General features: G+C 62.4%; 44 protein-coding genes and 1 tRNA gene. 23 read left to right on the top strand and 22 right to left on the bottom strand.

What is annotated here, in order from left to right:
* Nucleotides 1-147: 147 nt before the first annotated feature.
* The 4 genes from ACF8K2_RS24655 to ACF8K2_RS24640 form a co-directional block, all read right to left on the bottom strand.
* Nucleotides 148-612 carry a DUF805 domain-containing protein gene (locus ACF8K2_RS24655; protein ID WP_392468316.1) on the bottom strand — a complete coding sequence of 155 codons (465 nt, stop codon included), beginning with the start codon at nucleotides 610-612 and terminating at the stop codon, nucleotides 148-150.
* Nucleotides 613-634: 22 nt separating this feature from the next.
* Nucleotides 635-991, bottom strand: coding sequence for a DUF4190 domain-containing protein (locus tag ACF8K2_RS24650; RefSeq protein ID WP_312154369.1), 357 nt, complete (start codon nucleotides 989-991; stop codon nucleotides 635-637).
* A 265-nt stretch (nucleotides 992-1,256) separates the two neighbouring features.
* The gene (locus ACF8K2_RS24645) at nucleotides 1,257-2,987 is read right to left on the bottom strand and encodes a dipeptidase (RefSeq protein WP_392468311.1); all 1,731 of its coding nucleotides are present in this window, start codon (nucleotides 2,985-2,987) and stop codon (nucleotides 1,257-1,259) included.
* A 164-nt stretch (nucleotides 2,988-3,151) separates the two neighbouring features.
* Nucleotides 3,152-3,228 (bottom strand) — tRNA-Arg (locus ACF8K2_RS24640).
* 214 nt (nucleotides 3,229-3,442) lie between these two features.
* Between ACF8K2_RS24640 and ACF8K2_RS24635 the strand changes: the two genes are divergently transcribed.
* From ACF8K2_RS24635 to ACF8K2_RS24600, 8 genes are all read left to right on the top strand, one after another.
* Nucleotides 3,443-4,192, top strand: a complete 750-nt coding sequence (locus ACF8K2_RS24635) for a GntR family transcriptional regulator (protein WP_392468309.1) — start codon at nucleotides 3,443-3,445, stop codon at nucleotides 4,190-4,192.
* Nucleotides 4,189-5,913, top strand: coding sequence for a fumarate reductase/succinate dehydrogenase flavoprotein subunit (locus ACF8K2_RS24630; RefSeq protein WP_392468307.1), 1,725 nt, complete (start codon nucleotides 4,189-4,191; stop codon nucleotides 5,911-5,913). The genes ACF8K2_RS24635 and ACF8K2_RS24630 overlap by 4 nt, the downstream gene beginning before the upstream one ends.
* Nucleotides 5,914-6,024: 111 nt before the next feature.
* Nucleotides 6,025-6,270 carry a ferredoxin family protein gene (locus tag ACF8K2_RS24625; RefSeq protein ID WP_008096634.1) on the top strand — a complete coding sequence of 82 codons (246 nt, stop codon included), beginning with the start codon at nucleotides 6,025-6,027 and terminating at the stop codon, nucleotides 6,268-6,270.
* Between the two features lie 118 nt (nucleotides 6,271-6,388).
* Nucleotides 6,389-7,795, top strand: a complete 1,407-nt coding sequence (locus tag ACF8K2_RS24620; protein WP_186552916.1) for an ABC transporter substrate-binding protein — start codon at nucleotides 6,389-6,391, stop codon at nucleotides 7,793-7,795.
* A 50-nt stretch (nucleotides 7,796-7,845) separates the two neighbouring features.
* Entirely contained in the window at nucleotides 7,846-8,628 is a 783-nt protein-coding gene (locus ACF8K2_RS24615) for an ABC transporter permease (protein WP_264233840.1), read from the top strand.
* Nucleotides 8,628-9,485, top strand: a complete 858-nt coding sequence (locus ACF8K2_RS24610; RefSeq protein WP_392468314.1) for an ABC transporter ATP-binding protein — start codon at nucleotides 8,628-8,630, stop codon at nucleotides 9,483-9,485. The genes ACF8K2_RS24615 and ACF8K2_RS24610 overlap by 1 nt, the downstream gene beginning before the upstream one ends.
* On the top strand, nucleotides 9,482-10,447 hold the full coding sequence (locus tag ACF8K2_RS24605; RefSeq protein WP_392468300.1) for a HEAT repeat domain-containing protein: 966 nt from the start codon (nucleotides 9,482-9,484) through the stop codon (nucleotides 10,445-10,447). Before ACF8K2_RS24610 ends, ACF8K2_RS24605 begins: the two co-directional genes overlap by 4 nt.
* On the top strand, nucleotides 10,447-10,722 hold the full coding sequence (locus ACF8K2_RS24600) for a DUF971 domain-containing protein (protein ID WP_392468312.1): 276 nt from the start codon (nucleotides 10,447-10,449) through the stop codon (nucleotides 10,720-10,722). Before ACF8K2_RS24605 ends, ACF8K2_RS24600 begins: the two co-directional genes overlap by 1 nt.
* A 96-nt stretch (nucleotides 10,723-10,818) precedes the next feature.
* On the opposite strand, the gene ACF8K2_RS24595 is transcribed toward ACF8K2_RS24600, so the two are convergent.
* Nucleotides 10,819-11,682: an ABC transporter ATP-binding protein gene (locus ACF8K2_RS24595; RefSeq protein WP_264233832.1), complete on the bottom strand. Its 864-nt coding sequence runs from the start codon at nucleotides 11,680-11,682 to the stop codon at nucleotides 10,819-10,821.
* A complete protein-coding gene (locus tag ACF8K2_RS24590; protein WP_392468297.1) occupies nucleotides 11,679-13,253 on the bottom strand; it encodes an ABC transporter permease in 1,575 nt (524 codons plus the stop codon). The genes ACF8K2_RS24595 and ACF8K2_RS24590 overlap by 4 nt, the downstream gene beginning before the upstream one ends.
* Before the next feature lie 297 nt (nucleotides 13,254-13,550).
* Between ACF8K2_RS24590 and ACF8K2_RS24585 the strand changes: the two genes are divergently transcribed.
* Both ACF8K2_RS24585 and ACF8K2_RS24580 read left to right on the top strand, forming a co-directional pair.
* Nucleotides 13,551-14,603, top strand: a complete 1,053-nt coding sequence (locus ACF8K2_RS24585) for an ABC transporter substrate-binding protein (RefSeq protein ID WP_392468294.1) — start codon at nucleotides 13,551-13,553, stop codon at nucleotides 14,601-14,603.
* A gap of 41 nt (nucleotides 14,604-14,644) precedes the next feature.
* Nucleotides 14,645-15,550, top strand: coding sequence for a TauD/TfdA dioxygenase family protein (locus tag ACF8K2_RS24580; RefSeq protein WP_392468291.1), 906 nt, complete (start codon nucleotides 14,645-14,647; stop codon nucleotides 15,548-15,550).
* 127 nt (nucleotides 15,551-15,677) lie between these two features.
* Here the strand turns inward: ACF8K2_RS24580 and ACF8K2_RS24575 are convergent, their stop codons facing one another.
* The 3 genes from ACF8K2_RS24575 to ACF8K2_RS24565 form a co-directional block, all read right to left on the bottom strand.
* Nucleotides 15,678-15,992, bottom strand: coding sequence for a DUF2388 domain-containing protein (locus ACF8K2_RS24575; protein ID WP_392468288.1), 315 nt, complete (start codon nucleotides 15,990-15,992; stop codon nucleotides 15,678-15,680).
* A gap of 92 nt (nucleotides 15,993-16,084) precedes the next feature.
* Nucleotides 16,085-17,764, bottom strand: a complete 1,680-nt coding sequence (locus ACF8K2_RS24570) for a GspE/PulE family protein (RefSeq protein WP_392468286.1) — start codon at nucleotides 17,762-17,764, stop codon at nucleotides 16,085-16,087.
* Between the two features lie 191 nt (nucleotides 17,765-17,955).
* A complete protein-coding gene (locus ACF8K2_RS24565; RefSeq protein ID WP_264236815.1) occupies nucleotides 17,956-18,282 on the bottom strand; it encodes a hypothetical protein in 327 nt (108 codons plus the stop codon).
* A 126-nt stretch (nucleotides 18,283-18,408) separates the two neighbouring features.
* Between ACF8K2_RS24565 and ACF8K2_RS24560 the strand changes: the two genes are divergently transcribed.
* Complete coding sequence (locus tag ACF8K2_RS24560) at nucleotides 18,409-18,879, top strand: Lrp/AsnC family transcriptional regulator (protein WP_186555852.1); 471 nt, start codon at nucleotides 18,409-18,411, stop codon at nucleotides 18,877-18,879.
* On the opposite strand, the gene ACF8K2_RS24555 is transcribed toward ACF8K2_RS24560, so the two are convergent.
* On the bottom strand, nucleotides 18,868-20,265 hold the full coding sequence (locus ACF8K2_RS24555; RefSeq protein WP_392468282.1) for an inorganic triphosphatase: 1,398 nt from the start codon (nucleotides 20,263-20,265) through the stop codon (nucleotides 18,868-18,870). The genes ACF8K2_RS24560 and ACF8K2_RS24555 overlap by 12 nt on opposite strands.
* Nucleotides 20,266-20,547: 282 nt before the next feature.
* On the opposite strand from ACF8K2_RS24555, the gene argE reads away from it, so the two are divergent.
* Nucleotides 20,548-21,690 carry an acetylornithine deacetylase gene (gene argE, locus ACF8K2_RS24550; RefSeq protein ID WP_186555854.1) on the top strand — a complete coding sequence of 381 codons (1,143 nt, stop codon included), beginning with the start codon at nucleotides 20,548-20,550 and terminating at the stop codon, nucleotides 21,688-21,690.
* A gap of 126 nt (nucleotides 21,691-21,816) precedes the next feature.
* Nucleotides 21,817-23,115: an amino-acid N-acetyltransferase gene (gene argA / locus ACF8K2_RS24545; protein WP_186555855.1), complete on the top strand. Its 1,299-nt coding sequence runs from the start codon at nucleotides 21,817-21,819 to the stop codon at nucleotides 23,113-23,115.
* A 119-nt stretch (nucleotides 23,116-23,234) separates the two neighbouring features.
* Here argA and ACF8K2_RS24540 read toward each other — a convergent pair whose 3' ends face one another.
* The gene (locus ACF8K2_RS24540) at nucleotides 23,235-24,611 is read right to left on the bottom strand and encodes a glutamine synthetase family protein (RefSeq protein WP_186555856.1); all 1,377 of its coding nucleotides are present in this window, start codon (nucleotides 24,609-24,611) and stop codon (nucleotides 23,235-23,237) included.
* 667 nt (nucleotides 24,612-25,278) lie between these two features.
* Between ACF8K2_RS24540 and ACF8K2_RS24535 the strand changes: the two genes are divergently transcribed.
* The 7 genes from ACF8K2_RS24535 (at nucleotide 25,279) to ACF8K2_RS24505 (ending at nucleotide 33,589) form a co-directional block, all read left to right on the top strand.
* On the top strand, nucleotides 25,279-26,637 hold the full coding sequence (locus ACF8K2_RS24535; protein ID WP_186555857.1) for a glutamine synthetase family protein: 1,359 nt from the start codon (nucleotides 25,279-25,281) through the stop codon (nucleotides 26,635-26,637).
* A 48-nt stretch (nucleotides 26,638-26,685) separates the two neighbouring features.
* Nucleotides 26,686-28,047 carry an aspartate aminotransferase family protein gene (locus ACF8K2_RS24530; RefSeq protein WP_186555858.1) on the top strand — a complete coding sequence of 454 codons (1,362 nt, stop codon included), beginning with the start codon at nucleotides 26,686-26,688 and terminating at the stop codon, nucleotides 28,045-28,047.
* Between the two features lie 169 nt (nucleotides 28,048-28,216).
* Nucleotides 28,217-29,314: a polyamine ABC transporter substrate-binding protein gene (locus tag ACF8K2_RS24525; RefSeq protein WP_392468277.1), complete on the top strand. Its 1,098-nt coding sequence runs from the start codon at nucleotides 28,217-28,219 to the stop codon at nucleotides 29,312-29,314.
* A gap of 173 nt (nucleotides 29,315-29,487) precedes the next feature.
* On the top strand, nucleotides 29,488-30,582 hold the full coding sequence (locus ACF8K2_RS24520; protein ID WP_186555860.1) for a polyamine ABC transporter substrate-binding protein: 1,095 nt from the start codon (nucleotides 29,488-29,490) through the stop codon (nucleotides 30,580-30,582).
* A 57-nt stretch (nucleotides 30,583-30,639) separates the two neighbouring features.
* The gene (gene potA, locus ACF8K2_RS24515; RefSeq protein WP_186555861.1) at nucleotides 30,640-31,782 is read left to right on the top strand and encodes a polyamine ABC transporter ATP-binding protein; all 1,143 of its coding nucleotides are present in this window, start codon (nucleotides 30,640-30,642) and stop codon (nucleotides 31,780-31,782) included.
* A complete protein-coding gene (locus ACF8K2_RS24510) occupies nucleotides 31,779-32,699 on the top strand; it encodes an ABC transporter permease subunit (protein ID WP_186555862.1) in 921 nt (306 codons plus the stop codon). The genes potA and ACF8K2_RS24510 overlap by 4 nt, the downstream gene beginning before the upstream one ends.
* On the top strand, nucleotides 32,696-33,589 hold the full coding sequence (locus tag ACF8K2_RS24505; protein ID WP_392468272.1) for an ABC transporter permease subunit: 894 nt from the start codon (nucleotides 32,696-32,698) through the stop codon (nucleotides 33,587-33,589). Before ACF8K2_RS24510 ends, ACF8K2_RS24505 begins: the two co-directional genes overlap by 4 nt.
* 84 nt (nucleotides 33,590-33,673) lie before the next feature.
* On the opposite strand, the gene ACF8K2_RS24500 is transcribed toward ACF8K2_RS24505, so the two are convergent.
* Both ACF8K2_RS24500 and desA read right to left on the bottom strand, forming a co-directional pair.
* Nucleotides 33,674-34,660: a GGDEF domain-containing protein gene (locus tag ACF8K2_RS24500; RefSeq protein WP_392468270.1), complete on the bottom strand. Its 987-nt coding sequence runs from the start codon at nucleotides 34,658-34,660 to the stop codon at nucleotides 33,674-33,676.
* A 139-nt stretch (nucleotides 34,661-34,799) separates the two neighbouring features.
* Nucleotides 34,800-35,981 (bottom strand): delta-9 fatty acid desaturase DesA, encoded by a 1,182-nt coding sequence (gene desA, locus ACF8K2_RS24495; protein WP_186552901.1) that lies wholly within the window; start codon nucleotides 35,979-35,981, stop codon nucleotides 34,800-34,802.
* 254 nt (nucleotides 35,982-36,235) lie between these two features.
* Between desA and dibA the strand changes: the two genes are divergently transcribed.
* Nucleotides 36,236-38,131 (top strand): phosphodiesterase DibA, encoded by a 1,896-nt coding sequence (gene dibA / locus ACF8K2_RS24490; RefSeq protein ID WP_186552900.1) that lies wholly within the window; start codon nucleotides 36,236-36,238, stop codon nucleotides 38,129-38,131.
* An 87-nt stretch (nucleotides 38,132-38,218) separates the two neighbouring features.
* On the opposite strand, the gene ACF8K2_RS24485 is transcribed toward dibA, so the two are convergent.
* The 9 genes from ACF8K2_RS24485 to tcyJ form a co-directional block, all read right to left on the bottom strand.
* Nucleotides 38,219-38,863: a methionine ABC transporter permease gene (locus ACF8K2_RS24485; RefSeq protein WP_312151658.1), complete on the bottom strand. Its 645-nt coding sequence runs from the start codon at nucleotides 38,861-38,863 to the stop codon at nucleotides 38,219-38,221.
* Nucleotides 38,853-39,962 (bottom strand): methionine ABC transporter ATP-binding protein, encoded by a 1,110-nt coding sequence (locus tag ACF8K2_RS24480; RefSeq protein WP_392468263.1) that lies wholly within the window; start codon nucleotides 39,960-39,962, stop codon nucleotides 38,853-38,855. The genes ACF8K2_RS24485 and ACF8K2_RS24480 overlap by 11 nt, the downstream gene beginning before the upstream one ends.
* A 1-nt stretch (nucleotide 39,963) precedes the next feature.
* On the bottom strand, nucleotides 39,964-40,764 hold the full coding sequence (locus ACF8K2_RS24475) for a MetQ/NlpA family ABC transporter substrate-binding protein (RefSeq protein WP_392468256.1): 801 nt from the start codon (nucleotides 40,762-40,764) through the stop codon (nucleotides 39,964-39,966).
* On the bottom strand, nucleotides 40,757-42,145 hold the full coding sequence (locus ACF8K2_RS24470; RefSeq protein WP_186552896.1) for an LLM class flavin-dependent oxidoreductase: 1,389 nt from the start codon (nucleotides 42,143-42,145) through the stop codon (nucleotides 40,757-40,759). The genes ACF8K2_RS24475 and ACF8K2_RS24470 overlap by 8 nt, the downstream gene beginning before the upstream one ends.
* A complete protein-coding gene (locus tag ACF8K2_RS24465) occupies nucleotides 42,145-43,404 on the bottom strand; it encodes an SfnB family sulfur acquisition oxidoreductase (RefSeq protein WP_392468251.1) in 1,260 nt (419 codons plus the stop codon). Before ACF8K2_RS24465 ends, ACF8K2_RS24470 begins: the two co-directional genes overlap by 1 nt.
* Nucleotides 43,405-43,551: 147 nt before the next feature.
* Nucleotides 43,552-44,793 (bottom strand): SfnB family sulfur acquisition oxidoreductase, encoded by a 1,242-nt coding sequence (locus tag ACF8K2_RS24460; RefSeq protein WP_392468250.1) that lies wholly within the window; start codon nucleotides 44,791-44,793, stop codon nucleotides 43,552-43,554.
* Between the two features lie 332 nt (nucleotides 44,794-45,125).
* Nucleotides 45,126-45,887: an L-cystine ABC transporter ATP-binding protein TcyN gene (tcyN, locus tag ACF8K2_RS24455; RefSeq protein ID WP_392468247.1), complete on the bottom strand. Its 762-nt coding sequence runs from the start codon at nucleotides 45,885-45,887 to the stop codon at nucleotides 45,126-45,128.
* A gap of 2 nt (nucleotides 45,888-45,889) precedes the next feature.
* Entirely contained in the window at nucleotides 45,890-46,558 is a 669-nt protein-coding gene (gene tcyL / locus ACF8K2_RS24450; protein ID WP_392468245.1) for a cystine ABC transporter permease, read from the bottom strand.
* Nucleotides 46,555-47,349: a cystine ABC transporter substrate-binding protein gene (gene tcyJ, locus ACF8K2_RS24445; RefSeq protein WP_392468243.1), complete on the bottom strand. Its 795-nt coding sequence runs from the start codon at nucleotides 47,347-47,349 to the stop codon at nucleotides 46,555-46,557. Before tcyJ ends, tcyL begins: the two co-directional genes overlap by 4 nt.
* 369 nt (nucleotides 47,350-47,718) lie before the next feature.
* Between tcyJ and epsC the strand changes: the two genes are divergently transcribed.
* A complete protein-coding gene (gene epsC / locus ACF8K2_RS24440; RefSeq protein WP_264237259.1) occupies nucleotides 47,719-48,651 on the top strand; it encodes a serine O-acetyltransferase EpsC in 933 nt (310 codons plus the stop codon).
* 251 nt (nucleotides 48,652-48,902) lie between these two features.
* Nucleotides 48,903-50,900, top strand: a complete 1,998-nt coding sequence (gene betT, locus ACF8K2_RS24435) for a choline transporter BetT (protein WP_186552889.1) — start codon at nucleotides 48,903-48,905, stop codon at nucleotides 50,898-50,900.
* Nucleotides 50,901-50,950 lie beyond the last annotated feature (50 nt).

Below are 50,950 nucleotides of genomic sequence, written 5' to 3'. Positions count from 1 at the left end.
ACAGCGCCGCTATAATGGTCGGCGCCGGACCTGTGGGAGCGGGCTTGCCCGCGAAGGGCTGCAGAGCAGCCCCAAAGCTGACTAGGCCTTATGTGAACAGCATTAGCCCGCAGGCCGCCCTCCCATGATCCATGTGCACCGGCCGCCTCAGACGATGCCTTTCGGGCTCGGACCAAAGCGGTTGCTGCCCTGGGTGCCGTCCTGGATCAGGAACACCAGGTTGACGATCGGCACCAGCAGCCACCAGCCGCTGCGGTCACTGTCGTGCAGGCGACGCACGGCAACGGCGATGCTCGGCAGCAGCACGGCCAGGTTATAGAGACCGCCCAGCGCAGGTGCGGTACCGATCAGGCCGTCGACAAAACCGACCACGAAGGCCACCAGCATGTTGAGCAGGATGAACATCCAGTATTCCTTGCGGCGCGCACGGCCCTTGAATACGGCGTACTTCTTCATCACTTCGATGTAGGCATTACCACTGGCCACACTCGCGGTCGCGGTCGCGCCATTGCCGATCGTGCCCGTGTAGGTTGTGGTCTGGGTGGCGCCGCAACCTGGGCAGCTCAGTGCCGACTGGTGAATTTGTTTGGCGCAACCACGGCAGAACACCATGCTCATTTGTTTTCCCTCACGATTAATTAACTGATAGTCCGATAAAGCAGAGCAATGAGAACGTCGTCATGACGACGCCGGCGACGGCCATGCCGTTGCCGGGTTTTTTCTGGCAGATACTGACAATGCCGCTGACCAGGCCGATCGAGGCGAACAGGCCCAGACCGAGCAGGGTATCGGCGTCCCATTCGGCGTCATCGAACAGGGAGAGCAAGCAGAGGATGCCGAGGATCAGCGCGGTGACGGCCATCCACGACGACTCGCCGCCGATGCTCTGGGCAGGCGGTGTGACAGCGAATTGGGGGGCGCCACATTGTGGGCAGGCGGGTGCCGTTTCGTGCAGCTGCTTGGCGCAGCCGCGGCAAAATACCATTGCCATTGCAAATCCTTTTGTGGCGTCTTTCGAACGCGTCCTGTGTTGAAACCCGATGCCAAGGACTTCAATGTCCGCTGGGCACCGGTTGAAAAATTTTCTAACTGTCAGGCGGCCAGGCCTTGCGAAGAGCCGGGCTGAGCGCGCAAACGGCGCAGAGATTACCAAATATTTCGATTATGGCGAAATGCTGGCGCCAATATTTCTCTGGCTATAGCGCAGGCCTTGGAAAAAGGCGCCATAGCGCCTTTTTCAACCATTGAGCTAAACCTCAAAGTTTTGGCATCTGCCCAATCCGCGCGACCATCTCACTGACGATCTGCAAGTCCAGCATGAATTGCTCCACAGTCTTGAACTCGTTGTCGTTGTGCCCGGTGTATTTCACGTTGGGCATGGCCAAACCAAACTGCACGCCATTAGGCAGGTCATGCACCGAAGTGGCGCCGGCAGAATTGCCGAACTCATGGGGCATGCCGAGGTTCTCGCTGGCTACTGCGAGCAGAGCCTTGACCCATTCGCCTTCAGGATTGCGGTACATCGGCTGGTCGAGGTTGGTGTCGAAGGAAACTTCAACAGCGCTGGCCTTGACCCAAGCACCGAGCTTGGCGGTCAGTTCGGCCTTGAGCGTGTCGACCGGCTTGCCTTTAGGGACGCGCAGGTTGACCGCCAATTTCAGGGCTTTGTCATCCAGGCCAACGAAGGTCGGCGAGGCTGTCAACGGGCCCATGAATGAATCTTCAAAGCCAATGCCCAGCTTCTTGCCGGTGTAGTCCAGCCCCCAATTGTCGGCGGCGTAGCGGGCGGCGTCGGTGATGTGGTTGTGCTTGAGCGGCACTTGCTTACCCAGCCCGTTGATAAACACCAGCATGCGCGCGACCGGATTGACCCCGGACTCAGGCTCGGAAGAGTGCGCCGAGACGCCTTTGCTGGTCAGCAGCACTTGCTTGCCTTCGACTTTCGCCTCGATGCTGAAGTTAGCGCCGTTATCCTTCACGAACTGCGCACCGGCTTTGTTCAGGCGAGCGGCGAGATCGGCAGGGTTGTCGCCAATCAGGGTCACCACCGAAGTGGTCGGGATCTGGTTGTTGGCCAGGCCACCCGTCAGGCTGGTGAGCTCGGCACCTTGGCCGCTGGCTGCGCGGCGGGGGAAGGTGGCCATTACCGCGCCGGAGCCTTTCTCGGCGATGACTACCGGGTAGCCGCCGTCCAGTGCCAGGTTGTAGTCCGGCACCGGGTTGCGCTCGAAGTAATAGGGGATGGCCTCACCGGTGGTTTCCTCGGTGGTGTCGACCAACAACTTCAATTGGCGAGCCAGCGGCAGCTTCTCGTCCTTGGCGACTTTCATGGCGTACAGCGCAACGATGATGCCGTTCTTGTCATCCTCAGTGCCGCGGCCGTACATGCGATCACCCACCAGGGTGACTTTGAACGGGTCAAGGTGAGTGCCGTCGTCGAGCTTCCAGTTGTCTGGATTGACCGGCACCACGTCGGCGTGGGCATGAATGCCGACCACTTCCTTGCCTTCTCCGAGCGTAATCTCGTAGACCCGATTGTCGATGTTGCGGAACGTCAGGCCAAAGCTCTCGGCCAAGGCTTTGATCTTGTCGGCGATCTTGTGAAATTGCGGATTGTCATGCTGGGCTACGCCTTCAACCTGAAAAGTCGGGATCGCGACCAGCTCGCGCAGGTTGTCAGTGGCGGCCTTGCCGTACTTGATACGGGTATACAGGCCGAGCAGGCGGTTGATCTCGTTGTGCTGTTCGGCGGCCAGCGGCTTGCCGGCCAGGTAGGCCTTGAGGGTGTCACCCAGGTTGTCGGCCTTGGCCAGGTCGCTGCTGGCCAGCTTGCCGATAAATTGCTTGAAGTCGGCCGGGTCGCTGCCGTCGTAGGCTTTGAGGATGGCGGCCGATTGCTGCTGGGAAAGATTGGCTTGGGCCTGCGAGGTGAACAGGCCGATGCTGGCCAGCAACAGGGTCAGGGCAGAGAGTTTTTTCAGGTGCATGGGTAAGCGCATTCCTTTGCTGATGCATGAAAGGAGGTACCCGCTCGGATGAACGGGAAGCTGCTCACGCTAACACCAAAGGACAGCGGCACGGGAGTAGCAGAAACGCGACGCGGCGCACAAACGAAAAAGCCCCGGGACAAGTCCCAGGGCTTTTCAAGATATGGCGCACTCGGCGGGATTCGAACCCACGACCCCTGCCTTCGGAGGGCAGTACTCTATCCAGCTGAGCTACGAGTGCAACGCGGCGCAATGATACCCATCTTGGGGAATGGCGTCCATCGCCTTGATCTGTGGTGTTTTTCCCTGTGCATCTTTAGGCCGCTCGCACCGGGGGCGCTCCTTGCCTGTCAGCAATATCCATATTCGATATCAGTATTTCCCTAGCCATTCTTATGCTCGCTATTCTCTGGTCACAACTTGTTATAACAAGTCACCGATCAGCGAAGAGAACCATGGCCCAATTGCTCCCCCTGTCCCCGGTACCGCTCTACACCCAGCTCAAGGAACTGCTGCGCGAGCGCATTCTCGATGGCAGCTACCCCCCGCACAGCCGCATGCCCTCGGAAAACGAGCTGGGCAAGGCCTTCGATGTCAGCCGCATCACTGTGCGCCAGGCGCTGGGCGATCTGCAAAAGGAAGGGCTGATCTTCAAGATCCACGGCAAGGGCACCTTCGTCGCCAAGCCCAAGGCGTTCCAGAACGTCAGCACCTTGCAGGGTTTGGCCGAGTCGATGACGCAGATGGGCTACGAAGTGATCAACCGCCTGCGCAGCTTGCGTCACGTGCCAGCCAGTGCGCTGGTGGCAGCGCGGTTGCAGGTTGAGGAGGGAGAGCTGGTCACCGAGATCCGCCGCGTGCGCCTGATCAACCGCGAGCCGGTGTCGTTGGAGTTGACCTGGCTGCCCAAGGCGGTCGGTGAAAAGCTGGAAAAAGCCGACCTGGTCACCCGCGACATCTTCCTGGTGCTGGAGAACGACTGCGGCATACCGCTTGGCCACGCCGATCTGGCCATCGACGCGGTGCTGGCAGATAGCGACCTGACCCAGGCACTGGAGGTCGAGGAGGGCGCGCCGATCATGCGCATCGAGCGCCTGACCCACGCCGCCGACGGCACGCCGCTGGACTTCGAACACCTCTACTACCGCGGCGATGCCTTCCAGTATCGCCTGCGCATCGACCGCCAGAAGGGGGGCAAGGCATGAGTATCGAGACCCAGGACTACGACATTATCGTCATCGGCGGCGGCACCGCCGGCCCGATGGCGGCGATCAAGGCCAAGGAGCACGACAAAAGTCTGCGCGTCCTGCTGCTGGACAAGGCCAACGTCAAGCGCAGCGGCGCCATCAGCATGGGCATGGATGGCCTGAACAACGCCATTATTCCCGGCCACGCCACGCCCGAGCAGTACACCAAGGAGATCACCGTCGCCAACGATGGCATCGTCAACCAGACCGCAGTGCACGCCTATGCCACTCACAGTTTCGCCACCCTCGAGCAGCTCGACCGCTGGGGCGTGAAGTTCGAGAAGGACGAGACTGGCGACTATGCGGTGAAGAAGGTGCACCACATGGGCGCCTACGTGCTGCCGATGCCCGAGGGCCACGACATCAAGAAGGTGCTGTACCGCCAGCTCAAGCGTGCGCGGATCGAGATCAGCAATCGCATGGTCTGCACGCGGGTACTGCTCGACGGCCAGGGCGCCGCTGCCGGAGTCCTTGGATTCGACTGCCGTAGCGGTGACTTCAAGGTCGTTCGCGCCAAGGCCGTCATCCTTGCCTGCGGCGCCGCCGGCCGCCTGGGCCTGCCTTCTTCGGGTTACTTGATGGGCACCTACGAGAACCCGACCAATGCCGGTGACGGCTACGCCATGGCCTATCACGCAGGGGCTGAACTGGCCAACCTTGAGTGCTTCCAGATCAACCCGCTGATCAAGGACTACAACGGCCCGGCCTGCGCCTACGTCACTGGCCCCTTGGGTGGCTACACCGCCAACAGCAAGGGCGAACGCTTCATCGAGTGCGACTACTGGAGCGGGCAGATGATGTGGGAGTTTCATCAGGAGCTGGAGGGCGGTAATGGCCCGGTGTTCCTCAAGCTCGATCACCTGGCCGAGGAAACAATCCAGAACATCGAAGAGATCCTGCACAGCAACGAGCGCCCCAGTCGCGGCCAGTTCCACGCCAATCGTGGTACCGACTACCGCCAGCACATGGTCGAGATGCACATTTCCGAGATCGGCTTCTGCTCCGGGCATTCGGCCTCGGGCGTGTGGGTCGACGAGAAGGCCCAGACCAGCGTCAAGGGCCTGTACGCGGCGGGCGACATGGCTGCGGTGCCGCACAACTATATGCTCGGCGCCTTCACCTATGGCTGGTTCGCCGGGATCAATGCCGCGCAGTACGTGGCCGGACGGGAATTTGCCGAGGTCGATGTCGAGCAGGTCGAGCGCGAGCGGGCGCGGGTGTTCGCGCCGTTGCAGCGTGAGCACGGTCTGCCGCCAGCGCAGGTCGAGTACAAACTGCGGCGCATGGTCAACGACTACCTGCAGCCGCCCAAAGTAACGAAAAAGATGGAGATCGGCCTGGCGCGCTTCGCCGAGATCGAACGCGACCTTGCGCAGATGAAGGCCAGCAACCCCCATGAGCTGATGCGGGCGATGGAGGTCACGGTGATTCGCGACTGCGCCGAAATGGCCGCACGCGCCTCGCTGTTCCGCGAGGAAAGCCGCTGGGGGCTGTACCACCACCGGGTCGACTTCCCCGAGCGCAACGATGGCGAGTGGTTCTGCCATTGCCACCTGAAGAAGGGCGAGGACGGTGAGATGACCAGTTTCAAGAAAGCGGTCGAGCCGTACCTGATTGCCCTGGATGCCGACGAACAGACCGCGTACGACCGGCTGCGTGTAAAGGCCGATGCTGCCTGATCGCGGGGCAATCCCGCTCCCACGCCTGGGATCTAGCGTGGGAGCGGGCTTGCCCCGCGATTGCGATGCCACTGACAGAACGAGGGCCAAAGGCCCCAAGGACCCCGTGAAATGGCCTATCAACCCCAGGAAATCTTCTTTCGCAGCAGCGCCCCGGTGACCATCGACGAAGACAAGTGCATCGCCGAAAAAGGCTGCACCGTCTGCGTCGAGGTGTGCCCCATGGACCTGCTGGCCATCAACCCGGCCACGCAGAAGGCCTACATGGCCTTCGACGAATGCTGGTACTGCATGCCCTGCGAAAAGGACTGCCCGACCGGCGCCGTTAAGGTCGATATCCCGTACCTGCTGCGCTGAAACACCTGCCATCCGGCGAACCACCGGACGCCCACCTGCTGTGCCCCTCGTTTCCCACCACCCAGTCAGGGCGGCGGAGACGACTCAAATACCTAAAACGATTCGAGGGGAAACACCCATGCGCCTTGTAGCAACCGTGGCCGGCCTCGCGCTGGCAATCGCTGGCCTGAATGCCCACGCCGAAACCATCCGCGTCGCCATCGGCACCCAGGACACCACCATCAACTGCGCCACCGGCGGCCTGCTGATCCGCGAGCTGGGCCTGTTGGACAAATACCTGCCACACGATGGCAAGTACAAGGACGCCCAGTACCAGATCGAGTGGAAGAACTTCACCAGCGGCGCGCCACTGACCAACGAGATGGTCGCCGGCAAACTGGACTTCGGCGCCATGGCCGACTTCCCCGGCTCGTTCAACGGCGTCGCCCACCTCGATGCTGGCAAGCGCAGCCTGTTTATCAGCGTGCTGTCCGGTAGCGTACACGGCAGTGGCAACGGCATCGTGGTGCCGGCAGCCTCAGGCGTGCAGTCGCTGGCTGAGCTCAAGGGCAAGACCATCTCGGTGCCATTCGCCTCGACCGCCCACGGCATGCTGTTGCGCGCCGTCGCCGCCCAAGGCTGGGACCCACAGAAAGATGTGCGGATCATCGCCCAGGCGCCAGAGATTGCCGGTTCGGCCTTGCGCAGCAACCGCATCGAAGCGCATGCCGACTTCGTGCCGTTCGCCGAGCTGTTCCCCAATCGCGGCTTCGCCCGCAAGATCTTCGATGGCTCGCAGGCCAATGCGCCGACCTTCCATGGCGCGCTGGTCGATGCCGACTACGCGAAGAAATACCCCGAGGTGGTCACCGCCTACCTGCGCGCCAGCCTTGAGGCCGATCGCCTGATCGCCGCCGAGCCAGAGAAGTACAGCGAGCTGATCGAGAAGGTCACCGGCATCGAAGCCGAGGTCAATTACCTGTTCCACGGCCCGCTCGGCCTGCAGACCCGCGACCTGACCTGGAAGCCTGAATACCGCCAGGCGGTGGCTACGTCGATCGACACGCTCAAGCTGCTGAAGAAAACCGACCGTGGCCTGGACACCGCGCAGTTCATCGATGACCAGTACATTCGCGCCGCCTTCAAGCAGGCCGGGCTGGACTACGAGCAGGCGCTCAAGCACTACCAGCCACTGCCGCTCAAGGCCAATGACGCCCTGACCGGTAAGCCGATCACCGACTTCAGCCGCCTGGCGCAGATCTGGGTGCGCGGCGAAGACAAGGTGCGCCACTACGCCTCGCCTGAGGCAGCGCTCAGCGCCTTGGCGCAGCTGGAGCAGGAGGGCAAGGACATCCGCGCGATCTACGCTCAGGCCGCTGACAGCGGTATCAAGCTGTTGGCCAACCAGGCCTGGTTCGTGCGTAACGGCAAGGGCGAACTGGCAGCCTTCCTGCTCAAGGATCAGGCCGAGCAGTTCGCCAAGGCCCACGGTGGCGAGGCGCTGGACTTTGTCAGCGCCAACCAGAAGCTGGTCGCCCAGCGCTGATCGGCCGGCCCCGACCCGGCAGCGGGCGGGGCCAACCTGGGAGAATTTTCATGACAAGCACCTTCACGCGCTGGCCTGTGCGACTGGCCTCGCTGCTGGCCTGCCTGCTGTTCTGGCACCTGGCCGCGAGCAGCAAGCTGAACCTGGGCCTGTTCACCTTCACCTATGTGCCGACCCCCAAGGCGGTGCTCGATGCGGCTTGGCAACTGCTGACCTCCAGTTCGTTGCTCGCGCACCTGACCAGCAGCCTGTCGCGGGTGTTTTCCGGCTACCTGGTCGCGGCTGTGCTGGGCGTGTCCCTGGGGCTGGTGATCGGCCGCTCGAAGTGGGCCGAAGACACCCTGCTGCCCCCCCTGGAGGTGCTGCGGCCGATCCCGGCGGTGGCGTGGATTCCACTGGCGATCCTGATGTTTCCATCGTCTGAGCTGTCGATGGTGTTCATCACCTTTACCGGCGCGCTGTTCCCGATCCTGCTCAACACCGTGCATGGCGTCGAGGCGGTCGACCCACGCCTGGTCGCCTCGGCGCGCAGCCTGGGTGCCGGGCGCTACGCGATTCTGCGCGAGGTGATCTTGCCGGGTGCGCTGCCGAGTATCGTCACTGGCCTGGCCATTGGCATGGGCACCTCGTGGTTCTGCCTGGTCACTGCCGAGATGATCGCCGGGCAGTTTGGCATCGGCTACTACACCTGGGAGTCCTACACCTTGCAGAACTACCCGGACATCATCGTCGGCATGCTGTTGATCGGCGTTCTGGGCATGGGCAGCAGTGCCCTGGTCAAACGCCTCGGCGCGCTGGCCACGCCCTGGTATCGGCTGCGGAGGGGCGCATGATGAGCAGTTATCAACAGGCCCCCGAGCCTGGCCGTATCGAAGCGCATGGCGTGTCGATACGCCTGGGGCAGGGCAATCAGGCGTTCGAGGCGGTACAGGCGCTGGACTTCACCATTGCGCCGGGCGAGTTCGTCTGCATCCTGGGGCCATCGGGTTGTGGCAAGTCCACCCTGTTGGGGGCTTTGGCCGGTCATCTGTTGCCCAGCTCGGGCGTGCTCGAGGTCGATGGCGCGCCGGTCGCGGGGCCATCGCCGGAGCGCGGCATGGTCTTCCAGCATCACACCCTGCTGCCGTGGCGCAGCGTGCTCGACAATGTGGCCTTCGGCCTGAAGATGCAGGGCCAGGGCAAGCCTGAGCGGCATCGACGCGCCAGCGAAATGCTCCAGCTGGTGGGCCTGGCCGACTTCGCTGAACGCTGGCCAAGCCAGCTCTCTGGCGGTATGCAGCAGCGCGCCGAAATTGCCCGGGTGCTGATCAATCGCCCGCGCCTGCTGCTGATGGACGAACCCTTCGGCGCCCTCGACGCGCAAACCCGCTCACGCATGCAAGAGTTGCTGCTGGATATCTGGACGCGCATCCGCACCACCGTGGTGTTCGTCACCCATGACATCGACGAGGCGCTGTTCCTGGCTGACCGGGTGTTGGTAATGAGCCCACGCCCAGGTCGTTTCATCGAAGACCTGCGCCTGAGTTTTGCTCGCCCACGCCGCGCCAGCTTGCTGACCAGCGCGCAGTTCACCCATCTCAAGCGTCACTGCCTGGCCTTGCTGCGCCACGAGGAAGGCCGCGAACTGCCGCGCCTGACGCCACTTGGCCTGCCCGACACTGACCCTCCACCGCTACGGATCGCGCTATGACTGAACGAACTACAGACCACCCCGATATTGTCGAATTGCTCCCGCGTTTGAACGCCGACGACGCGGCCGTGCGGCGCATCGCCCTGATCGACTTGGCCGATCTGGAAGAGCCCGAGGGCTTGCCGTGGCTGACTGATGCGCTGCTGGTCGACTCCTCGACCGAGGTACGCACCGAGGCGGCGCGTTTGCTCGAAGCCTGGGAACAGCCAGATGTGGTGCAAGCACTGTGTGCTGCGCTGGCCGACAGCGCCGAGCCGGTGCGCCTGGCCGCCGCGCAAAGCCTCAGTGAGTTGAAGAGCCTGGAAGCGGGCTTGCTGATCTTGCCTTGGGTGAACCATGCCGATGCCTTTGTGCGCGCCAGTGCGTTGCGTGCCCTGCGCGAACTGCGCCTGGAAAACGCCGCAGGCCCGGCGCTGCTGGCGCTGCAAGATGCGGACGCTGCGGTGCGTCGCGAAGCCGTGGGAATTCTTGGCTGGCTCAAGCATGAGCCGGCCTTGCCAGCGTTGGCCGCGCTCGCTGCGCAGGAGCCGGACACCGAGGTGCGCCGCGCAGCCATTGGGGCGTTGGGCCTGGCCCGGGATAGCAGCGTGTTGCCCGCGCTGACTGCGGCATTGCGCGACGAGGCCTGGCAGGTGCGTGAAGAAGCCGCCACCACCTTGGGCAAGGTCGGCCATGCCCAGGCCGGCCCGGCATTGGTCGAGGCCTTGGCCGATGATTATTGGCAGGTACGCCTGCGCGCGGCACGCTCGCTGGGGCGCCTGCGTTTCCGCCAGGCCCTGCAAGGGCTGGCCGAGCTGCTCGGCCACGGCATCGCCAACTTGCGCAAGGAGGCCGCGTTGGCCTTGGGTGAATTGGGCGATAGCGCCGCGCTGCCGGCGTTGCGCAATGCCGAGGCTGACAGTGATCCGGAAGTGCGCAAAGCGGTGCGCATTGCCCTGGCGCAATTGCAGGGGGCGGCATGATGAACGCGCCGAGCGGGTTACGTAATGTGCGCGGGCAGGGCGAGTTGGCGGTGCAATGGGCAGATGCGCTGCAGGTGATCAGCCATGTGCGGCTCAGGGGAGCGTGCCCCTGCTCGCAATGCCGGGCAAGCACACTGCGCGGGGGCATTTCGGCGGTGCGCGATGATGTTCGGGTTGAGCGGATCGAGGTGCAGGGGTATGGCGTGCAGTTGGTGTTCAGCGATGGGCATGAGCGCGGGATCTACCCCTGGCAGTATCTTCGGGAGCTGGGTTGAAGCCGCTGGCCTCATCGCGGGGCAAGCCCGCTCACACGCATGCCCGAGCAAATGGTCGCGTGGGAGCGGGCTTGCCCCGCGATAAGGCCAGTGAACTCAAAGTGCGATCAGTTCTGGGCGTAGACCTTCCACCCGCTGCACTGGCGGCTTCAGATAGCCGCCATCTCCGGTAATCTGGTGCAGGACCTTCTCGCGTAACCCATGCAACGCGACTCCGGTGCGCTGGCGCGGGTGGTCGAGGTCGATTTCCACTACCGCCTTGATCCGACCGGGTCGTGGCTCCAGCACCACCACCCGATCCGCCAGATAAGTCGCCTCTTCGGCATCGTGCGTCACCAGCAGGGTGGTAATCCCTGAGCGCTCGCGGATCGCCAGCAGCTCATCCTGCAACTGCTGGCGGGTCAATGCATCCAGCGCGCCGAACGGCTCGTCCAGCAGCAGGATGCGTGGGCTGGCGACCAAGCCGCGGGCGATCGCCACCCGCTGTGCCATGCCACCCGACAACTGATGCGGATAGGCCGATTCAAACCCGACCAAACCCACCAACTGCACGTATTCATGCACGCGCCGCGCGCGCTCGCCCTGGGTGAGCTTCTCGTTGACCAAACCCAGGCCAATGTTCTGCTCGACATTCAACCAAGGGAATAGCCGATGCTCCTGGAACACGATGCCGCGTTCGCCACCAATGCCGTGTACCGGCTGGCCATCGACGCGGATACTGCCGCTGTAGTCGGTATCCAGCCCCACCAGCAAGCGCAGCAGGGTCGACTTGCCGCACCCCGAGGCGCCGACGATGGCGATGAACTCGCCTTGGTTGATCGATAGGTCGAAATTACGGATGGCCTCCAATGCCTGGCCGTCGACGGTGAAGGTCTTGCTGACCTGCTCGAAGCTCACCAGCGGGGGCGTGGCGTCAGCCTGGTTGGCGGCGTGCAAAGCGGCATTGATAAAGGCGTTCATGCGGTTCTCCAGCGCGTGGCGCGCGATTCGAGGCGTTGTCCAAGGTTGCCCAGCAGGGCGCCGACCAGGCCGATCAGGACCATCGCGGCCATCACCTGGTCCATGCGGAAAAGCTGTTGCGCGCCGAGCATCAGGCTAGCGATGCCGCCGTCCGAGGGCATGAAGTATTCCGCACCAATGGTGCCCAGCCAGGCATAGATCAGCGACAGGCGCAGGCCGGCGAATATGGCTGGGGCGGCGCCGGGCAGGACCAGCAAGCGCAGGCGGTGCGGCAGGTCCAGGCGCAGCGCGCGGGCGGCTTCGGCCAGCTGCGGCGACAGGCTGGCGATGCCACGTTGGGTGGCGATGAACAGCGGGAAGAATGCCGCCAGGCCGACGAACACCAACTTGGCCCCTTCGCCCAGGCCAAACCAGGCGGTCAGCAGCGGCACCCAGGCAAAGATCGCCACTTGGCGCAGCGCCGAAAGGCTCGGCCCGAGTAGACGTTCGGACCTGTTCGACAGCCCCAGCAGCACCCCCAGCAAAAAGCCTGCGCCGCCGCCAATCAGCAGGCCGGCCAGGGTGCGTTGCAGGCTCAGGCGCAGTGCTTCAAGCAGCGAGCCGTCTGCCACACCAGCTTTCAGACTGTGCAGCACGCCGAGGGGCGAGGTGAGTATGTTGTCGTCGACCCAGCCGAAACTGCTGCTCGCCTGCCACAGTGCCAATAGCGCCAGCGGTAGCAGCAAGCCTTGCCAGGCTCGCGGCACGCTGCTGCGACGTTGCTCGCCAGTGGCCGGTTGTGGCCAGTACAGCAGGCGTCGTTCAAGGCTGCTGAAGCCGCGATCCATGCACGCCCCGACCAGACCGATCAACAGGATGCAGAGCAATACCAGATCGAGCATGAACAGCTGTCGGCCCCAGACCATCAGGTAGCCGATGCCCTCGCTTGAGGCCAGTAGCTCGACCGCCAGCAGTGAGGTCCAGCCCGTCGCCAGGGCCAGGCGCACGCCCGCCAGGAACGAGGGCAGGGCGGCTGGCAGCAGCAGACGCCGGAACACCAAGTGACGCGGCAGACGCAGGGTTGCGGCCGCTTCGCGTAGTTTCGGTTGGGCGTCGCGCACGCCGACCAGGGTATGCAGGGTTACTGGCACCACGATGGCCTTGATCAGCACTACCAGCTTGAGCAGCTCGCCGATGCCGAAAAACAGCATGAACAACGGAATCCAGGCCAGCGTGGGGATCTGCGCCAACGCCACGAACGTTGGCAGCACCAGCGTTTGCGCTCGTCGCGAGGCGCCCAGCCAGGTGCCCAGCAACAGCCCGCCGGTAATCCCCGCGAGCAGCCCCCAGGCCAGGCGTTGCACACTTATCCACAGGTGGCTCCAGAGTTCACCGGTACCGAAGTCCAGTGCGCTCTGCCAGACCAGCGTCGGCGCCGGCAGAATCTGTTCGCTCATCCAGTGCAAGTGGCTGGCGCTCACCCACAATGCGGCCAGCGCCAAAGGCAGCAGCCAGGGCAGTAGGCGCTCGGCGCCAATTCGCCATCTCGGCAGGGCCGGCAAGGCAGGCCCCGAGGTCAGCAGTTCGCTCATCGGGCATCTCTCGAAGCGTTGTTAGGTTATTCATTTATGGAATAAAAAATCTCCATTAATGTACTTCAAGAGATAAGAGCATGCGTTTCATGCATGGGGAAGCCTCTCGACGTTGCGTTTTCCTCATATTTTCCATGCGTTTCACGCAAGCCGGGCTGCGGCCCGCGCAACGCCTGATTTATATCTTTCAGTTACTAAAAAATGAACATTTGATCTTTGTTGGTGCTAAGCAGACCCGCCTAGCTTCTGGCCAAAGCGCCGGCCCTCGCCGGTGGCAGCCTGCCAAGGAGCCTTGCCATGAAAAGCCCACTGCGTCATTTGCTCAGTCGTTTCGCCCCCACCCTGCTGGCTGGCGTGCTCAGCGCCTTTGCGCTGAACGCGCAGGCCGCCGAGGTCGACACCATCCGCATTGCCGTGCCCGACTTGAGCGCTGGCAGCAAGCCCAGCGCGGGCGGGGTGGTGGATGTGCTGCGCAGCCAGCAACTGCTGGAGAAAGAGTTTGCCAAGGACGGCATCCAGATCGATTGGCGCTTCTTCAAGGGCGCAGGTCCGGTGATCAACGAAGCCCTGGCCAACGGCCAGGCGGACTTCGCCTATCTGGGCGATCTGGCGGCGATCATCGGCAAGGCCAATGGCCTGGATACCCGCGTGCTGTCGGCCGGGGTGCGCGGGGTGAAAAGCTACCTGGGCGTGGTGCCAGGCTCCGGGATCAAGACCCTGCAAGACCTCAAGGGCAAGCGGGTGGCGGTATTTCGCGGCACGGCCAACCAACTGTCATTTGCCAGTGCCTTGGCCAGCCAAGGGCTGTCGGAGCGCGATCTGAAGGTCATCAACCTGGACTTCAACGCCGCCAATGCCGCCATTGCTGCCAAGCAGATCGACGCCACTTGGGGGCTTTCCAACCTGCTCTCGCTGCGCGATCGCGGCTTGGTCGAACTGCCGGTCAACTCGCGTGACCTCAAGGGCGCTGGCAGCACCCAGGCGGTGCTGCTTGGCACCGGCGAATTCATTCGCCAGCACCCTGCGCTGACCGCCCGCCTGGTCAAGGCTCAGCAGCAGGCCACCGAGTGGCTGCGCGATGAGAACAACCGCGAGGCCTACGTCGATCTGGTGGCGAGCACCGCCAACTATCCCAAGGTGATCCTCGAAGGCGACCTGGCCCAGGAGAACCTCGCGCACTACTTCGATCCGCGGCTGGACGCCGAATTCGTCGGCCTGCTGCAACAGGGCGTCGACCTGGCGGCCAAGGAACGCCTGATCCGTCGCAGCTTCCAGGTTTCTGATTGGATCGAGCCGCGTTTCCTCGATGCCGTGCTGCAAGCACAACAGGCCACCCAGGCCGCTCGCTGATAACCGCAAAGCCCCATCATTTGACCGTGAGGACCACCGCAATGAGCAATGCCGCACTGGCCACCGCGCCGCACACCGTTGAGCTCGACATCCAGCCGATTGCCGGCCGCATCGGCGCCGAGATACGCGGGGTCAAGCTTGCCGCCGACCTCGATGCAGCGACCGTCGAGGCCATTCAGGCCGCCTTGGTCGAGTACAAGGTGATCTTCTTCCGTGAGCAGACCCATCTGGATGACCAGAGCCAGGAAGGCTTCGCCAAGTTGCTCGGCGAGCCGGTCGCCCATCCCACGGTGCCCGTGGTCGATGGCACCAGTTACTTGTTGCAACTTGATGGTGCCGAAGGGCAGCGGGCCAACTCCTGGCACACCGACGTGACCTTTGTCGATGCCTACCCCAAGGCCTCGATCCTGCGCAGCGTGGTGGCGCCGACCTCAGGCGGCGATACGGTTTGGGCCAACACGGCAGCGGCATATCGCGAGTTGCCGGAGGCGCTGCGCGAGCTGGCGGACAAATTGTGGGCGGTGCACAGCAACGAGTACGACTACGCCAGCCTCAAGCCCGACGTTGACCCCGCCAAGCTTGAGCGTTATCGCAAGGTGTTCACCTCGACCGTTTACGAGACCGAGCATCCAGTGGTGCGGGTGCACCCGATCAGTGGCGAGCGGGCGTTGCAGTTGGGGCATTTCGTCAAGCGTATCAAGGGCTATTCGCTGGCTGACTCGCAGCATTTGTTTGCCGTGTTGCAGGGCCATGTGACGCGCCTGGAGAACACCGTGCGCTGGCGCTGGCAGGCGGGCGATGTGGCGATCTGGGATAACCGCGCCACCCAGCATTATGCGGTCGATGACTATGGGACCCAGCCACGGATCGTGCGCCGGGTGACCTTGGCAGGGGAGGTGCCGGTGGGGGTCGATGGGCAGTTGAGCCAGACTACGCGCAAAGGCTGATATCGCTAGGGCCGCTTCGCCAGTCAAGTCCGGGCAAGCCCGCTACACAGGTACAGCGCGATTCCTGTAGCGGGCTTGTCGGTGCGCTGAACCACCGCGAACGAGGGCTCGCAAGAATGGGGAATTGTTACTCAGCCACCGCGTTCTTGGCCAAAATCGCATTGGCCAACTCCATGTCGCTAGCCTCCACCCCGGGATTCTCCACACGCACCTGGCGAATCGCCGCTTCCAGGAACGGCCCACGAATCGCCCCTTCGCTGGCCACGAAGCTACCGGCATCATCCTGTGCGGCGACTACCAGCTTGTGATCCTTGAAGGTCAGGTAGGTCGACGCAGTGGTAGCGCCGGAAGAAATCACGTTACGCCAGAACGTGTCGGCCATGACGCCGCTAACGGGCAGGCAGAGCAGAGCAGCAGCGGCGATGGCTGTTTTGAGACGCATGGTGAATAACCTCGAATGATGAGGGCTGAAAAATGCCCGCTGTTGGAGCGGCTTTCAGTCATCCAAGTTCCCTTTTTCAAAGGGATTTTTCATCAGCTACAGACCCTCAGCACCTCGCTCAGGCTGGTCAATCCACGGGCGATTTTGTCTTCACCGCTGCGCCGTAGATCGTGCAGCCCTTCGCGCACGGCCTGCTGACGCAAGCTGGCCAGGTCAGTGTCCGGGCCGATACTGGCGCGCAGGCCAGCGCCCGGCACCAGCAACTCGAACAGCCCGGTGCGACCGTGATAACCGGTGCCGCGGCATAGCCGGCACGGCGTGCTGTGCAGGCCTGCCGTACCTTGGCAGTCGACACACAAGGTGCGCACCAGGCGTTGAGCCATGACCCCGATCAAGGTCGCCTTGATCAGGTAATCGGCCACGCCCAGCTCCTGCAAACGGGTGATCGCGCCGCAGGCGTCGTTGGTGTGCAGGGTCGACAGTACCAGATGACCGGTAAGTGCAGCCTGGACTGCGACCTGAGCAGTTTCGCGGTCACGGATTTCACCGATCATGATGATGTCTGGGTCTTGGCGCAGCAGCGCGCGTACGCCGTTGGCAAAGCCTAGGTCCAGGCTGGGCTGGACTTGCAGCTGGTTGAAGGCTGGCTCCAGCCGCTCGATCGGGTCTTCGATGGTGCACAGGTTGATCTGGGGCGTGGCCAGGCGTTTGAGGCTGGCATAGAGGGTGCTGGTCTTGCCCGAGCCGGTCGGCCCGGTCAGCAGGATGATGCCCTGGCGCTGGTTGAGCAGACCTTCCCACTGGCTCAGCAACACGCCATCCAGGCCCAGGTGATCGAAGTTCTCGTGCAATTGCTCTGGGTCGAACAGGCGCAGCACCAACTTTTCACCGAATGGCGTTGGCAGTGTGGACAGGCGCAGCTCGACCTCGGCGCCACCTGGCAGGCGGCTCTTCAAACGGCCATCTTGCGGGCGGCGCTTTTCGGCCACGTCCATCCGTCCCAGGTGCTTGATCCGGCTAACCAGGGCCAATGTCACGCTGGCGGGAAAGGCGTACACGGTATGCAGCAGACCATCGATCCGGTAGCGCAGCTGGCCCTGCTCGCGGCGCGGCTCAAGGTGGATATCGCTGGCGCGCTGTTCGATGGCGTACTGCAGCAGCCAATCGACGATGTGCACGATATGGGCGTCGTCTGCGCTGGCTTCAGCCTGGCGCCTGCCCAGTTCCAGCAGCTGCTCCAGCTCGCCTAGCCCGTGGTCTTGTTGCAAGCCTGCGCCCTGTACCGAGTGCGCCAGGCGAAACAGGGTTTGACCGAGTTGGCGAATTTGCAGCGGGCTGGCCAGCACGCGCTGGATGGTCTTGCCCAGACTGCGCGCAAGATCGGCCTCCCATTCGCGTTGATAGGGTTGGGCGCTGGCGACAGTGACGCTGTGATCGTCCACCGCTACCGCGAGAATGCCGTGGCGGTTAGCGAAGGCGCGCGACATCACTGCGCTGATGCGCGACAGGTCGAGCTGCAATGGGTCGATGCGCAGGAAGGGTTGCTCGACCTTATCGGCAAGCCATTGGCAGAGGGTGTCCAGATCAAGGCGCTGGCCGGGGTGCTGGCGGTCTTCCAGGGCCAGTCGAGCGATGGTTTCCAGGGGATGGTCGGCAGCTGGGGCGGGGTGTTCGAGTACCTGAAGGGCGTCATTGGGTTGCAGGCGTTGCTCGGCCAGCAGGGTGTCGAGCAGGCGGTTCAGGTCGAGGTCGTGGTTGTTGGCGGTGTGCATGCTGGCGGCGTCCTTGCCGAGGAGGGGGAGTCCTGGAAAGGCTAGTCGGGCGGTGGTTGCACAGTGTCGGTGAACAGTTGCCGGATTTTACCGGGGCAGTGCCGGCCCTATCGCGGGGCAAGCCCGCTCCCACGATGATCGGCAGGTAGCCAGTTGCTAGCTGATCAGCAGGAAGTCGCTCCTGGAGCTGATCAGCAGGCTGCCAGCTCGTGAAGCTGCGGTTGGTTGACCAGCTCCACATCCGCCACACACACCAGGTTACGCAACTTTTGCGCGATCACCTCGGCGCGGTGCCAGCTCAAGCCACCGATGCCGATTTCGATATCCAGCCAATCCCCCTGCTGGCTCATCTGCACGCTGGTGGGTGTAAGAAACTGCAAGGCAAACAGGTTCAGCACCCGGCACAGGCTGTCTGGCTCGGCCTCAGCCTGCAGCTGATAGCGCACACTGCTGTGGGCGGCGCTGGCGGCCCAGGCGTCGGTGCGGGGTAGGGTGTCGGGCCGTTCGAGTGCGTTCATTGCTGTTCTCCACCAGGATGGGAGAATTCTGGCACGCTTGAAGCGGCATTTTTTCGCTATGATTCGATTAGTTTGCCATGTTGGCAGATTGAATGATTCGTGATTTGGCAATTCGGAGAATTATCAATGCAAGCCGAGCTGGATGCTTACGACCGGCGAATTCTTGAGCTGCTCCAAGAGGATGCGTCGCTGTCCAGCGCGCAGATCGCCGAGCGGGTCGGCCTCTCGCAGTCGCCGTGTTGGCGTCGGATTCAGCGATTGAAAGAGGAGGGTGTCATTCGTGGCCAGGTCACGCTGCTCGACCGCAAGAAGGTCGGCCTGAACACGCAGATCTTCGCCGAAGTGAAGCTAAACGCCCACGGGCGCTCGAACTTCGCTGGCTTCACCGAAGCGATCCGCGAATTTCCAGAGGTGTTGGAGTGCTACGTGCTGATGGGCTCAGTGGACTTCCTGCTGCGCATCGTCACCCCGGACATTGAAGCTTACGAACGATTTTTCTTCGAAAAGCTGTCGAATGTACCGGGGATCCAGGAGGTCAATTCGATCGTGGCCTTGTCCGAGATCAAGTCCACGACCAGCTTGCCATTAACGCGTTGAAGGCGACTTGAGCAGGTGCTTCCAAGCGCGGTTCTGCTCGATTGCGCGGGCTTGCTCGATGCGCGCGTCCTGCAGCGCCAGAGACTGCTCCTCGTCCTCGGACAGCGGCTGCTCAGCCAGCTGGTGCAGCTTGTTCAGCTCGCCGTAGAGGCGGTCCAGCTGAGGCACGTCCAGCACTTGCCGGGCGTGGTGCAGCCAGGCTTGCAGGGTCTCGATGCGCGGTAGCTGCTCGGCCAGGTCTTCCGGACGCTGGACATACAGTGGCAGCTTCAGGGCGCGGGCTTCTTCGCCGAGCAAGTGTTGCAGCCAGCTCGACAGCTGCGCCTTGCCCTGGCGTTCACCACGGCCTTTACGCTCGACGGTCCAGGCTCGGGCAGTGAGCCAGCGCGAGGTTTGCAGGGAGAACTGGCCCCAGCGCGGGTCTTCCAGCTCTTCGGCGAACTGCTCAGGGGCGGCGCGACGAATGTCTTCATCATCGTTGCCGGCCATTACCAGCGGGCGCCAGTCTTCCAGCAGTGCATCGAGGCTGGCGCGCAGCTCGCGGGTGGTTGGCCGCGGCGCCGCCTGGCCCAGGCTACCGACCAGGGCGCGCAGCTCTGCCAGGCAACGTACCCAGTCCTTGAGCAGGCTCCAATGGCCGTTGTGGCGATACTGCTCGGCCAAACGCTGGCTGCTGCCCAACAGTTGCCAGGCGAGCGCAGCAAAGGCGTCGTCCACCGCCATTTCGGCATCCAGCTCGGTGCCCGGCAGGCCCAGCTCGTAGCTGTCTGGCTCAAGCAGGCGGTAGCCGCGCTCGGCCTTGCTGATGTCGCAGGGCATCAGGGCCAGGGTGGCGGACAGTTCGGCGGCCAGTTCCAGCAGCGCTTCAGGTGCGCCTTCACGCAGCTCCAGCTCCAGCTCGCAGATTTCTTCCTTGCGCTTGCCGGCGATGACGAAGCCCTGATCCAGCGCGGCCTCGATGACGACCTTGGCCTTGCCACGACCCCAGGAGATTTCGGCGAACTCGCGGGTGAAGTCGGTGGTGAACAGTGGCTTGATGGTTTTCTTGTCGAGCTCGGCCAGTTGCTCGGGCCAGCAGCTGGCGTCGAGTTTCTTCAGGTCGAGCTTGGCTTTGTCCAGCTGCCACTCGTACTCATTGCGCTCTGACAGCCCGGCGACGCTCTGGCCGCGGCACTTGAGGGTCTGGATGACGACATCGCCATCACGGCGCAGGCGCAGCGCGACACGGGCGGCGGACAGTTCACGCGCGGGGGTGTCGAAGTACTGGTTGAGCAGTTCGCGGGTCTGCCAGCCGGACTTGTTGCGCTTCTTCAGCAGGGGGTGCTCGCGCAGGGCGGCGAGGGTCTCGCGGCTGGCGCGGAGTTTGAGTTCGGTTTCTTTGTGCATCGCGGGCTCGAAGGAGGGGGCATCGTGGTGTGCAGTCTACAGCAGTACACCCGCAAGGGTTCATTTGAGGTGGTGGATGGTTTGTGGTGTACCGGGGCCGCTGCGCGCCCCATCGCAGGCTTCGCCAGCTCCCACGGGCCCCGCTCGACTTTTGTGGGAGCAACTGTCTTTCTGTGGGAGCTGGCGGCAGCCTGCAATGGGGCGCGCAGCGGCCCCGACAGTGCTTGCTCGGCCAGCGGCATGCAGGGTTATGATGAACCCACGCTTTTGAGGAGTACGCGCATGCCGTTGCCGTCGCTGAAAGACCAGTTCGCCGCCCTGATCGCTGCGCCTTCGGTCAGTTGTACCCAGCCTGCGCTGGATCAGTCCAACCGTCAGGTCATCGAGCTGTTGGCCGGCTGGCTGGGCGATCTGGGCTTCAAGTGCGATATCCAGCAGGTCACCCCCGGCAAATTCAACCTGCTGGCCAGCCGGGGCACGGGTCCTGGCGGCTTGGTACTGGCTGGCCACAGCGACACTGTGCCGTACGATGCCCAGTTGTGGAAAACCGACCCGCTGAAGCTGACCGAGGTCGGTGATCGCTGGGTCGGCCTGGGCAGCTGCGACATGAAGGGTTTCTTTGCCCTGGTCATCGAGGCGGTGCTGCCGCTGCTGGAGCATGACTTCAAACAGCCGCTGCTGATCCTCGCGACCTGTGACGAAGAAAGCTCCATGTCCGGCGCGCGCGCCCTGGCCGAAGCGGGCCAGCCACTTGGCCGCGCGGCGGTGATCGGTGAGCCCACCGGGCTCAAGCCGATCCGCATGCACAAGGGCATCCTCATGGAGCGCATCGAGATTCTCGGCCGCAGTGGCCATTCGTCGGATCCAAGCCTGGGCCGCAGTGCCATGGAAGCCATGCACGCGGTGATGGGCGAGATGATCGCCCTGCGCCAGCAATGGCAGCAGACCTACCGTAATCCGCAGTTCAGCGTGCCGACACCGACCCTGAATTTCGGCTGTATCCATGGCGGCGACAACCCCAACCGCATTTGTGGCCAGTGCGCGCTGGAGTTCGACCTGCGCCCGCTGCCGGGTATGGACCCAGAGCAACTGCGCGCGGCCATCCGCGAGAAACTGGTGCCGCTAGCCGAGCAGCTCGATGTGCGTATCGACTACAAACCGCTGTTCCCGGAGGTGCCGCCGTTCGAGCAAGCGGCCGACGCCGAACTGGTGCAAGTGGCCGAGCGCCTGACCGGCCATCGCGCCGAAGCGGTGGCCTTTGGCACCGAAGCGCCGTACCTGCAGCAGCTGGGTTGCCAGACCATTGTGCTGGGCCCTGGCGACATTGCCTGTGCCCATCAGCCGGGCGAGTACCTGGAAATGTCACGTATCGAGCCTACCGTGCGTCTATTGCGTGATCTGATCAGGCACTATTGCCTGAGCTAAACGTCCATTGACCTGATTCGTTCCTGCCTAGAGGAGAGTACGCGTGACCGCAAGCCTGTTCCGACGATGACTTTCGAACGTTGTGCGCCTTGACCGTTCTCCGTCCACTTATCCACAGGCTCTGTCATGCCCGAATACGTCAACTGGCTACGCCATGCGTCCCCGTACATCAATGCCCATCGCGACTGCACCTTCGTGGTCATGCTTCCTGGCGATGGCGTCGAACACCCGAATTTCGGCAACATCGTCCACGACCTGGTACTGCTGCACAGCCTTGGCGTGCGCCTGGTGCTGGTCCATGGCTCGCGTCCGCAGATCGAGAGCCGTCTGTCGGCCCGCGGCCTCACCCCGCACTATCACCGCGGCATGCGTATCACTGATGCCGCCACCCTGGACTGCGTGATCGATGCGGTCGGCGCCCTGCGGGTGGCCATCGAGGCGCGTCTGTCGATGGACATGGCCGCTTCGCCGATGCAGGGCTCGCGCCTACGCGTGGCCTCCGGCAACCTGGTCACCGCCCGCCCAATCGGCGTGTTGGAAGGGGTGGATTATCACCATACCGGTGAAGTCCGGCGGATCGACCGCAAAGGCATCAGCCGGCTGCTCGATGAGCGCTCCATCGTGCTGCTGTCGCCATTGGGCTATTCACCGACCGGCGAGATTTTCAACCTGGCCTGCGAAGACGTGGCCACCCGCGCTGCGATCGAGCTGGGCGCCGACAAGCTGCTGCTGTTTGGCGCCGAGCCGGGCTTGCTCGATGAGAATGGCCGGCTGGTGCGTGAGTTGCGGCCACAGCAGGTCGCGCCGCATCTGCTCCGCCTGGGTACTGACTATCAGGGTGAATTGCTCGATGCCGCCGCCGAGGCCTGCAAAGGCGGCGTGGCGCGCAGTCATATCGTCAGTTATGCCGATGACGGTGCGCTGCTCACCGAGCTGTTCACCCGCGACGGCGGCGGCACCCTGGTAGCCCAGGAGCAGTTCGAGATTGTCCGTGAGGCGACCATCGAGGATGTCGGCGGCCTGCTGGAACTGATCAGCCCGCTGGAAGAGCAGGGCATTCTGGTTCGCCGCTCGCGTGAGGTGCTTGAGCGTGAGATCGAGCAGTTCAGCGTGGTCGAGCGCGACGGCATGATCATCGCGTGTGCGGCGCTGTATCCCATTGCTGATTCCGAAGCGGGGGAGCTGGCGTGTCTGGCGGTGAACCCGGAGTACCGTCATGGCGGGCGCGGCGATGATTTGCTGGAGCGGATCGAGACGCGGGCGAGGGCGTTGGGGTTGAAAACCCTGTTCGTGCTGACTACGCGCACGGCGCACTGGTTCCGCGAGCGCGGCTTTGAGCCAAGCGGCGTCGAGCGGCTGCCGGCGGCGCGGGCGTCGCTGTACAACTTCCAGCGTAATTCGAAGATTTTCGAGAAGTCGATCTAAGCGGGGGCAGTGCTAGGCATTATCTCAGCGCTGCCTGTACTGGGGCTGCACAGCAGCCCCAATACACACGACACAAAGCGCACTACGAAAAACGCCGTCTGAGAAGACGGCGTTTTCATTTACACGGTATGCAGATACCAGTTGTACTCGAGGTCAGAGATCGAGTGCTCGAACTCCTCCAGCTCGCTCTCCTTGCACGCGACAAAGATGTCGATGTACTTCGGATCGATGTACTTGTTGAGGATCTCGCTGTCGTCCAACTCGCGCAGCGCATCGCGCAGGTTGTTCGGCAGGCTTTGCTCCAGCTGCTCGTACGAGTTGCCTTCGATTGGCGCGCCAGGCTCGATCTTGTTGGTCAGGCCATGGTGCACGCCTGCCAGCACGGCCGCCATCATCAGGTACGGGTTGGCGTCGGCACCGGCTACACGGTGCTCAAGACGCACGGCGTCCGGCGAGCCGGTGGGTACGCGTAGGGCCACGGTGCGGTTGTCCAGGCCCCAGCTCGGCGCGTTGGGCACGTAGAACTGAGCGCCGAAACGGCGGTACGAGTTGACGTTCGGGCAGAGGAACGCCATCGACGCGGGCAGGGTCTCGAGCACACCGCCGACAGCGTGACGTAGCGCGGCGTTCTGCTCGGGATCCTCGCTGGTGAAGATGTTGTTGCCATCTTTGTCCAGCACGGAAATGTGTACATGCAGGCCGTTGCCTGCCTGGCCCGGGTAGGGCTTGGCCATGAAGGTGGTGTCCATTTCATGGTCGTAGGCGATGTTCTTGATCAAGCGCTTGAGCAGCACCGCGTAGTCACAGGCCTTGAGCGGGTCGGCGACGTGGTGCAGGTTGACTTCGAACTGCGCCGGGGCGCTTTCCTTGACGATGGCGTCGGCCGGAATCCCCTGCTCTTTGGCACCTTCGAGGATGTCCTGCAGGCAATCGGCGTATTCGTCGAGGTCGTCGATCAGGTAAACCTGGGTCGACTGTGGGCGTTTGCCGGAAATCGGCGAGCGCGGCGGTTGTGGGCGGCCATTCACGTTCTCCTGGTCGATCAGGTAGAACTCCAGCTCGAAAGCGGCGCAGATGGTCAGGCCCAATTCATCGAACTTGCTCACGACCTGACGCAGCACTTCACGTGGATCGGCGAAGAACGGCTCGCCTTCGATCTCGTGCATGGTCATCAGCAACTGAGCGGTCGGGCGTTTTTGCCAGGGCTCGTTGGACAGCGTGTCAGGGATCGGATAGCAGATGCGGTCCGCATCGCCGATGTCCAGACCCAGGCCCGTGCTTTCAACGGTAGAGCCGTTGATGTCGAGGGCGAAGAGGGAGGCCGGCAGGTTAATGCCTTTCTCGTAAACCTTGTGGAGGCTGGTGCGCTCAATGCGCTTGCCGCGCACCACACCATTCATATCTGCAATCAGAAGGTCAACGTAGAGAACCTCAGGATGTTCCTTAAGGAACGCGTTCGCTTCGTTAAGCTGAACGGCACGCGGGGGTACCGACATGATGCAACACCTTTGTTGTTAAAAATATCAATCAAGGGGGGCTTGCAACCCCAGTCAATCGGAAAGACCTACTGAAGTCAAGCCAACCCCATGATGCCCTGAAATGGCACATCGACGGCCGATTTGCTGCATATCGGGGCGTGCCATTATCCGCTATTTTCCCTCGGAAGGGTTATCTCACGCGGGCCGTGTTTTATTTTTTACGGAGATGTTGTGTAAAAAAATGAACAAGGCTAAGCTCGGCCTCAACCCAAAACACAATAATACGAGGGTCACATGGTCCGCTTGCCGCGACCTGCACGTGCTGCCTGCGCAGCGCATTCAGGTACCCGTTCCGCTCGCCGCAAGGTCTTCGCGCACAGCGCCGTAGCCGTCGATGCCCTGGCCGCAATAATTGACGGTCGGCACGGTCCATTCACCTTAAGTAGCAGTTTACTGCACGCCTTTCGTTTTTCCTGCCCTTCGAATGCTTCATGGATACACGCCTTGCGCGGGTATCCAGTGACGTCCTGCGCGCGCCGCTTTGCTTTGCCACGGCAGTGCATCCAGAATCAATGCGTGGGTCTGCTGCGGCCATTTCAGCCGAGCAGCGTCCACCTTGATCGACGCCAGGCGTCAGTAGCGCCCGACATACTCCAGCCGGGCCACCTTACCTCCTGAGGTATTTATGAGTAACAACCTCGACCAGCTCACCGATTGGTTGAAAGAGCACAAGATCACCGAAGTGGAATGCCTGATCAGCGACCTGACCGGCATCACCCGCGGCAAGATCTCGCCGACCAACAAGTTCATCGCCGAAAAAGGCATGCGCCTGCCCGAGAGCGTATTGCTACAGACCGTGACCGGCGACTACGTCGACGATGACATCTATTACGAGCTGCTGGATCCTGCCGATATCGACATGATCTGCCGCCCCGACGAGAACGCGGTGTTTCTCGTGCCGTGGGCCATCGAACCGACCGCCCAGGTGATCCACGACACCTACGACAAGAAGGGCAATCCGGTCGAGCTGTCGCCGCGCAACGTATTGAAAAAAGTGCTCAAGCTCTACGCTGACAAGGGCTGGCAGCCGATTGTCGCGCCGGAGATGGAGTTCTACCTGACCAAGCGCAGCGAAGACCCGGACTTCCCGCTGCAACCGCCAGTCGGCCGTTCGGGCCGCCCGGAAACCGGCCGCCAGTCGTTCTCGATCGAGGCTGCCAACGAATTCGACCCGCTGTTCGAGGACGTCTACGACTGGTGCGAATTGCAGCAGCTGGACCTCGACACGTTGATCCACGAAGACGGCACGGCGCAGATGGAGATCAACTTCCGTCACGGTAACGCCCTGCACCTGGCTGACCAGATCCTGGTGTTCAAGCGCACCATGCGCGAGGCCGCGCTCAAGCACAACGTCGCCGCCACCTTCATGGCCAAGCCCATGACCGGCGAGCCCGGCAGCGCCATGCACCTGCACCAGAGCGTGGTCGATGCGCACACCGGCAAGAATATCTTCTCCAATGAAGATGGCAGCATGAGCGAGCTGTTCCTCAACCACATTGGCGGCCTGCAGAAGTTCATCCCCTACGTGCTGCCGCTGTTCGCTCCCAACGTCAACTCGTTCCGCCGCTTCCTGCCCGACACCTCGGCGCCGGTCAACGTCGAGTGGGGCGAAGAGAACCGCACTGTGGGGCTGCGCGTGCCCGATGCCGGTCCGCAAAATCGACGGGTGGAAAACCGCCTGCCGGGCGCCGATGCCAACCCCTACCTGGCGATTGCCGCCAGCCTGCTGTGCGGCTACATCGGCATGGTCGAAGGCATCAACCCGAGCGCGCCGGTCCAGGGTCGGGGTTACGAGCGGCGCAACCTGCGCCTGCCGCTGACCCTCGAAGATGCCCTCGAACGAATGGAGAACTGCCAGGACCTGGAGAAATACCTGGGCAAGAAATTCATTACCGGCTACGTCGCGACCAAGCGCGCCGAGCATGAAAACTTCAAACGGGTAATCAGCTCCTGGGAACGTGAGTTCCTGCTGTTTGCCGTCTGATCAACCCTGGGGCCGCAGGAGCGCGGCTGTCGCAAAACGGAGAAGCACATGAGCGTCAACAACCCGCAAACCCGTGATTGGCAAACCCTGAGCAGTGAGCACCACCTGGCACCTTTCAGCGACTACAAGCAGCTGAAAGAGAAAGGTCCGCGCATCATCACCAAGGCCCAGGGCGTGCATTTGTGGGACAGCGAGGGGCACAAGATCCTCGACGGCATGGCTGGGCTGTGGTGCGTGGCGGTCGGTTATGGCCGAGAAGAACTGGTGCAAGCGGCCGAGAAGCAGATGCGTGAGCTGCCGTACTACAACCTGTTCTTCCAGACCGCCCATCCGCCCGCGCTGGAGCTGGCCAAGGCGATCACCGACGTGGCCCCCAAGGGCATGACCCATGTGTTCTTCACCGGCTCCGGCTCCGAAGGCAACGACACCGTGCTGCGCATGGTCCGCCATTACTGGGCACTCAAGGGCAAGCCGCACAAGCAGACCATCATCGGCCGCATCAACGGCTACCACGGCTCCACCGTTGCTGGCGCAAGCCTCGGCGGCATGAGCGGCATGCATGAGCAGGGCGGCTTGCCGATCCCGGGCATCGTGCATATCCCGCAGCCGTACTGGTTCGGTGAAGGCGGCGAGATGAGCCCGGACGATTTCGGCGTGTGGGCTGCCGAGCAGTTGGAGAAAAAGATTCTCGAAGTCGGCGAAGACAACGTCGCCGCCTTCATTGCCGAGCCGATCCAGGGCGCTGGCGGGGTGATCATTCCGCCACAAACCTACTGGCCGAAGGTGAAAGAGATCCTCGCCAAGTACGACATCCTGTTCGTCGCTGACGAAGTGATCTGCGGCTTCGGCCGTACCGGCGAGTGGTTCGGCTCCGATTACTACGACCTCAAGCCTGACCTGATGACCATCGCCAAGGGCCTGACCTCCGGTTACATCCCCATGGGCGGTGTGATCGTGCGTGACACTGTGGCCAAGGTGCTCAGCGAAGGCGGCGATTTCAACCACGGTTTCACCTATTCCGGCCACCCGGTGGCGGCGGCGGTAGGCCTGGAAAACCTGCGTATTCTGCGTGACGAGAAAATCGTCGAGAAAGCCAAGACAGAAGCGGCACCGTATTTGCAGAAACGTCTGCGTGAGCTGCAGGACCACCCACTGGTGGGCGAAGTGCGCGGCCTGGGCCTGCTCGGCGCGATCGAGCTGGTTAAGGACAAGGCGACTCGCAGCCGTTACGAGGGCAAGGGCGTGGGCATGATCTGCCGAAACTTCTGCTTCGAGAACGGCCTGGTGATGCGCGCGGTAGGCGACACCATGATCATTGCGCCGCCGCTGGTGATCAGCCATGCCGAGATCGACGAGCTGGTGGAAAAGGCACGTAAATGCCTGGACTTGACCCTTCAAGCGGTGAAATGACCACCTGCTACGCTAGCGTTGTGACATTAAGCGGTTACAAGGCCCTGCTTTCCTTGAAACAGCGCCTTGTAACTTGCCAGACTAGCGACTGTTTCAGTCGCCCAACGCGTGTACTGCGGGACCTGGCAGCTGAACGGATGGCTAATTAAAAAAATCTGGAGCATGACGCATGAAGAAAATGGGCAAGACGTTGCTGGCCGCAGCCCTGATGGGTGCCATGGCCACTGCTGTTCAGGCTGAAGACAAGGTGTTGAACGTCTACAACTGGTCGGACTACATCGCGCCGGACACCATCGCCAAGTTCGAGAAACAGTCTGGTATCAAGGTCAAGTACGACGTCTTCGACAGCAACGAGACCCTCGAAGCCAAGCTGCTGGCGGGCAAGTCGGGCTACGACGTGGTCGTGCCGTCCAACAACTTCCTGGCCAAGCAGATCAAGGCTGGCGTCTACGAAGAACTGGACCGTTCCAAGCTGCCGAACTGGAAGAACCTCGACGAAGACCTGCTCAAGGCCGTCGGTGACGCCAGCGACCCGGGCAACAAATACGCCTTCCCCTACATGTGGGGCTCGATCGGCATTGGCTACAACCCAGAGAAGGTCAAGGCCGCGCTGGGCGTGGACAAGATCGACTCGTGGGACGCCGTGTTCAAGCCAGAGAACATCGCCAAGCTCAAGAGCTGCGGCGTGAGCTTCCTGGATGCGCCGACCGAAATGCTTCCGGCTGCGCTGCACTACCTGGGCAAGCCGAGCAACAGCACGACCAAGGAAGACTTGAAGGCTGCTGAAGACCTGTTCCTGAGCATCCGTCCTTCGATCACCTATTTCCACTCGTCCAAGTACATCGGTGACCTGGCCAACGGCAACATCTGCGTAGCGGTCGGCTACTCGGGTGACCTGGAGCAGTCCAAGGCCCGTGCCCACGAGGCCGGTGACAAGGTCAAGCTGGACTACATCATTCCTAAAGAAGGTGCCGGCACCTTCTATGACATGGTCGCCATTCCCAAGGATGCCGAGCATAAGGAAGCCGCCTACAAGTTCATGGACTTCCTGTTGCAGCCTGAAGTCATGGCCGAGATCACCAATGCCGTGCGCTTCCCGAACGGCAACAAGGCCGCGACCCAGTTCGTCGACAAAGACATCACCAGCGACCCAAGCATCTATCCACCAGCCGACGTGAAAAAGCAGCTGTACGCCATTGCCGCTCCAGAAGCTGCAGCCCAGCGCCTGATCACCCGTAGCTGGACCAAGATCAAGTCGGGCAAGTAAGCCTGTGCTCAAGCCCTCTGCGCCGGGGTTCTCCGGCTCAGGGTGGCTGTAAGGCAAATAAGTTTGCGGCATCGAGGCTGCAACGGTAAGTTGCGCGCCGGTTTCGCGTGTACGGCGCGGCTTACTACTACGGCACACCGTCACTGAATGCACTGATTGTGAGGAGCATCCACTTGTCTATTTCTGTATTTCGCAAAGCCTTGATGGCTGGAGCGGGCCTGACGCTGGCATGCAGCGTCCAAGCGGCGCCAACGGTGCATTTCTATAACTGGTCGGACTATATCGGGCCGACCACCCTCGCCGATTTTGAGAAAGAAACCGGGATCAAACCGGTACAAGACGTCTTCGATTCCAACGAGACCCTGGAAGGCAAGCTGCTGGCCGGTCGCACCGGTTATGACGTGGTGGTGCCGTCCAACCATTTCCTCGGCAAGCAGATCAAGGCGGGCGCGTTCCAGAAGCTCGACAAGAATCTGCTGCCCAATTATTCCAACCTGGATCCTGCGCTGATGAAGCGTCTGGAAAAGAACGATCCGGGCAACCAGTACGCCGTGCCTTATCTGTGGGGCACCAATGGCATCGGCTACAACGTCGACAAGGTCAAGGCGGTGCTGGGCGTAGACACTATTGATTCGTGGGCGGTGCTGTTCGAGCCGGAGAATATGAAAAAGCTCTCCACCTGCGGCGTGGCCTTCCTCGACTCGGCGGACGAAATGCTGCCGGCGGTGCTCAACTACATGGGCCTGGACCCGAACAGCACCAATGCCAAGGACTATGAAAAGGCCGAGCAGAAGCTGCTGGCCGTGCGTCCCTACGTGACCTACTTCCATTCATCGAAGTACATCACCGATCTGGCCAATGGCGACATCTGCGTCGCTGCCGGTTTCTCCGGCGATATCTTCCAGGCCAAGGCCCGCGCTGAAGAAGCCAAGAAGGGCGTTAACCTGGCCTACGCGATTCCCAAGGAAGGCGGCAACCTCTGGTTCGATGTCCTGGCGATTCCGAAGGACGCCAAGAACCTCAAAGAGGCGCACGCCTTCATCAACTATTTGCTGAAACCTGAGGTTATCGCCCAGGTCAGTGATTACGTCGGTTACGCCAACCCAAACCCCAAGGCTGGCGACCTGATGGACCAGGCCGTGAGGACTGACGCCGCGGTTTACCCACCGCAGGAAGTGCTGGACAAGATGTTCGTCAACAGTGAGTTGCCGCCCAAGGTGCAACGTTTGATGACCCGCAGCTGGACCAAGGTCAAGTCGGGCAAATAATCATCCAGACCCGCCACGCCAAGGGCGGGCTTAAAAATCTTGTTGGGAGTTTCACTCATGGCAGTTGCCTCCGGTGCCTATAAGAAAGCCCTCGAGGGTGGCCAGCAACCCAAGCAGGTGCTGGTCAAGATCGACCGGGTCACGAAGAAATTCGACGAAACAATTGCCGTGGACGATGTGTCCCTGGAAATCCGCAAAGGTGAGATCTTCGCCCTGCTCGGTGGCTCCGGCTCCGGTAAGTCGACCTTGCTGCGGATGCTTGCCGGCTTCGAGCGTCCGACCGAAGGGCGGATCTTCCTCGATGGCGTCGACATCACCGACATGCCGCCCTACGAGCGGCCGATCAACATGATGTTCCAGTCTTACGCGCTGTTCCCGCACATGACCGTGGCGCAGAACATCGCCTTCGGCCTGCAGCAGGACAAGATGCCCAAGGCCGAGATCGAAGCCCGTGTGGCCGAGATGCTCAAGCTGGTCCACATGACCCAGTACGCCAAGCGCAAGCCACACCAGCTTTCCGGTGGCCAGCGTCAGCGGGTAGCCCTGGCTCGCTCGCTGGCCAAGCGCCCCAAGTTGCTGCTGCTCGACGAGCCGATGGGGGCGCTGGACAAGAAGCTGCGCTCGCAGATGCAGCTGGAGCTGGTCGAGATCATCGAGCGCGTGGGGGTAACCTGCGTGATGGTGACCCACGACCAGGAAGAGGCCATGACCATGGCCCAGCGCATCGCCATCATGCACCTGGGGTGGATCGCTCAGATCGGCTCGCCGATCGACATCTACGAGACCCCGACCAGCCGCCTGGTCTGCGAGTTCATCGGCAACGTCAACCTGTTCGAAGGTGAAGTGGTCGACGACGCCGAAGGCCACGCGGTGATCGCCAGCCCTGAGCTTGAGCGCAAGATCTACGTCGGCCACGGCGTGACCACCTCGGTCGAGGACAAGCACATCCTCTACGCACTGCGTCCGGAGAAGATGCTGGTCACCACCCAACAGCCGACCTGCGAGCACAACTGGTCGCGCGGCAAGGTGCACGACATCGCCTACCTGGGTGGTCACTCGGTGTTCTACGTCGAGCTGCCGAGCGGCAAGGTCGTGCAGTCGTTCGTGGCCAATGCCGAGCGCCAGGGCACCCGCCCAACCTGGGGCGATGAAGTGTACGTGTGGTGGGAAGATGACAGCGGCGTGGTACTGCGCTCATGAAAATCCGCAAGCTCAAGCGAGCCTTCCAGCGCCTGGTCCCGGAGGGGCGGCACCTGGTGATCGGCGTGCCGTTCATCTGGCTGTTCCTGTTCTTCATGCTGCCGTTCTTCATCGTCCTGAAGATCAGCTTCGCCGAAGCCGACGTGGCCATCCCGCCGTACACCGAGATCTACAGCTACGTCGAAGACAAGGTCCAGCTGGTCCTCAACCTGGCCAACTATGGCCTGTTGACCGAGGATGAGCTGTACATCTCGGCCTACCTGGGCTCGTTGAAGATGGCCTTCTTCAGCACCCTGTTGTGCCTGTTGATCGGCTACCCGATGGCCTACGCCATTGCCAACGCGCGCAAAGAAAGCCAGACCGTGCTGTTGCTGCTGATCATGATGCCGACCTGGACCGCGATCCTGATCCGCGTATATGCCTGGATGGGCATTCTCAGCAACAACGGGCTGCTCAACAGCTTCCTGTTGTGGATCGGCTTGATCGACCAGCCGCTGCAGATCCTCAACACCAACCTGGCGGTGTACATCGGCGTGGTCTATTCGTACCTGCCGTTCATGATCCTGCCGCTCTACGCCAACCTGGTCAAACATGACCAGAGCCTGTTGGAAGCCGCCTCTGACCTGGGTTCGAGCACCTTCAACAGCTTCTGGAAGATCACCGTGCCGCTGTCGAAAAACGGCATCATTGCCGGCTGCATGCTGGTGTTCATCCCGGTGGTGGGCGAGTTCGTCATTCCTGAGCTGCTCGGCGGCCCGGAAACCCTGATGATCGGTAAAGTGCTGTGGCAGGAATTCTTCAACAACCGTGACTGGCCGGTAGCGTCCGCGCTGGCGGTAGTGATGCTGGCGATCCTGATCGTGCCCATCCTGCTGTTCAACCGCAGCCAGGCCAAAGAGATGGAGGGCAGGGCATGAAGCGCTTCAGTTTCTCCAAGCTGATGCTGGTGCTCGGCTTGCTGTTCATCTACCTGCCGATGCTGATCCTGGTGATCTACTCGTTCAACGCCTCCAAGCTGGTAACGGTGTGGGGCGGCTGGTCGATCAAGTGGTACGTCGGCCTGCTCGACAACTCGCAGCTGATGGGCTCGGTGATGCGCTCGCTGGAGATCGCCTGCTACACGGCGATCGCCGCTGTGGCGCTGGGCACCCTGGCAGCCTTCGTGCTGACCCGCGTGACCCGCTTCAAGGGCCGCACGCTGTTCGGTGGTTTGGTGACCGCACCGCTGGTCATGCCTGAGGTAATTACCGGTCTGTCGCTGTTGCTGCTGTTCGTGGCCATGGCGCAGATGATCGGCTGGCCGCAGGAGCGCGGCATCGTCACCATCTGGATTGCCCACACTACGTTCTGTGCGGCGTATGTGGCGGTGGTGGTGTCGGCGCGCTTGCGCGAGCTGGACCTGTCGATCGAAGAGGCGGCGATGGACCTGGGTGCCAAGCCGTGGAAGGTGTTCTTCCTGATCACTATCCCGATGATCGCGCCATCGCTGGCGGCGGGCGGCATGATGTCGTTCGCCCTGTCGCTGGACGACCTGGTGTTGGCCAGCTTCGTCTCGGGGCCAGGTTCGACCACCTTGCCGATGGAGGTGTTCTCGGCGGTGCGTCTGGGCGTCAAGCCTGAGATCAACGCCGTGGCCAGCTTGATCCTGCTGTCGGTGTCGCTGGTGACCTTCATGGTCTGGTACTTCAGCCGCCGCGCTGAAGAGCATCGTCGCAAGGCAATCCAGCAGGCTATCGAGGAAGGCGCTGCGGCGAACTTCTCGCAGCCACAGGTCAAACGTCCGTCGCCAGCTGCTGCGTCGGTCTGAGCTACCTTGGGGGCCGCTCTGCGGCCCTTCACGGGCTTTAGCGGGTTAGCTTGATCCGCTCAAGACTGAGCAGCAGCCCAACACTCAGCCCCGCACGATCTGATTCTTGCCTTGGCGCTTGGCCTTGTACATCGCCGCATCGGCCCTGGCGAACAAGGTATCGAGGGTCGCGTCTTCATCGGTCAGCCCGGTCAGCCCTTGGCTTACGGTGACGCCATAGGTTTGCTGCCCGTGGGTGAAACTCAACCGCTGAATCTCGCGCTGTAAACGCTCGGCAATCTGCTCGGCGACCTGCGCCGTGCAGCCCGGAAACACCGCGGCGAACTCCTCACCACCGATGCGGCCAAACTGATCACCACGACGTAACACCGCCTTGCCGCTGTCGGCAATGCGCTGCAGCACCTGGTCGCCTTCCTGGTGGCCGTAGCTGTCGTTGATCTGCTTGAAGTCGTCGATATCCAGCAGCAAGAACGCCAGCGGCGAACCCTCTGCGCGGGCGCTGTCGAACGCTTGCTGGGCGCACTCGAAGAAGTGCCGGCGGTTGCTGCTCTGGGTCAGCACATCGGTGGTCGCCAGGCGCTGCAATTCGCCTTCAAGGTGCTTCTTCTCGGTGATGTCTTCGGCAATGCCGACGATGATCACTCGATCGCCTTCCTGTTGTTGGTTGATGTAGCACTTGTCGCTGAGCCAGCGGGTTTCACCTGCGGCGTTGATGATGCGGTACTCGCGATCTTCCACCGAGCCCTTGGTGAGCACTTGGGCCAGGCTGCCTTCGGCGTATTCGAGATCGTCGGGGAAGATGCTGTCGCGCCACTCGTTGTAGTCAGCCAGCACCAGGCTCACGGGTCGGCCGAAGATGCGTTCGTAGGCCGGGCTGACATAGAGCACCTGGCGGGTTTCCCAATCGAATGCCCACAGTACGGCGTTGACGCTATCGAGCAGTGAGCTGAACAGTTGGTCGCGCTCGCTCAAACGAGCGACTTCGCCTTGGGCGTGAAACAGGGCAAGGAGGGTTTGGGCGGCTTCGGGTGGCGGGTTGCCGGGCAGCGGTGGATTGATTTTATTGGCCATGAGCACGGAGCGATTCTCGGCTGAAAGCGTGCGGCCACGATCCGGCCCGCCACGCGGGCGATATGCCGAATTTGAGTAACAACGGGGGGTGAAGTTCCGGATGGCACGCCCCAGAGCGGGGCGTGCCGATCAACGGCGATCAGGCGGTGGGGCGTAGCGAGTAGGTCTTGAGCTGGCTGGCGAAGTCACGCAGCGACTGGATACCGCTGGCTTCGGCCTCGTGCACCCAGTCTTTCATGGCAGCCAGCATGTCGTGGCCGTTGGCGCTGGTGCGGGCCCAGATCTGCTGCAAGGCCAGGCGCTTTTCGTAGATGGTCTTGAGTGCCTGGCTTTGGGCGAGGATCGACTCGATGCGCACGTGATGGCGATCTTGCAGCAGGCTGGTTTCACGCGACAGCAGGCGCTTGGCGCGGCGATAACGATGGCGCACTGAAGCGTCGACCTTGTTCAGCTCCTGCTTGACCAGCGGGCCAATCACCAACTTGCGGTACTGGGCCATGATCTGGAAGCGGTTGTTGAGGATCGCCATGGCAGTGTCCATGTCCAGGTTGGCTTTGCCTTCGACCCGGTGGGCAATGGGTGCCACGCGTTGCACCTTGGCCAGGCGCAGCATACTCAGCAAGCGGATCCAGGCCCAGCCCATGTCGAATTCCCAGCGCTTGACCGACAGCTTGGCCGAGTTGGGGTAGGTGTGATGGTTGTTGTGCAGCTCTTCGCCGCCGATGATGATGCCCCACGGCACCAGGTTGGTGGCGGCGTCGCGGCATTCGAAGTTGCGATAGCCCACAGCATGGCCCAGGCCATTGACCACGCCTGCGGCCCAGAACGGAATCCACATCATCTGGATGGCCCAGATGGTGATGCCGATGGTGCCGAACAGCAGCAGGTCGATGACGGCCATCAGGGCGATGCCGCCCAGCTTGTAGCGGCTGTAGAGATTGCGCTCGATCCAGTCGTCGGGGCAGTTCTTGCCGTAGATGCGCAAGGTCTCAGGGTTGCGCGCTTCCTCGCGGTAAAGCTCGGCGCCCTTGCGCAGGACTGTGCCCAAGCCCTTGTAGACCGGGCTGTGCGGGTCGTCGGGGGTTTCGCACTTGGCGTGGTGCTTGCGGTGGATAGCCGTCCACTCGCGGGTGTTCTGCGCGGTGGTCAGCCACAGCCAGAAACGGAAGAAGTGCTTCAGCCCGGCGTTGAGCTCCAGGGAGCGGTGCGCCGAATAGCGATGCAGGTAGATGGTGACGCTGACGATGGTCACGTGGGTCATCAGCAGGGTGACCGCGACCAGTTGCCAGGCCGACAAGTCGAGTAAACCGTAGTACCACATAGGTGTAGAAGCCCTCGGAAAAACGGGGGGAGTAGCGCTTGGCATTATCCCTTGGCAGGGAAATAAAACCATAGGCCTGTGTTGATAGCGCTGGCCTTATCGCGGGGCAAGCCCACTCCTGTACGTGCCGTGCACCGGTGATAGAGCGGGTTCAAGCGCCCTTCGTCTAGACCAATTTCTGATCCGGGAATGAGTCACGGCATGTTTCCGCCTTTATAATGCCCCATCGTTTTCTATGGGCTTACACACCCGACATGTCTGTTTCCGTTCGCGACGCCTTGCGTATGGCTGCGCTCTATGTGGTGTTCTCGATCCTCTGGCTGGTGCTGTCCGAGCAGCTTTTGCAGCGATTGACCGAAGATCCACTGGCGCTGAACCTGGGACGCTGCATCAACGTGCTGGTGTGGGTGCTGTTCAGTGCGTTCCTGATCTTCGTCTCGCGCGCCCGGCTGCTCAACTTCATTGGTATCGGTGCGCGCCTGCGCAGCGAGGATCGTGAGCGCCTGCGCATGGCGGCTGCGGTGTTCGACAGCACCTTGGAGGGGGTGCTGGTGACTGATCGCAATGGCCTGATCGTGCACGTCAACCGGGCGTTCATGCGCATTACCGGTTATCAGCAGGACGAGGTCCTCGGCCAACGCCCAAGCAAGTTCAAGTCGGGCCGCCACGACGCGGCGTTCTACCAGCAGATCTACGCGACGCTGGCGGATAAGGGCGAATGGAGCGGCGAGATCTGGAACCGGCGCAAAAGTGGTGAGATCTACCCGCAGTGGCAAACCATCTGCGCCATTCGCGACGACAGCGGCGAGCTGACCCACTACGTCGCCGTATTCAGCGACATCAGTGCGATCAAGCACTCCGAGCAGGAACTGGCCTATCTGGCGCACCATGACCCGCTGACCGGCCTGCCCAACCGCCTGCTGTTCAACGACCGCGCCGAACAGGCGCTGGCCGCCGCTCAAGCGCACAAGCGCGGGTGTGGCCTGTTGTTGCTCGACCTCGACCACTTCCAGAGCATCAACGACGGCCTTGGTCACACCGTTGGCGACCAGCTGCTCAAGCTTGTGGGCGAGCGTTTGCGTGAAGTGCTAGGCCAAGGGGTAACCCTGGCGCGCCTGGGTGGTGACGAGTTTGGCGTGCTGCTGGAGAACTGCCAGCAGGTCGGCGAGGCGGCGACCTTGGCGCAAGAGATCATCGAGCGCATGCGCGAGCCGTTCGTCTTCGAGGGTAACCGGCTGTTCATCAGTGTCAGCGTTGGTATTGGCCTGTTCCCCAGCGATGCCCTGAGCGCCGAGCAATTGCTGCGCAACGCCGATGCCGCGCTGTTCAAGGCCAAGAGCAATGGCCGCGCCTGCTATGCGCTGTATACCGAAGAGCTGACCGCTCACGCCCAGCAGCGAGTGGAGACGGCTGGCGAGCTGCGCCGGGCGTTGGAGCAGGAAGAGCTGCGGGTGTTCTTCCAGCCGGTGCATGACCTGTTCACCAGCAAGATGATCGGCGTCGAGGCCCTGGTGCGCTGGCAGCATCCGGAGCGCGGGCTGGTGCCGCCGGGCGAGTTCATCCCGATTGCCGAGCGTACTGGATTGATTGCCGAGATCGATGCCTGGGTGCTGCGCCAGGCCTGCCGGCAGATGGTCCAGTGGCAGGCCGAGGGGCATGCGCTGGCGTTCGTTGCGGTGAATATTTCCAGCCGGCTTTTCGGCCAGCGTGAGCTGTACCGGCAAGTCGCCGAGGTGCTGCATGAGACCGGCCTGGATCCGGCGTTGCTGGAGCTGGAGGTCACCGAGAGTGCGGTGATGGAAGACCCGGAGGTGGCGCTGGAGCAGTTGCACCGTCTGCGCGAACTGGGTTTGAGCCTGGCGATCGATGATTTCGGCACGGGCTATTCGTCGCTGCTGCGGCTCAAGCGCTTGCCGGTGCAGAAGCTCAAGATCGATCAGGGCTTTGTTGCCGGGCTGCCGCAGGATGAGGATGACATCGCGATTGTTCGGGTGATCATCGCCTTGGCCAAGAGCATGGGTATGCAGGTGCATGCCGAAGGGGTCGAGCAGGCGGAGCAGGCGCGGTTCTTGTTGGAGCAGCAGTGTCAGCTGGGGCAGGGCTATTGGTTTGGACGACCGGTGCCTGCGCAGGATTTGCGGTGGGGCTGAATAGCTCATCGCGGGGCAAGCCCGCTCCCACGCCTTCCCCAGATCGATTGCGGGGCAGCGTGGGAGCGGGCTTGCCCCGCGCTAGCGTCAGCGCTTGTTCAAGCCTTTCGCCAAGCGATCGCCACCCAGCTGGATCACCGCCACCAACGCCACCAACATGGCAATCACGGTCAGCATGATCTGGCTGTCGAAGCGCTGATAACCATACCGATAGGCAATGTCGCCCAAGCCCCCCGCACCAATCGCGCCGGCCATGGCCGATGAGTTGATCATCGTCACCAAGGTAATGGTGAAGCCGCCGACGATTCCCGGCAGCGCCTCAGGTAGCAGCACATGCCAGATGATGTGCCAGCGCCGACAGCCCATGGCCTGGGCCGCCTCAACCAGGCCATGATCGACCTCACGCAAGCTCACCTCGGCGATCCGCGCAAAGAACGGCGTTGCGGCAATGGTCAGCGGCACCACGGCGGCCCACACGCCATAGGTGGTGCCCACCAACAGCCGGGTGAACGGGATCAGCGCGACCATCAGGATCAGAAACGGGATCGAGCGGAACAGGTTGACGAAGGCGCCGAGCACCCGGTTAAGCGCGGGTGCCTCGTAGATCCCGCCCTTGTCGCTGGTGACCAGCAGCACTGCCATCGGCACACCGACCAACAGCGCGATCAGCGACGACACGCCGACCATCAACAAGGTGTCCAGCAAGCCTTGTAGCAGACGATCAACCCACATAGCCCAGCACCTCCACGTCATCGGCCCAACGGCGGGCGCGCTCCAGCAACTGATGCGGTTCGTGGGCCGAGCCGCGTACCGCCAGGATCAAGCGCCCCAAGGCACGTTCACCAATGGTCTCTACACCGCCCTGGAGCAGGCTGACCTGCCCGCCCAGATCCTTGAACAGGCCAGACAACTCCAACTCGCCCAGTGCCACCAACTTGAGCACCACGGCCGCATCCCGGCTGGCGGGGCTGGACCGCAAGCTGGCTTGCAATGCTGCTGGCAGCTTGGCTTGCAGCGGTGCCAGCAGGGTCCGGGTCACTTGGTGATGGGGGCTGCCGAATACCTGCCAGACCTCACCTTGCTCGACCACTTCGCCACGTTCGAGCACCACTACGCGGTGGCAGATATCGCGGATCACCGCCATCTCGTGGGTGATCAACACCACGGTCAGGCCCAGGCGTTGATTGATGTCGCGCAGCAGTTCGAGGATCGATGCGGTGGTCTCCGGGTCGAGCGCCGAGGTAGCTTCATCGCACAGCAGAATCTCCGGGTCATGGACCAGCGCCCGGGCAATGCCGACGCGCTGCTTCTGGCCGCCGGACAACTGCGCCGGGTACACATGGTGCTTTTCGGCAAGGCCGACCAACTCCAGTAGCTCACGCACCTTGCGTTGGCGTTCGGCCTTGGCCACGCCGGCAACCTTGAGCGGCAGCTCGACGTTCTGCCACACGGTCTTGGCCGACATCAGGTTGAAGTGCTGGAAGATCATGCCGATGCGCCGCCGCAGCTCGACCAGGCGGTCTTCGTCGAACGGTGCGATATCGACCTGATCGATCAGCACCCGGCCCTGAGTTGGTTGCTCCAGGCGATTGATGGTGCGCAGCAGCGACGACTTGCCAGCGCCGCTGCGGCCGATGATGCCGAAGATCTCGCCCCGGCGGATGTTCAGGTCGATGCCTTGCAGCGCAGGTTGGGCCTGGCCGAGGTAGGTCTTGCCCAGGCCGATGAAGCGCACATGGGCCTCATTGACCTCTGGGCGCAAGGCTTGTTCGCGAGCGGGCGGCGGTGAGGCTTGGACAGTGGGCGCCCTGAGGGCGCTGGCGCTGCTCATGTCAGCCTTCCCAGCCGGCCTGGTAGAGGCTGCCATGGGCTTTGTTCAGCGCTTCGCGTACGGCCGGGGAGTGCTGATAGATATCGACGAACTTGGCCAGGCGTGGATCGTCCTTCGATTGTGGGCGGATGACGAACTGGATCACGTATTCCTTGTTCTCCAGGCCATCGAACAGCAGCGCCGAGGTGGCGTCGAAGGTGTTGGCCAGGCGGATGTAGGCCGGGTAGCCCTGGACCAGATCGGCATCGTCATAGGCGCGCACCAGTTGCACCGCCTCGACCTGAAGGATTTTCAGCTTCTTCGGGTTGGCGACGATGTCGTCCTCGGTGGCCTTGTATCCAACGCCTGGCTTGAGGCTGATCAGCCCAGCCTTGGCCAGTAGCTGCAAGCCACGGCCGCTGTTGATCGGGTCGTTGGCGATGGCCACGCTGGCGCCTTCAGGTAGTTCGGAGAAGCTCTTGTACTTTTTCGAGTACAGGCCGACGTTGTTGATGATCCCCGGCTTATAGGGCACCAGGTCAAAACCGGCCGCGTCCTTGGCGTTTTCCAGGAACGGGATGTGCTGGAAGTAATTCACGTCGATGTCGCCGCTGTTGAGGCTGACATTGGGTGCGATCCAGTCGCTGAATTCGATCAGCTTCACCTCCAGGCCTTGCTTGTGGGCTTCTTCCACGGCGGCTTCCAGCGGGATGGCGAAGGCGGCGGTAGTGCCGATTTTCAGCGGTTCGGCGGCCAACACATTGGCGGCGATACCCAGGGACAACACAGCGGCCGCGACGGGGCGGAACAATTTATCAAGCATGGTGCAGGGCTCCAGTCGGGGCAGGGGTAGGGTTGCGGTAGCTGGCGCCGGGATGGTCGGCGGGCAGGTGCGGCAGGTCGCTGGCGAACAGTTTTTCGCGCAGGCTGCCGGCTTGGTAGGCGGTCTTGTAACGGCCACGGCGTTGCAGCTCGGGGACGACCAGCTCGATGAAGTCCTCGTAGCTTTCCGGGGTGACCGTGCGGGTCAGGTTGAAGCCGTCCAGACCGGTCTCGTCGATCCAGGCGATCAGCTCGTCGGCAACTTGTTCAGCGGTGCCGATCAGGGTCACGTAGCGCCCCCCGAGGGCGTGCTGATCCAACAGGCGACGGCGGGTCCAGGCGCTGTCTTGCAGTTGGCGCGTGGCCGACTGGATCGCGTTGCCCTTGGTAAAGCCGATCGGCTCGTCCAGCCCATAGGCGGCAAAGTCGATCCCGGTGGAACTGGCAAAGTGCGCGACACCCGCCTCGGGGCTGGCGTAGCGCACGTACTCGGCATGCTTGGCGTGCGCTTGTTGTTCAGTGGCGGCGACGATGACCGTGATCCCCATGAACACCTTGACCGCCTGCGGATCGCGGCCTGCTGCCTGGGCTGCGGCGCGTACCTTGTCGACCTGGGCGCGGGTGGCGGGCTTGTCCTGGCCGCTGATGAATACGCATTCGGCGTGGTTGCCAGCGAAGGCCAGGCCACGTGGCGAACTGCCGGCCTGGAACAGTACCGGCGTGCGCTGCGGCGACGGCTCGCAGAGGTGATAGCCCTCGACCTTGTAGAACTCGCCGTGGTGCTCGACCTTGCGCACTTTGTCGGGCCGGGCATACACGCGCTGCTCGCGGTCTGCGACCACGGCGTCGTCGTCCCAGCTGCCTTCGAGCAGCTTGTACAGCACGTGCAGGTATTCGTCGGCCTGGTCGTAGCGCCGGTCGTGCTCGGGCTGCTGGTCCAGGCCCATGGCGCGCGCGGCGCTGTCCAGGTAGCCGGTGACGATGTTCCAGCCGACCCGGCCGTTGCTCAAATGATCCAGGGTGGAAAGCCGCCGGGCGAACAGATACGGCGCCTCGTAGGTGAGGTTGGCGGTCAGGCCGAAGCCCAGGTGACGGGTCACGGCGGCCATCGCCGAGACCAGCAGCAGTGGGTCGTTGACCGGCAGCTGGATCGACTCTTTGAGCGGCACCTCGACCGATTGCCCGTAGACGTCATAGGTGCCGACGATATCGGCGATGAACAGCCCGTCGAACAGCCCGCGCTCGAGCAGCTTGGCCAGGTCGGTCCAGTACTCCAGCGACTTGTATTGAGTCGAGGTGTCGCGCGGATGCGTCCACAGGCCGTGGTTGATATGGCCAATGCAGTTCATGTTGAAGGCATTGAGCAGGATCTGCTTGCTCATCAGAGGGTTCCTCGACGGGGTGGATTGACCTGGTTGAGGTAGTAGTTGCCGATGGCGTGGTACTTCCAGCGCACTGGGTCGTGCAGGGTGTGCACGCGGGCGTTGCGCCAGTGGCGGTCGAGGTTGTGCTCGGCCAGGGTGGCCTGGCTGCCGGCCAGTTCGAACAGGGTAGTGCTGGCGGTCAGGGAGATTTCGGTGCTGATCGCGCGGGCTTCGGCTACGGCGATGGAGGCGGCGGCGACCAGATCGGTGGCGGATTCATCGCGGGGCAAGCCCGCTCCCACGTTGGCTGCTGAAGCTGAAGCTGAAGCTGAGGCTGAGGCTGAGGCTGAGGCTGCTGCTGCGGCGCGGTCGAGGTATTCGCCGGCGCGTTCGAGCAAGGCCTCGGTGGCGTGCAGGCGGATCGACAGGTGGCCGAAGCTTTTCAGGGTCAGTGGATCGTCGCTGGCTTTGTCCTGGCCCGAGTCGACCCATGGCCGGCTGCGCGTACGGACGAAGTGCAGAGCGTCTTCGAAGGCGGCGCGGGCGATGCCGGTGTCGATTGCCGCATGGAGGATCTGCGCCAGCGGGCCGACGGTGGTCGGGCGCTCGAAGGCGCTCTGGAATGGCACCACGTCATTGGCGGCGACGAACACATTGTCGAACACCACCGAACCGCTGCCGGTGGTGCGCTGGCCGAAGCCGCTCCAGTCGTCGATCACCTGCACGCCCGGCGCGTCGGCGGGGACGAACGCCAGTTGCTGGACGCCGTCGTCATCGATCACCGAGGTGGGGATACGTTGCGCGTAGAGGGCGCCGGTTGAATAGAACTTGCGGCCGTTGATGCGATAACCCTCGCCGTCACGGCTCAGTCGGGTGGTGCGGTCGTGGGCGGTCTTGGTGCCCAGTTCGGCCAGGGCGTTGCCGAAGCGTCGACCGGCCAGCACTTCGCCGTACAGGCGTTGCTGTTGTTCGGGGCTGCCGTTCACTCGCAGCACTTCCAGGGCGTAGAAGTGGTTTTGTGGGATCTGCCCGAGCGAGGCGTCGGCTTGGGCGATACGGGCGATGACCTTGGCCAGGGTGACGTTGGATACGCCGGCGCCGCCGAAGGCCTTGGGCACGCTGATGGCCCACAGGCCGGAGCGGGTGAACAGCTCCAGTTCGGCGTGTGGCAGGCGGCGCTCGCGGTCGCGCAGGGCGCTGTCTTTGCGCAATTGCTGGGCGATGTGTTCGGCGACGACCAGGGCTTGGGCGTCGCTGCTGATGACTGCTGCGTTCATAGTGTTCTCCGGGGCCTTGGGGCCGCTTGCGCAGCCCTTCGCGGGCAAGCCCGCTCCCACAGATACAGCGCCGTCTTCAAGGGCGGCGCGGTCCCTGTGGGAGCGGGTTTACCCGCGAAGGGCCGCACAGCGGCCCCAGGCGCTCACTCAGATCCAGGAATGTCGGGCAGGACGGGTGCCGTTCAGGTGGTAGGCGCCAATCGCGTGATATTTCCAGCGCACCGGATCGTGCAGGGTGTGCACGCGGGCATTGCGCCAGTGCCGATCGAGATTGAACTCGGCCAAGCTGGCGCGGCTGCCGGCAAGTTCGAACAGCTTCTCGCTGGCCAGCAAGGCGATCTCGGTGGTGAGCACCTTGGCTTGCGCCACGGCAATCGAGGCGCGCGCGGCGGCATCTGCATCGATCTCCCCGGCATTGACCTCATCGAGCACCCGCGCAGCCTTGCGCAGCAGCGCTTCGGCGGCGTGCAGTTCGAGCTTGAGGCGGCCGATGTCGGCGATCACGTAAGGGTCGTCGCTGGCGCGCTCTACATTGGCGTCGATGAACGGCCGCGATTTGTCACGCACGAAGCTGATCGCATCATCGATGGCCGCTTCGGCGATACCGGCGTCGATCGCGGCCTGGATCAACTGCGAAGCTGCGCCCTGGATGTTCGGCAGGTCGCGCTGGCGCCAGTTGTCGATCACCAGTTCCGCGTCCACCGGCACCTGGTCGAGCAGCACCGTGCCGCTGGCCGTGGTGCGTTGGCCAAAGCCGGACCAGTCGTCGACGATACGCAAGCCAGGGCTGCCACGGCGAACGAACGCCAGGCGCTGGCGGCCCTCGTCATCCAGGGCCTTGACTGCCACCCAGTGGGCGAACAGCGCCCCCGTGGAGTAGAACTTCTCACCAGTGATGCGATAGCCCTCGCCATCGCGGCTGATTCGCGCCTTGAGGGTCAGGGTGTCTTTGCTGCCGCGCTCAGGCCCGGCATTGCCGATGCGCCAGCCGTCGAGCACGGAGCGGAAGATCAGCGCTTGTTGAGCCTCGGTGGCGGTCAGGCGCAGCAGTTGGAGCATGCCGAACTGGTTTTGCGGGATCTGCCCCAACGCAGGGTCGGCGGCGCTGATGATGCGAAACACTTCGGCGACGGTTTCAAAAGAAACATCCGGGCCACCGAAGGCCTTGGGAATGCTGATGCTGCCCAGGCCGCTGCGGGTGAACAGCTCGATTTCGGCCCAAGGCAGTTTGCGCTGCTGGTCGCGGCGGGCGGCCTGCTGGCGGGCAACTTGGGCAAGTTCGTGAGCGGCCTGCAGGGCTTCGGCGTCATTACGCAGGATCTTGGCAGGCAACAGCAGCGGCGAGCTGTCGAGGTCGCTGGCGAATAGGGTTTGTGGCTGGCTGGACATCAGTACCGCTCCTTGGCTGCACTCAATGCCCTGGCGTTATGCACTGGGGTGATTGTGATCCTGACCATTCCTTACCTCACAAAGTGGCTGTGTCGCGGGTGGTGGTGGCGACAGACGTTTGTTGGTCCGGTGGTCCGGTGCATATACCCTATTCGTTTATAAAAACTTTATGAACTAACCTTTTGGAATATAAATAGAAGTAGTTATCTGGTCGTGAAACGAACGTGGGAGCGGGCTTGCCCCGCGATAGCGCCAGTGAATTCACCGATGCTATCGCGGGGCAAGCCCGCTCCCACGTTCGTTTTTTTCACGCTCAGATCAGTAACAGGCGGTTAGTCCTGCGAGGCGGCTGTCCCCAAGAACTTACGCAAGAACTGCCGCGTGCGTTCTTCCTTCGGATTGGCAAACAACGCCTTGGCTTCCCCTTGTTCGACGATTACCCCCTTGTCGAAGAAGATCACCCGATTCGCCACATCCCGCGCAAAGCTCATCTCGTGGGTGACGATGATCATCGTGCGCTTCTCTTCGGCCAGGCCGCGGATGGTTTCCAGCACCTCGCCGACCAACTCCGGGTCGAGCGCTGATGTCGGCTCGTCGAACAGGATCACGTCCGGCTCCATGGCCAAGGCCCGGGCAATCGCCACCCGTTGCTGCTGGCCACCCGACAAGCGCCGTGGGTAAGCGTCTTCCTTGCCCGCCAGGCCGACCTTGGCCAGCAAGCGCCGCCCTAGCTCGACAGCCTTGTCACGCGGCGTCTTCTTGACCACCAATGGCCCTTCGATGACGTTCTCCAAGGCGGTGCGATGCGGGAACAGGTTGAAGCTCTGGAACACAAACCCGGCCTGTTGGCGCAGACGGCGGATCGCACTCTGCTGGCCGCCCAGCGGGCGATTGGCATCGATGCTGATGTCGCCGATCTGGATGCGTCCGGCATCGGGTGTTTCCAGCAGGTTGAGGCAGCGCAGGAAGGTGGTCTTGCCCGAACCACTAGGGCCGATGATGGCAATGACTTCGCCGGGCTGTACGGTCAGGTCAATCCCGTTGAGTACGGTCTGGCCTTTGAACCGCTTGGTCAGGCCTTCTACTACGATCATCTTCAGTGCTCCTGGTCATGCTGGTTGACCCGCGCTTCCATGCGGTTCTGGAAGTGCGCAAGGATCGTGCAGAGTATCCAGTAGACCACTGCCACGGCCAGGTACATGGTGAACACTTCGAACGTGCGGGCGGTGATCAACTGCGCTTGGCGGAACAGCTCGGGGACCTGGATGGTCGCCGCCAGGGCGGTGTCCTTGACCAGCGAAATGAAGCTGTTGCCCAGCGGCGGCAGGGCGGTGCGCATGGCTTGCGGCAGGATCGCCCGGCGCATCGCCTGGGTGCGGGTCATGCCGATGCTGGCGCAGGCTTCCCACTGGCCACGGTCGATCGAGGAGATCGCCGCACGGAGGATTTCGCAGATATACGCCGCCATGTTCAGCGACAGGCCAATCAGCGAAGCCGGGATCGGATCGAGCTCGATGCCGATCTGTGGCAAGCCGAAGTAGATCACGAACAGCTGCACCAACAGCGGTGTGCCACGGAAGAACGATACGTAGATGCGCGCCAGCCAGTTCAGCGGCAAGATCTTCGACAAACGCATCAGGGCCAGGGCAAAGCCCAGGACCATGCCGAAGAACATGCCACCAACGCTGAGCAGCACGGTGTAGCCTGCGCCCTTGAGCAGGAAGGGCGCTGAATCGGCTACCAGTTGCAGGCTTTCTTCAATCATTTAGTCACGTCAGCGCCAAAGTACTTCTCGGACAGCTTGGCCAGGGTGCCGTCGGCCTTGAGTTTGTCCAGCGCCTTGTTGATCGCGTCGAGCAGTTCCGGCTCGCCTTTGCGCAGGGCCACGCCCGATTCCAGGCGCGAGAAGGGTTTGCCAGCCAGCTCGGTGTCCTTGGCTTTCTGGGCGTATTCCAAGGCGGCGAGGCGGTCGATCAGGATCGCATCGATACGACCATTGCGCAGGTCGGCGAACTTGGTTGGATCGTCTTCGTAGGTGCGCACCTCGGCTTTGGGCACGTCTTGCTTGACCCATTGCTCGTAGTTGGTGCCCAGGCCTACGCCGACCTTCTTGCCAGCCAGGTCTTGGGCGCTCTCGATTTTCAGGTCCGCGGCCTTCTTCTTCAGGATCAGCGCCTGGATGCCGGACACGGTGTAGGGCTCGGAGAAGTCGTACTTCTTCTTGCGCTCTTCGGAGATGGTCACCTGGTTGATCACCACGTCCAAACGTTTGGACTCGAGGGCGGCGAGGATGCCATCCCACTTGGTCGGCTGGATCTTGGCCTTGACCCCCAGCTCCTTGGCCAGCAGCTCGGACAGCTCGACTTCAAAGCCGGCCAGCTTGCCGTTTTCGTCCTGGAAGCTGAAGGGCGGGTAGGTGCCTTCGAGGCCGACGCGGAGCACGCCTTTGTCCTTGATGGTCTTGAGCTGCTCACCGGCGAACGCCTGGCTGAGCAGACCGGTGCCCAGCAGGATGGCCAGGCTGGCGTTGAGTAGCGGTTTGGCGAATTTCGACATGTCAGAGCCCCGCGCTTGTTGTGGAAGTGGTGGGTGGCGACTATAGGGGTGGGCTGTATAGGCCTGGAAATAATAAAAACTTATTTTGTTATTCCCATTGATAATTTTTGTCAGTGATCAGGCAGCTCTGAGGGTAGTCCGTCAATGCTGCTTATGCCCGACTTAGCGCAGGATGGAATAAAGCGTTGTTTTTTCCAAGAGGGTTATTTGCCGTAGAGTGAACACAGGCGCCGCCAGCGTATCGTGGGAGCGGGCTTGCCCCGCGATGGCGATTTCGAATTCCCCAACACGATCAAAGGCCAAACCCGCTCCGCCTGTCCACATACCTTGTACTTTTTTCAGAAAAATCTCGCCAGCCAGGAGACCACCGTGAGCGAACAACCATCCCCAGGGCATTGGCAACTGCACAGCATCGTCAGCGGCTTGCGCGGCGCGCGTGAGCAGTGGCGCACCCGCAACGGCCGCAGCAGCGGCGAGCAGGGCGGCCGTGAGTTGCCGTCGCGTGAAGCTGTTAGGCAGATCCTCGAGCAGCTGTGTGGCGCACTTTTCCCCATGCGCTTGGGTCCGGTGGACTTGCGCGAAGAGAGCGAGGACTTCTACGTCGGCCACACCCTCGACGCAGCGCTGACCTCGCTATTGACCCAGGCCCGGCTGGAATTGCGGTACGCCACGCGCCAGGGCAAGACCGATCTGAGCGACGTCGATGCCCATGCCCTGCGCTTGATCCAGGACTTCGCCGCCGCGCTGCCCGCCTTGCGGGTGCTGCTCGATACCGATGTGCTGGCTGCCTACCACGGCGACCCGGCAGCGCGCAGCGTCGACGAAGTACTGCTGTGCTACCCCGGTATCCTGGCGATCATCCACCATCGCTTGGCTCATCATTTGTACCAGGCTGGCCTGCCGCTGCTGGCGCGGATCAGTTCGGAGCTGGCGCATTCGGCCACGGGTATCGATATTCACCCTGGCGCGCAGATTGGCCCGAGCTTCTTCATCGACCACGGCACGGGTGTGGTGATCGGTGAGACGGCGATCATCGGCGAGCGGGTGCGCATTTATCAGGCGGTGACCTTGGGCGCCAAGCGCTTCCCGGCGGATGAGTCGGGAACGCTGCACAAGGGCCATCCACGCCACCCGATTGTCGAGGACGATGTGGTGATCTATGCCGGGGCGACTATTCTCGGGCGTATCACCATCGGCAAGGGCTCGACCATTGGCGGCAACGTCTGGCTGACCCGCAGCGTGCCGGCTCAGAGCAATATCACCCAGGCGAATCTGCAGCTTGATTGTGAGGGCAAGCAGTAATCGATAGTGCCGAGATAGAGCGTGGGAGAGGGCTTGATCTGCGACAGCGAGGGTGAATGCATCGCCGCTATCGCGGGGCAAGCCCGCTCCTGCGGGCGGGTCTTGCGGGTCGCAATGAATACCGATCCATGTTTAACTTGAACGCTTGTTCAAAGTAAAACGCTGGTCGCTGCCGGTGTTCAACAGGAGGAATAGCCTTTGCTGAACCCGTTCAATTTCTACCTCACGCCCCGCGTGGAGGTGCCTGCGCAATGAGTGCACCTTCCACCTCCTCCAGCAATATCCGCATGAACCCTCCGGTGTTCTATTTCGCGGCAAGTTTCATCCTGATCTTCGGCCTGGTGGTCATTGCCAACCCTCAAGCGGCAGGCGATTGGCTGCTCGCGGCACAGAACTGGGCGGCCAATACGGTCGGCTGGTACTACATGCTGGCGATGACCCTGTACCTGGTCTTCGTGGTGGTCACCGCCTTGTCTGGCTACGGCAAGATCAAGCTCGGTGCCGACCACGACGAACCCGAGTTCAGTTACCTGTCGTGGGCCGGCATGCTGTTCGCCGCAGGCATCAGCATCACCTTGTTCTTCTTCTGCGTCTCCGAACCCCTGACCCACATGCTCCAACCGCCGCAAGGCGAAGGCGGTACGGCCGAGGCTGGGCGTCAGGCAATGCAGGTGCTGTTCCTGCATTGGGGCCTGCATGGCTGGGGCGTGTTCGCCTTCGTCGGCATGGCGCTGGCGTACTTTGCCTATCGCCATAACCTGCCGCTGGCGCTGCGCTCGGCGCTGTATCCGTTGATTGGCAAACGCATCAACGGCCCGATCGGTTACGCAGTGGACGGCTTTGGCATCATCGCCACGGTGTTCGGCCTGGGCGCCGACATGGGCTTTGGCGTGCTGCACCTCAATGCTGGCCTGGACTACCTGTTCGGCATCGATCACAGCCAGTGGGTGCAGGTCATCCTCATCACCTTGATGATGGGCGCGGCGGTGGCCGTGGCGGTCGCCGGGGTGGAGAAGGGCGTGCGGGTGATGTCCGACATCAACCTGTTTTTGGCCTGTGCGCTGCTGTTGTTCGTACTGTTCGCAGGGCCTACCCAGCACCTGTTCAACACCTTGATCCAGAACCTGGGCGACTACCTAGGCGCCTTGCCGCGCAAGAGCTTCGACGTTTATGCCTACGGCGAGAACCGCGACTGGCTGGGTGGCTGGACAGTGTTCTACTGGGCCTGGTGGATTGCCTGGGCGCCGTTCGTGGGCTTGTTCATCGCGCGGATCTCGCGTGGCCGGACCATCCGCGAGTTCGTCTTCGGCGTGCTGCTGATTCCGCTGGGCTTCACCCTGGCGTGGATGTCGATCTTCGGCAACAGCGCCCTGGACCAGGTGATCAACCACGGCATGACCGCGCTCGGCCAGTCGGCGTTGGATAACCCGTCGATGAGCCTGTACTTGCTGCTGGAAACCTACCCTTGGAGCAAGACGGTGATCGCCGTGACGGTGTTCATCAGCTTCGTGTTCTTCGTCACCTCGGCAGATTCCGGCACGGTGGTGCTTTCCACCCTGTCGGCCAAGGACGGCAACGCCGACGAAGATGGCCCGAACTGGCTGCGGATCTTCTGGGGCGCGATGACTGCGCTGATCACCAGCAGCTTGTTGTTCGCCGGCAGTATCGATTCGCTCAAATCTGCAGTGGTACTGACCTCGCTGCCGTTCTCGCTGATCTTGCTGTGCATGATGTGGGGGCTGCACAAGGCGTTCTATCTGGAGTCGCAACGGCAGATCGCGCAGATGCACTCGCTGGCGCCGTTCGCCCAGTCGCGCCGCGGCCGGGGTGGCTGGCGGCAACGCTTGAGCCAGGCGGTGCATTTCCCTTCACGCGATGAGGTGTACCGGTTCATGGACGATGTCGTGCGTCCGGCGATTGCCGAGGTGCGCGAGGTGTTCGAGCAGAAGGGCCTGGTACTGATTACCCAGGATGACCCGAGCCATGACAACGTCAGCTTGAAGATTGGCCATGGTGAGGAACAGCCATTTATCTACCAGGTGCAGATGCGTGGGTATTTCACCCCGTCCTTCGCGCTGGGTGGGTTGGGTGCCCAGGACTTGAAGAACCGTCGTTACTACCGGGCCGAGGTGCATCTGGCCGAAGGTAGCCAGAACTATGACCTGGTGGGCTACAGCAAGGAGCAGATCATCAACGACATCCTCGACCAGTACGAGCGGCATATGCAGTTCTTGCACTTGGTCAGGTAGCTGCGAGCGGAGGATCCAGCAGGGTGGGAGGAGCTAGGAGCTAGAAGCTA

Source organism: Pseudomonas sp. xss_2, from assembly GCF_043104195.1.
Classification (GTDB): domain Bacteria; phylum Pseudomonadota; class Gammaproteobacteria; order Pseudomonadales; family Pseudomonadaceae; genus Aquipseudomonas; species Aquipseudomonas urmiensis.
The sequence above is the reverse complement of the archived record's forward strand: the minus strand, read 5'-3'. Positions and strand labels throughout refer to the sequence as shown.

Bases quoted from the DNA above. Each gene is read 5' to 3' on its own strand.
- ACF8K2_RS24655 (WP_392468316.1), bottom strand. From the start codon at position 612: ATGGTGTTCTGCCGTGGTTGCGCCAAACAAATTCACCAGTCGGCACTG.
- ACF8K2_RS24650 (WP_312154369.1), bottom strand. From the start codon at position 991: ATGGCAATGGTATTTTGCCGCGGCTGCGCCAAGCAGCTGCACGAAACG.
- ACF8K2_RS24645 (WP_392468311.1), bottom strand. From the start codon at position 2,987: ATGCACCTGAAAAAACTCTCTGCCCTGACCCTGTTGCTGGCCAGCATC.
- ACF8K2_RS24635 (WP_392468309.1), top strand. From the start codon at position 3,443: ATGGCCCAATTGCTCCCCCTGTCCCCGGTACCGCTCTACACCCAGCTC.
- ACF8K2_RS24630 (WP_392468307.1), top strand. From the start codon at position 4,189: ATGAGTATCGAGACCCAGGACTACGACATTATCGTCATCGGCGGCGGC.
- ACF8K2_RS24625 (WP_008096634.1), top strand. From the start codon at position 6,025: ATGGCCTATCAACCCCAGGAAATCTTCTTTCGCAGCAGCGCCCCGGTG.
- ACF8K2_RS24620 (WP_186552916.1), top strand. From the start codon at position 6,389: ATGCGCCTTGTAGCAACCGTGGCCGGCCTCGCGCTGGCAATCGCTGGC.
- ACF8K2_RS24615 (WP_264233840.1), top strand. From the start codon at position 7,846: ATGACAAGCACCTTCACGCGCTGGCCTGTGCGACTGGCCTCGCTGCTG.
- ACF8K2_RS24610 (WP_392468314.1), top strand. From the start codon at position 8,628: ATGAGCAGTTATCAACAGGCCCCCGAGCCTGGCCGTATCGAAGCGCAT.
- ACF8K2_RS24605 (WP_392468300.1), top strand. From the start codon at position 9,482: ATGACTGAACGAACTACAGACCACCCCGATATTGTCGAATTGCTCCCG.
- ACF8K2_RS24600 (WP_392468312.1), top strand. From the start codon at position 10,447: ATGAACGCGCCGAGCGGGTTACGTAATGTGCGCGGGCAGGGCGAGTTG.
- ACF8K2_RS24595 (WP_264233832.1), bottom strand. From the start codon at position 11,682: ATGAACGCCTTTATCAATGCCGCTTTGCACGCCGCCAACCAGGCTGAC.
- ACF8K2_RS24590 (WP_392468297.1), bottom strand. From the start codon at position 13,253: ATGAGCGAACTGCTGACCTCGGGGCCTGCCTTGCCGGCCCTGCCGAGA.
- ACF8K2_RS24585 (WP_392468294.1), top strand. From the start codon at position 13,551: ATGAAAAGCCCACTGCGTCATTTGCTCAGTCGTTTCGCCCCCACCCTG.
- ACF8K2_RS24580 (WP_392468291.1), top strand. From the start codon at position 14,645: ATGAGCAATGCCGCACTGGCCACCGCGCCGCACACCGTTGAGCTCGAC.
- ACF8K2_RS24575 (WP_392468288.1), bottom strand. From the start codon at position 15,992: ATGCGTCTCAAAACAGCCATCGCCGCTGCTGCTCTGCTCTGCCTGCCC.
- ACF8K2_RS24570 (WP_392468286.1), bottom strand. From the start codon at position 17,764: ATGCACACCGCCAACAACCACGACCTCGACCTGAACCGCCTGCTCGAC.
- ACF8K2_RS24565 (WP_264236815.1), bottom strand. From the start codon at position 18,282: ATGAACGCACTCGAACGGCCCGACACCCTACCCCGCACCGACGCCTGG.
- ACF8K2_RS24560 (WP_186555852.1), top strand. From the start codon at position 18,409: ATGCAAGCCGAGCTGGATGCTTACGACCGGCGAATTCTTGAGCTGCTC.
- ACF8K2_RS24555 (WP_392468282.1), bottom strand. From the start codon at position 20,265: ATGCACAAAGAAACCGAACTCAAACTCCGCGCCAGCCGCGAGACCCTC.
- argE (WP_186555854.1), top strand. From the start codon at position 20,548: ATGCCGTTGCCGTCGCTGAAAGACCAGTTCGCCGCCCTGATCGCTGCG.
- argA (WP_186555855.1), top strand. From the start codon at position 21,817: ATGCCCGAATACGTCAACTGGCTACGCCATGCGTCCCCGTACATCAAT.
- ACF8K2_RS24540 (WP_186555856.1), bottom strand. From the start codon at position 24,611: ATGTCGGTACCCCCGCGTGCCGTTCAGCTTAACGAAGCGAACGCGTTC.
- ACF8K2_RS24535 (WP_186555857.1), top strand. From the start codon at position 25,279: ATGAGTAACAACCTCGACCAGCTCACCGATTGGTTGAAAGAGCACAAG.
- ACF8K2_RS24530 (WP_186555858.1), top strand. From the start codon at position 26,686: ATGAGCGTCAACAACCCGCAAACCCGTGATTGGCAAACCCTGAGCAGT.
- ACF8K2_RS24525 (WP_392468277.1), top strand. From the start codon at position 28,217: ATGAAGAAAATGGGCAAGACGTTGCTGGCCGCAGCCCTGATGGGTGCC.
- potA (WP_186555861.1), top strand. From the start codon at position 30,640: ATGGCAGTTGCCTCCGGTGCCTATAAGAAAGCCCTCGAGGGTGGCCAG.
- ACF8K2_RS24510 (WP_186555862.1), top strand. From the start codon at position 31,779: ATGAAAATCCGCAAGCTCAAGCGAGCCTTCCAGCGCCTGGTCCCGGAG.
- ACF8K2_RS24505 (WP_392468272.1), top strand. From the start codon at position 32,696: ATGAAGCGCTTCAGTTTCTCCAAGCTGATGCTGGTGCTCGGCTTGCTG.
- ACF8K2_RS24500 (WP_392468270.1), bottom strand. From the start codon at position 34,660: ATGGCCAATAAAATCAATCCACCGCTGCCCGGCAACCCGCCACCCGAA.
- desA (WP_186552901.1), bottom strand. From the start codon at position 35,981: ATGTGGTACTACGGTTTACTCGACTTGTCGGCCTGGCAACTGGTCGCG.
- dibA (WP_186552900.1), top strand. From the start codon at position 36,236: ATGTCTGTTTCCGTTCGCGACGCCTTGCGTATGGCTGCGCTCTATGTG.
- ACF8K2_RS24485 (WP_312151658.1), bottom strand. From the start codon at position 38,863: ATGTGGGTTGATCGTCTGCTACAAGGCTTGCTGGACACCTTGTTGATG.
- ACF8K2_RS24480 (WP_392468263.1), bottom strand. From the start codon at position 39,962: ATGAGCAGCGCCAGCGCCCTCAGGGCGCCCACTGTCCAAGCCTCACCG.
- ACF8K2_RS24475 (WP_392468256.1), bottom strand. From the start codon at position 40,764: ATGCTTGATAAATTGTTCCGCCCCGTCGCGGCCGCTGTGTTGTCCCTG.
- ACF8K2_RS24470 (WP_186552896.1), bottom strand. From the start codon at position 42,145: ATGAGCAAGCAGATCCTGCTCAATGCCTTCAACATGAACTGCATTGGC.
- ACF8K2_RS24465 (WP_392468251.1), bottom strand. From the start codon at position 43,404: ATGAACGCAGCAGTCATCAGCAGCGACGCCCAAGCCCTGGTCGTCGCC.
- ACF8K2_RS24460 (WP_392468250.1), bottom strand. From the start codon at position 44,793: ATGTCCAGCCAGCCACAAACCCTATTCGCCAGCGACCTCGACAGCTCG.
- tcyN (WP_392468247.1), bottom strand. From the start codon at position 45,887: ATGATCGTAGTAGAAGGCCTGACCAAGCGGTTCAAAGGCCAGACCGTA.
- tcyL (WP_392468245.1), bottom strand. From the start codon at position 46,558: ATGATTGAAGAAAGCCTGCAACTGGTAGCCGATTCAGCGCCCTTCCTG.
- tcyJ (WP_392468243.1), bottom strand. From the start codon at position 47,349: ATGTCGAAATTCGCCAAACCGCTACTCAACGCCAGCCTGGCCATCCTG.
- betT (WP_186552889.1), top strand. From the start codon at position 48,903: ATGAGTGCACCTTCCACCTCCTCCAGCAATATCCGCATGAACCCTCCG.